At 65.7% G+C, this 57,671-nt stretch carries 42 protein-coding genes, 1 tRNA gene and 2 pseudogenes (1 of these 45 cut by a window edge); 26 read left to right on the top strand and 19 right to left on the bottom strand.

What is annotated here, in order from left to right:
- The 3 genes and pseudogenes from J2X45_RS11910 to J2X45_RS11900 form a co-directional block, all read right to left on the bottom strand.
- Window positions 1-926: the start of a nucleoside-diphosphate sugar epimerase/dehydratase gene (locus tag J2X45_RS11910; protein ID WP_310214917.1), read on the bottom strand. The gene continues 958 nt to the left of window position 1, outside the view; only the first 926 of its 1,884 coding nucleotides appear in the window; its start codon is at window positions 924-926; its stop codon lies beyond the left edge, outside the window.
- Between the two features lie 88 nt (window positions 927-1,014).
- Complete coding sequence (glp, locus tag J2X45_RS11905; RefSeq protein ID WP_310214915.1) at window positions 1,015-2,241, bottom strand: gephyrin-like molybdotransferase Glp; 1,227 nt, start codon at window positions 2,239-2,241, stop codon at window positions 1,015-1,017.
- Window positions 2,242-2,386: 145 nt separating this feature from the next.
- Window positions 2,387-3,314: pseudogene (locus J2X45_RS11900) on the bottom strand (ferredoxin--NADP reductase).
- 384 nt (window positions 3,315-3,698) lie between these two features.
- On the opposite strand from J2X45_RS11900, the gene J2X45_RS11895 reads away from it, so the two are divergent.
- Window positions 3,699-4,115, top strand: a complete 417-nt coding sequence (locus tag J2X45_RS11895) for a hypothetical protein (protein ID WP_310214912.1) — start codon at window positions 3,699-3,701, stop codon at window positions 4,113-4,115.
- Between the two features lie 18 nt (window positions 4,116-4,133).
- Here J2X45_RS11895 and J2X45_RS11890 read toward each other — a convergent pair whose 3' ends face one another.
- The gene (locus J2X45_RS11890; protein ID WP_310214910.1) at window positions 4,134-4,313 is read right to left on the bottom strand and encodes a hypothetical protein; all 180 of its coding nucleotides are present in this window, start codon (window positions 4,311-4,313) and stop codon (window positions 4,134-4,136) included.
- 233 nt (window positions 4,314-4,546) lie between these two features.
- On the opposite strand from J2X45_RS11890, the gene J2X45_RS11885 reads away from it, so the two are divergent.
- The 3 genes from J2X45_RS11885 to nusG all read left to right on the top strand — a co-directional run bounded on the left by J2X45_RS11885 (window position 4,547) and on the right by nusG (window position 5,606).
- Window positions 4,547-4,622, top strand: a tRNA-Trp gene (locus tag J2X45_RS11885).
- Between the two features lie 98 nt (window positions 4,623-4,720).
- Complete coding sequence (gene secE / locus J2X45_RS11880) at window positions 4,721-5,038, top strand: preprotein translocase subunit SecE (protein WP_310214908.1); 318 nt, start codon at window positions 4,721-4,723, stop codon at window positions 5,036-5,038.
- Between the two features lie 10 nt (window positions 5,039-5,048).
- Entirely contained in the window at window positions 5,049-5,606 is a 558-nt protein-coding gene (gene nusG / locus J2X45_RS11875; RefSeq protein ID WP_062099019.1) for a transcription termination/antitermination protein NusG, read from the top strand.
- An 81-nt stretch (window positions 5,607-5,687) separates the two neighbouring features.
- On the opposite strand, the gene J2X45_RS11870 is transcribed toward nusG, so the two are convergent.
- The gene (locus tag J2X45_RS11870; protein ID WP_310214904.1) at window positions 5,688-6,752 is read right to left on the bottom strand and encodes an alpha/beta fold hydrolase; all 1,065 of its coding nucleotides are present in this window, start codon (window positions 6,750-6,752) and stop codon (window positions 5,688-5,690) included.
- A 356-nt stretch (window positions 6,753-7,108) separates the two neighbouring features.
- Here J2X45_RS11870 and J2X45_RS11865 point away from each other — a divergent pair, with 356 nt between their 5' ends.
- Complete coding sequence (locus J2X45_RS11865) at window positions 7,109-8,908, top strand: methyl-accepting chemotaxis protein (protein WP_310214901.1); 1,800 nt, start codon at window positions 7,109-7,111, stop codon at window positions 8,906-8,908.
- 29 nt (window positions 8,909-8,937) lie between these two features.
- Here J2X45_RS11865 and J2X45_RS11860 read toward each other — a convergent pair whose 3' ends face one another.
- Window positions 8,938-9,711 carry a hypothetical protein gene (locus J2X45_RS11860; RefSeq protein WP_310214898.1) on the bottom strand — a complete coding sequence of 258 codons (774 nt, stop codon included), beginning with the start codon at window positions 9,709-9,711 and terminating at the stop codon, window positions 8,938-8,940.
- Between the two features lie 127 nt (window positions 9,712-9,838).
- On the bottom strand, window positions 9,839-10,105 hold the full coding sequence (locus J2X45_RS11855; protein WP_310214897.1) for a hypothetical protein: 267 nt from the start codon (window positions 10,103-10,105) through the stop codon (window positions 9,839-9,841).
- 23 nt (window positions 10,106-10,128) lie between these two features.
- On the opposite strand from J2X45_RS11855, the gene rpsL reads away from it, so the two are divergent.
- The 5 genes from rpsL (at window position 10,129) to J2X45_RS11830 (ending at window position 15,646) form a co-directional block, all read left to right on the top strand.
- Window positions 10,129-10,500: a 30S ribosomal protein S12 gene (gene rpsL / locus J2X45_RS11850; protein ID WP_004624021.1), complete on the top strand. Its 372-nt coding sequence runs from the start codon at window positions 10,129-10,131 to the stop codon at window positions 10,498-10,500.
- A 13-nt stretch (window positions 10,501-10,513) separates the two neighbouring features.
- Window positions 10,514-10,987: a 30S ribosomal protein S7 gene (gene rpsG / locus J2X45_RS11845; protein WP_004624018.1), complete on the top strand. Its 474-nt coding sequence runs from the start codon at window positions 10,514-10,516 to the stop codon at window positions 10,985-10,987.
- A gap of 114 nt (window positions 10,988-11,101) precedes the next feature.
- Window positions 11,102-13,180, top strand: a complete 2,079-nt coding sequence (gene fusA / locus J2X45_RS11840) for an elongation factor G (protein WP_310214893.1) — start codon at window positions 11,102-11,104, stop codon at window positions 13,178-13,180.
- Window positions 13,181-13,313: 133 nt separating this feature from the next.
- On the top strand, window positions 13,314-14,504 hold the full coding sequence (gene tuf / locus J2X45_RS11835; RefSeq protein ID WP_310210607.1) for an elongation factor Tu: 1,191 nt from the start codon (window positions 13,314-13,316) through the stop codon (window positions 14,502-14,504).
- 164 nt (window positions 14,505-14,668) lie between these two features.
- Window positions 14,669-15,646, top strand: coding sequence for a sensor histidine kinase (locus tag J2X45_RS11830; RefSeq protein WP_404980055.1), 978 nt, complete (start codon window positions 14,669-14,671; stop codon window positions 15,644-15,646).
- A 39-nt stretch (window positions 15,647-15,685) separates the two neighbouring features.
- On the opposite strand, the gene J2X45_RS11825 is transcribed toward J2X45_RS11830, so the two are convergent.
- The 3 genes from J2X45_RS11825 to J2X45_RS11815 are packed head-to-tail and all read right to left on the bottom strand — an operon-like array spanning window position 15,686 to window position 21,344.
- Entirely contained in the window at window positions 15,686-18,811 is a 3,126-nt protein-coding gene (locus tag J2X45_RS11825) for an efflux RND transporter permease subunit (protein WP_310214888.1), read from the bottom strand.
- Entirely contained in the window at window positions 18,811-19,926 is a 1,116-nt protein-coding gene (locus J2X45_RS11820; protein ID WP_310214884.1) for an efflux RND transporter periplasmic adaptor subunit, read from the bottom strand. The genes J2X45_RS11825 and J2X45_RS11820 overlap by 1 nt, the downstream gene beginning before the upstream one ends.
- A complete protein-coding gene (locus tag J2X45_RS11815) occupies window positions 19,884-21,344 on the bottom strand; it encodes a TolC family protein (protein ID WP_310214881.1) in 1,461 nt (486 codons plus the stop codon). The genes J2X45_RS11820 and J2X45_RS11815 overlap by 43 nt, the downstream gene beginning before the upstream one ends.
- Window positions 21,345-21,486: 142 nt before the next feature.
- Here J2X45_RS11815 and J2X45_RS11810 point away from each other — a divergent pair.
- Window positions 21,487-24,863, top strand: a pseudogene (locus tag J2X45_RS11810) (TonB-dependent receptor).
- Window positions 24,864-25,043: 180 nt separating this feature from the next.
- On the opposite strand, the gene J2X45_RS11805 reads toward J2X45_RS11810, so the two are convergent.
- The 3 genes from J2X45_RS11805 to J2X45_RS11795 all read right to left on the bottom strand — a co-directional run bounded on the left by J2X45_RS11805 (window position 25,044) and on the right by J2X45_RS11795 (window position 29,592).
- Window positions 25,044-26,159, bottom strand: a complete 1,116-nt coding sequence (locus tag J2X45_RS11805) for a hypothetical protein (protein WP_310214878.1) — start codon at window positions 26,157-26,159, stop codon at window positions 25,044-25,046.
- 95 nt (window positions 26,160-26,254) lie between these two features.
- Window positions 26,255-27,490 (bottom strand): TetR/AcrR family transcriptional regulator, encoded by a 1,236-nt coding sequence (locus J2X45_RS11800; protein ID WP_310214876.1) that lies wholly within the window; start codon window positions 27,488-27,490, stop codon window positions 26,255-26,257.
- A gap of 173 nt (window positions 27,491-27,663) precedes the next feature.
- Entirely contained in the window at window positions 27,664-29,592 is a 1,929-nt protein-coding gene (locus J2X45_RS11795) for an ATP-binding protein (protein WP_310214874.1), read from the bottom strand.
- A gap of 123 nt (window positions 29,593-29,715) precedes the next feature.
- Between J2X45_RS11795 and J2X45_RS11790 the strand changes: the two genes are divergently transcribed.
- The 5 genes from J2X45_RS11790 (at window position 29,716) to J2X45_RS11770 (ending at window position 36,812) form a co-directional block, all read left to right on the top strand.
- Window positions 29,716-30,942 (top strand): serine hydrolase domain-containing protein, encoded by a 1,227-nt coding sequence (locus J2X45_RS11790; RefSeq protein ID WP_310214870.1) that lies wholly within the window; start codon window positions 29,716-29,718, stop codon window positions 30,940-30,942.
- A 411-nt stretch (window positions 30,943-31,353) separates the two neighbouring features.
- Window positions 31,354-33,444 (top strand): 3-hydroxyacyl-CoA dehydrogenase NAD-binding domain-containing protein, encoded by a 2,091-nt coding sequence (locus J2X45_RS11785; protein WP_310214868.1) that lies wholly within the window; start codon window positions 31,354-31,356, stop codon window positions 33,442-33,444.
- A 134-nt stretch (window positions 33,445-33,578) separates the two neighbouring features.
- Complete coding sequence (locus tag J2X45_RS11780; RefSeq protein ID WP_310214866.1) at window positions 33,579-35,135, top strand: class I adenylate-forming enzyme family protein; 1,557 nt, start codon at window positions 33,579-33,581, stop codon at window positions 35,133-35,135.
- 127 nt (window positions 35,136-35,262) lie between these two features.
- Window positions 35,263-36,261 carry a DegT/DnrJ/EryC1/StrS family aminotransferase gene (locus tag J2X45_RS11775; protein ID WP_310214865.1) on the top strand — a complete coding sequence of 333 codons (999 nt, stop codon included), beginning with the start codon at window positions 35,263-35,265 and terminating at the stop codon, window positions 36,259-36,261.
- Window positions 36,262-36,311: 50 nt separating this feature from the next.
- Window positions 36,312-36,812 carry a DUF2199 domain-containing protein gene (locus J2X45_RS11770; RefSeq protein ID WP_310214863.1) on the top strand — a complete coding sequence of 167 codons (501 nt, stop codon included), beginning with the start codon at window positions 36,312-36,314 and terminating at the stop codon, window positions 36,810-36,812.
- Here the strand turns inward: J2X45_RS11770 and J2X45_RS11765 are convergent.
- A complete protein-coding gene (locus J2X45_RS11765) occupies window positions 36,809-37,777 on the bottom strand; it encodes a magnesium and cobalt transport protein CorA (RefSeq protein WP_310214860.1) in 969 nt (322 codons plus the stop codon). The genes J2X45_RS11770 and J2X45_RS11765 overlap by 4 nt on opposite strands.
- 10 nt (window positions 37,778-37,787) lie before the next feature.
- A complete protein-coding gene (locus J2X45_RS11760) occupies window positions 37,788-38,807 on the bottom strand; it encodes an adenosine deaminase (RefSeq protein ID WP_310214859.1) in 1,020 nt (339 codons plus the stop codon).
- 164 nt (window positions 38,808-38,971) lie between these two features.
- Between J2X45_RS11760 and J2X45_RS11755 the strand changes: the two genes are divergently transcribed.
- From J2X45_RS11755 to J2X45_RS11730, 6 genes are all read left to right on the top strand, one after another.
- Entirely contained in the window at window positions 38,972-39,991 is a 1,020-nt protein-coding gene (locus tag J2X45_RS11755) for an amidohydrolase family protein (protein ID WP_310214857.1), read from the top strand.
- Between the two features lie 170 nt (window positions 39,992-40,161).
- Entirely contained in the window at window positions 40,162-41,172 is a 1,011-nt protein-coding gene (locus J2X45_RS11750; RefSeq protein ID WP_310214854.1) for a photosystem II stability/assembly factor-like protein, read from the top strand.
- Window positions 41,173-41,214: 42 nt separating this feature from the next.
- Entirely contained in the window at window positions 41,215-41,373 is a 159-nt protein-coding gene (locus J2X45_RS11745) for a hypothetical protein (protein WP_310214851.1), read from the top strand.
- A 293-nt stretch (window positions 41,374-41,666) separates the two neighbouring features.
- On the top strand, window positions 41,667-45,737 hold the full coding sequence (gene rpoB / locus J2X45_RS11740; protein WP_310214849.1) for a DNA-directed RNA polymerase subunit beta: 4,071 nt from the start codon (window positions 41,667-41,669) through the stop codon (window positions 45,735-45,737).
- Between the two features lie 177 nt (window positions 45,738-45,914).
- Window positions 45,915-50,105: a DNA-directed RNA polymerase subunit beta' gene (rpoC, locus tag J2X45_RS11735; protein WP_310214846.1), complete on the top strand. Its 4,191-nt coding sequence runs from the start codon at window positions 45,915-45,917 to the stop codon at window positions 50,103-50,105.
- Window positions 50,106-50,333: 228 nt separating this feature from the next.
- On the top strand, window positions 50,334-52,136 hold the full coding sequence (locus J2X45_RS11730) for a HAMP domain-containing methyl-accepting chemotaxis protein (RefSeq protein ID WP_310215301.1): 1,803 nt from the start codon (window positions 50,334-50,336) through the stop codon (window positions 52,134-52,136).
- 2 nt (window positions 52,137-52,138) lie between these two features.
- Here the strand turns inward: J2X45_RS11730 and hemF are convergent, their stop codons facing one another.
- Together hemF and J2X45_RS11720 are read right to left on the bottom strand one after the other, a co-directional pair.
- Complete coding sequence (hemF, locus tag J2X45_RS11725) at window positions 52,139-53,011, bottom strand: oxygen-dependent coproporphyrinogen oxidase (RefSeq protein WP_310214844.1); 873 nt, start codon at window positions 53,009-53,011, stop codon at window positions 52,139-52,141.
- 85 nt (window positions 53,012-53,096) lie between these two features.
- Window positions 53,097-53,162: a hypothetical protein gene (locus J2X45_RS11720; protein ID WP_024265562.1), complete on the bottom strand. Its 66-nt coding sequence runs from the start codon at window positions 53,160-53,162 to the stop codon at window positions 53,097-53,099.
- A 62-nt stretch (window positions 53,163-53,224) separates the two neighbouring features.
- Here J2X45_RS11720 and J2X45_RS11715 point away from each other — a divergent pair, with 62 nt between their 5' ends.
- Window positions 53,225-53,533: a DNA-binding protein gene (locus tag J2X45_RS11715; protein ID WP_310214842.1), complete on the top strand. Its 309-nt coding sequence runs from the start codon at window positions 53,225-53,227 to the stop codon at window positions 53,531-53,533.
- On the opposite strand, the gene J2X45_RS11710 is transcribed toward J2X45_RS11715, so the two are convergent.
- Window positions 53,530-53,853 carry a hypothetical protein gene (locus J2X45_RS11710; RefSeq protein WP_310214839.1) on the bottom strand — a complete coding sequence of 108 codons (324 nt, stop codon included), beginning with the start codon at window positions 53,851-53,853 and terminating at the stop codon, window positions 53,530-53,532. The two genes, J2X45_RS11715 and J2X45_RS11710, sit on opposite strands and share 4 nt — an antisense overlap.
- 47 nt (window positions 53,854-53,900) lie before the next feature.
- Window positions 53,901-54,551 carry a polyhydroxyalkanoate synthesis repressor PhaR gene (phaR, locus tag J2X45_RS11705; protein ID WP_310214836.1) on the bottom strand — a complete coding sequence of 217 codons (651 nt, stop codon included), beginning with the start codon at window positions 54,549-54,551 and terminating at the stop codon, window positions 53,901-53,903.
- 216 nt (window positions 54,552-54,767) lie between these two features.
- Between phaR and J2X45_RS11700 the strand changes: the two genes are divergently transcribed.
- The 3 genes from J2X45_RS11700 to J2X45_RS11690 all read left to right on the top strand — a co-directional run bounded on the left by J2X45_RS11700 (window position 54,768) and on the right by J2X45_RS11690 (window position 57,644).
- Window positions 54,768-55,943: an acetyl-CoA C-acetyltransferase gene (locus J2X45_RS11700; RefSeq protein WP_310214833.1), complete on the top strand. Its 1,176-nt coding sequence runs from the start codon at window positions 54,768-54,770 to the stop codon at window positions 55,941-55,943.
- Between the two features lie 70 nt (window positions 55,944-56,013).
- On the top strand, window positions 56,014-56,736 hold the full coding sequence (locus J2X45_RS11695; RefSeq protein ID WP_010918399.1) for a beta-ketoacyl-ACP reductase: 723 nt from the start codon (window positions 56,014-56,016) through the stop codon (window positions 56,734-56,736).
- A 125-nt stretch (window positions 56,737-56,861) separates the two neighbouring features.
- Window positions 56,862-57,644, top strand: a complete 783-nt coding sequence (locus J2X45_RS11690) for a DUF4908 domain-containing protein (protein ID WP_310214831.1) — start codon at window positions 56,862-56,864, stop codon at window positions 57,642-57,644.
- Window positions 57,645-57,671 lie beyond the last annotated feature (27 nt).

The raw sequence follows: 57,671 nt of genomic DNA, 5'->3' as shown, positions 1-57,671 counted from the left end.
CAGCCACTGGCGGCGATCTGGCGGCAGAGCTCGGAGCCGATGCTGCCGCCTGCGCCGGTGACCAGCACCCGACGGCCGGAGACGAGGGCGCGGACCGGCTCAGGGTCGAGGCGCACCGGCGGCCGGCTCAGGAGTTCCTCGATACTGATCTCGCGCAGCAAGGGCGTGTTCGCCGCGGCGCCCATCTCGACCACGCCGTGACGGCGCAGCAGGCGTACGCCTTCGGTCTTCAGACGACCCAGGCGTTCGGCGCCGAAGGTGCTCATCGCGCTGTCGGTGAGGAACAGGATGGCGGCCGGCGACAGGCCGCTGTCGCGCAGACGGGCCAGGACACTGTCGAAGTCGGCGATGGAGCCCAGCACGCAGACGCCGCGCAGTTCGTCGCCGGTCTCGCGATCCAGCGGCGAGACCACGCCGATCGGGGCGTAGCGTTCGCCAAGGCCGGCCGGTGCGCGCAGAAACGCCTCCGCCTCGGACGCCGAACCGATGATCAGCAGTCTCGGCAGGGCCGGGTGCAGCGATGCAGGGCCAAGGCGCAGAACCGAGTCGAGCAGCATGCGCTCATGCAAGCTGCGGCGGACCACCCGCAGCGCGGAGAGCAGGGCGGCCTGGATCAGCGCGGCGCCCGCCACCGTGCGCAGGCCTCCGTCGATGCCCGGATGGGTCAGGCGCGTGATCACCAGAAACGCCGCCGCCGTCAGCACGGCCGACCGGAGAAGTCTCAAATGGTCGGTTGCGGAGACGAAGCGCCACGGGGCTCGCTCGACCCGGAAGGCCAGCTCCACGATGAAAGCCGCCAGGCCATACAGGGTCGCCTGCAGCAGCGTGTCCCGCGTGAACGGCATGTCGATGACGAGATAGCGGCCGGCGAGCAGGGCCACGAAGGCCAACAGGACGTGGGTCGCGATCTTTCCTGCATGCCCCATGAAACGAACCTCTGAAGCGGTGAAGGTCGGGTCACGCCCGGCGAACTCAAATCCGGGCTTAGCACGTCAATTCTGTGGCGTCGCGGTTTCAGCCGCGCCGGAGCGGCAGAACTTCCACCAGGTCTCCCGTCGCGGCGGCGGGCGCGCCGACCGGTCTTCGCAGGAGAGCATCGGCGCGCGCGAACACGCCGACCAGCGAGGAATCCTGATCGGGGAATGGCGTCGCCACGGTTCGCCCGTCGGCATCTGTCGATAGCGAGGCGCGCATCCAGTGCTCGCGCGGCCCGCCGGCAGGAAGCGGGATCGCCAAACGCGCGGGCGTGAGACGAATATCCGGCGCCGCTCCGACCAGCGCCGCCAGCAGCGGCCTCAGAAAAAGCTCCGCGCAGACCAGCGCCGAGGCCGGGTTGCCGGGCAGGCCCAGAACGCGGCGGCCGTCGGCCAGGCGTCCGCTCCAGGTCGGCTTGCCCGGGCGCAAGGCGACCGTCTCGACCGACAGCGTCAAACCCAGCGTCTTGAGCGCGGGCTTGACCAGATCGTGGTCGCCGACCGAGGCGCCGCCGATTGTGACCACCAGATCCACCGCCGCCGGCGCCACGGCGGCGGCGATCGCCTCTACATCGTCGCCTTGGGCTGAGAGTCGCACAGCCTCGCCGCCCCAAGCCTCGATCAGCGCCGCGAGACTGCACGAGCCGCTCTCGAAGATCTGGTCAGAGCGGGGCGTCGCGCCGGGTGGAACCAGTTCGTCCCCTGTCGCCAGGATCGCCACGCGGGGACGGCGCGCCACCGAAACCTCGGCGCGTCCGGCCGCTGCGATGAGGGAAAGGCGCCAAGGGTCGATGACAACGCCGGCCTCCAGCAGGATGTCGCCGGGCTTGAAGTCGCCGCCGGCGGGCCGGACGTTGGCGCGAGGATCCTTCCCCGCATCGCAACGGACGTCATCGCCGTCGCGGACCGCTTCCTCCTGGATGATGACAAGATCTGCGTCCGCCGGAAGTGGCGCGCCGGTGAAGATCCGCACCGCTTCGCTTGCGCCGAGAGGGCGGGGGTAGGCGGCGCCGGCCGCGCTTTCACCGACGATCCGAAAGCGCGCGCCGGGCGCGTAGTCTGCGCGCCGGATCGCCCAGCCATCCATGGCCGAGGCGGCGAAGGGCGGTTGCGCGCGACCGGCGACAACCGGCTCGGCGAGACATCGCCCCAGGCTCTCGGTCAATCGCACGGATTCAGCGCCCAAGCGGAACGCATCGGCGAGAATGCGCTGGCGCGCCTCTTCGACGGTCAGGTTTTTGAGGCTCGGAGGGGGCGAGTCGACCATCGTCAGACCGTAACCGATCTGGCGTCAGCGGCTCTAGAGCCTCGCGCGTCAAAACGGAATCGTTTTGACGCGATAACGAGGCTCTAAATCAGAGACTTAGAGCGTGAGCCGCGCCGAAACCGGTTCCCACTTTCGGCGTCGCGCCCTAGCCGACGAACGCCCGCTCGATCACAAAATCGCCGGGTTCGGCGTTGGAGCCTTCCTTGAGGCCGTGGGCCTCCAGCAGGGCGGCGGTGTCCTTGATCATGGCCATCGAGCCGCACAACATGGCCCGGTCGTTTTCCGGATCGAACTTGTCGCCCTCGATGCCGAGATCCGAGAACAACTTGCCGCTTGTGATCAGGTCGGTGAACCGGCCTTGCCGCTCGAACGGCTCGCGGGTCACCGTCGGATAATAGGTCAACTGGGCGCGGGCCTCGTCACCCACCAGCGGATCGTCGAAGATCTCCTGGGTGAAGAGGTCGCGATAGGCCAGTTCCTTCACCTCGCGCACGCCGTGGGCGACGATGACGCGCTCGAAGCGGCTATAGGCGTCTGGATCGCGGGCCACCGACAACCAGGGCGCCAGGCCCGTGCCGGTGCCGAACAGGAACAGGCGCTTGCCGGGACGCACGGCGTCCAGCACCAGGGTGCCGGTCGGCTTCTTGCCCAGAAGGATTTCGTCGCCTTCCTGGATCAGTTGCAGGCGTGAGGTCAGCGGGCCGTCGGGGACCTTGATCGAGAAGAACTCCAGCTCTTCTGCGAACGATGGCGAGCCGATCGAATAGGCGCGCAAGGTGGGCTTCTTTTCACCCAGCTCTTCGCGCGCGGGCAGGCCGATCATCACGAACTCGCCTGACCGGAAGCGGAAGCTTGCAGGGCGGGTGATCGCGAAGCTGAACAGTCGGTCTGTCCAGTGTTTCACCCACAGCACCTTCTCGACGAAGTACGGGGCTTCCTTCACGGGGGCGGCGGCGGTCGCGTTGGCCGTCATCTGAATTCTTCGTGTCCCTGACGCGCTCAGCGCGGAAAAGGCGGGCGCGCCCACGGCGCATGATGGAGCCGCCCAGGCCCTTTGGCGGCGCTTGTCTCATGTGTGAAAGCGCATCGTGATGTCAACGCCGGTTGTCTAATGCCGGGTTGTGAAAAACTCCTGCCCTGGAGGTCGGTGCCGACCCATGCGGCCTGTGTGAAGTCCACGAAAAGTATTTCCAAGCTTAAGAAAATAAAAACTCGGGTTTGCAAACGGATGTTTAAATGAGGGTTTCAGCCTGATTACGTGGAAGATTATTTCTGGCGCGGCGTTATGTGTGTCTGAGGCGTGCCCCTGTCGATGCCTTCGAGGAAATGACCATTTCCTATCACGAAGACGTACGGACCAAGTTTTCGAAAACGGCGAAATTGTGATTGCCGCGCCCCGAAACCGAGCGCAGACTTCACGTTGCTTCGTTCGCGAAGCCAACGATACGGAGGAACGTATGCGGGTTTGGTTCTCAGGGGCCGCCGCGGCGGCCAGTCTAGTAGCGTTTGGTTTGGCCGGTTGCAGTGACGGCGGCGCGAAGACAAAGGTCGCGCAGGCTCAGCAAGTCATCGTGGAGGCGACGCCGGTCACGGCGTCGGGGTGTGTTCGTCCGGTGGAGAACACCGACTGCCTCGTCGTGAAGGGCCGTGGCGGCGGATACTATGACATCAGCACGGCGAGCCCGGCGCCGGACCTGAGCAAGGGGGTTGCGATCTCGTTGCAGGGCAAGGACATGGGCAAGAATACCCAGTGCGGCCGCCAGTTGACGGACGTGCGATGGTCTTACCTGGGTATTCAGTGTGGCGCGTCCGTGCCCGCCAGCAGTTCGTCAACGGACAAGGGCGACAAGGCTAAGGAAAGCAAGGCCGGTTAGCGCCTTGTCGTCCGCCCTCTACGCCTCGCCGGAGCCCGGATCCGTCTGGGTTTTCGGCGAGCGGGTGCTGTCGGCCGCCCCTCGAGGCTCTGTCGCGGGACGCGGCGCTTCGCCTTCGCGGGCGGGGCGCATGTTCTCATGCTCGACTTCCCGATTCGAGGGGCGATCTTCGGTGGGCGGATTCGATAGGCTGGGCATGAGCGGGTAACGTGCGGCGCGCGGCTTTGATCCCGGAAGGCGGGGCGAAGGGGCTACGCCGCAAACTTCCGCATGCCAAAAGCGGCAATCCTCCGCCCCCCGCTTGCCGGGCGGGTGCGACCCTGCTAAATGGCGCGGCTCTGGCGACAGAGACAGGCGCGCCGAGGCTTGAACGCTTCCGGCGCGCTGTCTGTCTCCGGATGTCCGTCGGCCCGAAAGGGCGGTCGGTCCGCAGGAGTGTAGCTCAGCTGGTAGAGCATCGGTCTCCAAAACCGAGGGCCGGGGGTTCGAGTCCCTCCACTCCTGCCACTATATGTTTCCGACGGGTCGGTGTTTCGGCCCGATCGTTTTGGCCTCCGGGGCGCTCGCCGACCCGGGTCATTTAGAAAGTCGTGAGCCTCAAGAGCATGGCCAGGAAACCGGGATCCAGCCCGTCCGCGATGAAGAACCGCGCCGCTAAGACGGCGGCGGCGATGGCGCCTGCGGGCGCCGGCGCGACGGGCGCAGCCGCTCCCGCTCCGAAGAAGCGCACCAGCCCGGTGCAGTTCTTCCGCGAAGTGCGCGCCGAGGCTCGCAAGATCACCTGGACCACCCGCAAGGAGACCTGGATCACCTCGGTGATGGTCTTCATCATGGTGGTGCTGGCTTCGCTGTTCTTCACCGCCGTGGACGGCGGCATTGGCTTCGCCATCAACCAGCTTCTGAAGCTGGCGACCGCGGGATAAGATAGAGACGATGAGCACCGAAACCGCGTCCAACCCGAACCACAAGTGGTACATCGTCCACGCCTACTCGAACTTCGAGAAGAAGGTGGCCGAGAGCATCCGCGAGCAGGCCAAGAACCAGGGCCTGGAAGAGAACTTCTCCGAGATCCTCGTGCCGACCGAAGAGGTCGTCGAGATCCGTCGTGGCCGGAAGGTCAACGCCGAGCGCAAGTTCTTCCCGGGCTACGTGCTGGTGAAGATGAATCTCTCGGACGAAGCCTACCACCTGATCAAGAACACGCCGAAGGTCACGGGCTTCCTGGGCAGCGGCTCCAAGCCGATGCCGGTTTCGGAAAAGGAAGTTCAGCGGATCGTCGGCGCCATCGAAGAAGGCGTCACCGCCCCGAAGGCCGTGGTGCTGTACGAAGTGGGCGAGAACGTCCGCGTCACCGACGGCCCGTTCGCCAGCTTCAACGGATCGGTGGAGTATGTCGACGAAGAGAAGTCGCGCCTGCGTGTCACCGTCTCGATCTTCGGCCGCGCCACTCCGGTCGAGCTGGAATACAATCAGGTCGAAAAGATCGCCTAAAGGCTTTCAGGTCTGCTGAAATCGAAAGCCCCGCGCCTGTCAGGCGCGGGGCTTTTGCGTTTCGGGCGTGGCGCTGCGTCTCTACTGGGCCAGCAACTTGGCTAGATCCGCTTTCCAGAACTTCGCCGCCGTGTGGGTGCCGTGACCTCGCGTCTCCGTGGACGCCGGGATCAGGACGAAGCGCGCCTTGGGCATTCGCTTGACCAATTGTTCGGCCAAGCCCAGCTCCGGCGGATTGATGAAGTCGTCCGCCGAGTTGATCCAGAGGACCGGCACGGTGATCTTCTCCAGAGCAGGTGAAGGGTCGTAGTTCCGGGACGCGTCGATGTAGTAGAGCGCGTCGTTGGCGTCGATCGCGCCGATCCGGGCGTTGAAGGCTTGGTCCAGCGCCTTCTCAGTCGCCTCGCGGGTCGGATACTGCGCCTGTTGAGCCAGGGGATTGGCTCCCGCCAGGATGAGAAGATCCGTGAGGGTGCGAAGGCCCGCCAGCGGCTGGGTCGTGTAGTTCCCATCCATCCAGGCCGGGTCCGCGCGAATGGCGTCTATCGCCATCTTTCGCCACATGCGGTTGCGTCCGGCCAGCGGCACGGCGTTACAGGCGAAGGGAGCCAGACGCTCGGCGAAGCCCGGATAGGTTTCGCCCCAGACAAAGGCGTGCATGCAGCCCATCGACGTGCCGAGAATCAGCTTGAGACGCTTTACGCCCAGACCCTCGACCAGGAGGCGGTGCTGCAATGCGACCATGTCGTCGTAGTCATAGCGCGGGAAGGCCATGCGCAGCCCGTCGCTCGGCTTTGATGAGCCGCCATGCCCGATATTGTCGGGCAGGATCACATAGGTCGTCGCCAGATCCAGAGGCTGGCCCGGACCATAAAGCTCATCCGCGAAGATCGGGACCAGGAAGTTGCGGCCTGAACCGCCCGTGCCGTGCAGGACCATTACCGCGTTGTCGATCTCGCCCTGGGCGTTCCGGTGTGGTGTCCCCAAGGTGGTGTATCGCATGCGCACCTCCGCCAGCGTCTCGCCGGATTTGAAGGTGACGTCGCGGGCGAGGAAGTCGCCGCTTTGGGTAGGCCAGTCCGCAGCGAATGCGGACAAGGGCAGGGATAGGGCCGCCAGCAGGGCGGCGAAGATCATGCGGGTCATGCGAGGAGCCAGGAGCCCTTTCAGGTCTGATTGATCCGGCCAGATCGGACAAAAGGCCCCGCTTCAAAAGCTGAGGGCGTTTTCGCTCCGATCCCGCTTCACACTAGTCGGAAATCGCTCTGGGCTAACAGGGGTCTCAGTCAAGGTTGGCGCAGCCGCTACGGACGATCTCCCGACCCAGAAAGAAACGCGCAGCCATCAGCGTGAGTGCGTTTCGGGAAGACGCATCGCGTTGACGCCTTCTTTCGCCGCGACGGATTGTCGCTCGCAATACAAGAACAATGTTCTCGCTTTGATTTTAATCATTTTTCAGGGCGATTAACCAAATGGTCGGGCGAACCACTAGGAAAATTCCCGTGCGCGCCAGCATCTCCACCAAGGTCAGCCTGACGATCGCTCTGGCCTTCCTTGTCCTGACCCTCGCGGTCCTGGGAATCGTCGCCAAAAGCTCGCTCGACTTCGCGCGCCGCCAGGCGACCCAGAACCAGGAAGCCAGCATGCGCGTGGCCTGGGACGTGGTCGGGGAGCGCGACAAGGCGTTTCGACGTGAAGGCGATACGCTGTTCGTGGGTGATCGGGCGCTGAACGGTGACTTTGAAGGTGTCGACCGCGTGAAGGCCCTGGTCGGCGGGACGGCCACCGTCTTCATGGGCGACAAGCGCATCACCACCAACGTCACCAAGCCCGACGGTTCACGCGCCGTGGGCACCGTTCTCGCCAAGGGTCCGGTCTATGACGCCGTGCTGGGCCGCGGGGAGCCCTATCGCGGCGAAGCCAAGATTCTGGATCGGCCGTTCTTCGTCGCCTACGATCCGATCAAGGACGCGTCGGGCCAGGTGATTGGCGTGCTCTATGTCGGCGTTCCGCAAGCCGACTATTTCCAGCCGGTCTATCGTCAACTGACCCTGCTGGCCGCCGCCTGCGTCTTGCTGGGCGCCGCCGGGGCCTTGGCCTCAGTGCTGATGGCGCGGCGACAGTTGTCGCCGCTGGGGGCCTTGCGCGGGGCCATGAACAAGCTGATGGCCGGCGACCTCACCGTTGAGCTCCCGTTCGCCGGCCGACAGGATGATATCGGCCAGATGGCGGACGCGGTGCATCGCTTCCGAGACGAGTCGCTCGAAAAGAGCCGCTTGGCGGGCGAAGCCGCAGCCGCGCGCGCTTCGGCGGAAGCCGAGCGCGAGGCCGCCGGCGCCGAAGGCGCGCGTCGCGCCGCCGATCAGGCCCAGGTCGTACGCCGACTGGCCGATGGCCTCCAGCGCCTTTCGGACGGCGATCTGACGGTCCGTCTCACCGAGCCCTTCGCAGAGGACTATGAAGGCCTTCGCGCCGACTTCAACCGCGCGGTGGAGGGGCTGGAGGGGGCCATGGTTGCTGTGGTGTCGGCGGTCGCGCAGCTCAACGCCGGGGCCGGCGGCATCGCCGACGCCGCCCACGACCTGTCTCGGCGCAGCGAAGCCCAGGCCGCCAGCCTGGAGGAGACCGCCGCCGCGCTTGACGAGATCACCGCCACGGTTCGCAAGACCGCCACCGGCGCCCAAGAGGCCTATCGCGCCGTCAGCGAGGCCCAAAGCGAGGCGAGCCGTTCGCGCGAGGTTGTCGCCTCTGCGGTCGAGGCCATCGGCGGTATCGAGGTTTCTTCGCGTCAGGTCGCCCAGATCATCACCGTGATCGACGAGATCGCCTTCCAGACCAACCTTCTGGCCCTAAACGCCGGTGTCGAAGCCGCCCGGGCCGGCGAGGCGGGGCGAGGGTTCGCCGTGGTCGCTCAGGAGGTGCGGGCGCTCGCCCAACGCTCGGCCGAAGCCGCCAAGGAGATCAAGACTCACATCGCCGACTCTGAGCGACAGGTCGAGGCGGGCGTGTCGCTCGTGGGCGCGGCGGGAGACACCCTGCAGCGTATCGCTGGTCAGGTCAGTGCGATCAGCACCGTGATCACCGAGATCGCCGCCAGCGCGCAGGAGCAGTCCGCAGGCCTTTCCGAAGTCAACACGGCGGTCAACAGCATGGACCAGGGCACCCAGCACACCACGGCCATGGCCAGTCGCTCAGCGTCGTCCAGTCAGGCGCTGCTCGACGAAGTGCGAGGACTCGCCGAACTGGTGCAACGGTTCCAGGTTCGTGAAGGTGCGGCGCAGGCGATCCGGCGCGCAGCCTAGAAGAGCCGCGTGACGCGGCGTTCGCCGCCCTAAGGTCTCCGGCCAGCCTTCTTCTGAAGCTCCAGAACCCGCGTCGCCCGCTTTTCCAGGTCCTGGTTCCTTCGGATCTCGTCCGCCACGGACTTGCGTTCGCGCCCCAGGCCGTCCTGCTGCGCACCCAAGACGAAGGGAATTTCCTTCATCGTCCCCGGATGATCCCTGCTGCGGTGGTCGACGCCGGGGCCCATGGGCGCGTTCTGGTAGCGCCGATAGGCGTCCTGCGCGGCGGACTGGGCGTCGAGCGCTCGACGCTTGTCAGCGTCCATGGCCGAGAGCGGATCGCCCTTGGCCTTGGCCGCCCCGAAGCGCTCGTCGCATCGCTCCCGCTCCCGTCGGTTCAATCCCACCGCATCAGCGCTGACGCAGCCGGTCGCGCTTCCGCGCAAGGCCGTACGCAGGTCGCCGGCGCTGTCGCCCGGCAGGGGCGCGGGACGAATGGCGACGCCGGGTCGGATCAGGCCCGATGCGGGAACCTCCAGGGTCGGCGCGCCCGCCGGAACGGGGCGGGTCGGGGCGCGGACCTTGAACTCCAGGGGGCGGCTGGATGCGATAGGGGGCGCAGAAGAGCTCTGGGGCGCCTTGCGCGGAAGCGGGCGCTGGAGCTCAAGCGTCATGGTCGAAAGGTCGTCCTCCGCGACCATCTGGAGCAGCGGCGGAGCGGGTAGGGCCAGCCACGCCAGCAACGCGGCGTGGAGCAGCAGCGAGCCGGCGAGGATCGTCGCGTGGCGTCGCCTGTCGACGCGGGCCCCCTTGCTGACGCTCACCTGAACTCCTGGCCTTGCCTCGGGACGCCCCCGACCCCAAATGGCGTGCCGCGCCAGTATGGCAAGCGGCGGCGCCCCCGTAAGCTGCACAGCTTCACATGGCGAAAACGCGGCCTGGATTACGGCCTTAAGGCGGCGTTAACCGACGCGGGAACAGGCGGTTGACGCTGGACCACTTCGCGAGTAAATACCGCGCTCTTTTTCGAGGCGGCCGTTCGCGTCCGTCCTGATGAGCTTGCGTTCCTTCCGGGCTTTCGGGTCCGAAGGGATCTTGAACCCGCCGGCGTGCTTCCCGCGCTCCGGCGAGTTTCGTGTTTATCGGGCCTCTTAGCTGAGCCTTGAAAAGCCGAAAAACAAAGACAAGGACCTGAAGCGCCCCGGCCGAAAGGCACACGCTTCCATCAGAGCAGAGACTTAATGCCTACCATTAACCAGCTCATCCGTAAGCCGCGCTCCCCGAAGCCGGTGCGGAACAAGGTGCCGGCCCTGAAGGGCTGCCCGCAGCGTCGCGGCGTTTGCACCCGCGTTTACACCACGACCCCGAAGAAGCCGAACTCGGCTCTCCGTAAGGTCGCCAAGGTCCGTCTGACCACCGGCATCGAAGCCGTGTGCTACATTCCGGGCGAAGGCCACAACCTGCAGGAGCACTCGGTGGTGCTCATCCGCGGCGGCCGCGTCAAGGACTTGCCCGGCGTCCGCTATCACATCCTGCGCGGCGTCCTCGACACCCAAGGTGTCAAGGATCGTAAGCAGCGTCGTTCGCTCTACGGCGCCAAGCGTCCGAAGTAAGGAATAGAAGAAGATGTCCCGCCGCCGTCGCGCCGAGAAACGCCAAGTCCTGCCGGATCCCAAGTTTGGGGATCTGGTTGTCACGAAGTTCATGAACTACGTGATGTACGAGGGCAAAAAAGCCGTCGCCGAAAACATCATCTATGGTGCTTTCGACATCCTGGAAGCCAAGCGCAAGGACCAAGGTCCGCTTGAAACCTTCCACTCCGCTCTGGACAACGTCGCTCCGGCGATCGAAGTCCGGTCGCGTCGCGTTGGCGGCGCCACCTACCAAGTGCCGGTTGAAGTCCGTCCGGACCGTCGCCGCGCCCTGGCCATCCGTTGGCTGGTGACCGCCGCTCGCAAGCGTGGCGAAAACACCATGACCGAGAAGCTGGCTGGTGAGCTGCTCGACGCCTCGAACAACCGCGGCACCGCCGTGAAGAAGCGCGAAGACACCCACAAGATGGCTGAAGCCAACCGGGCGTTCTCGCACTACCGCTGGTAACCTTTCTTACCAGCACTCTTTCAGGCGCGGGCGGTTTGAGATAAACCGCCCGCGCCGCACGTTTAATCCCGGTCGTGTCCGTCCAGGGCCGCCCCGTTTCGCAGAGCGATCGCTATGCCCCGCACGCATAAAATCGAAGACTACCGCAACTTCGGCATCATGGCCCACATCGACGCGGGCAAGACGACGACGACCGAGCGGATCCTTTATTACACCGGTAAGTCGCACAAGATCGGTGAAGTCCACGATGGCGCCGCCACCATGGACTGGATGGAACAAGAGCAAGAGCGCGGCATCACGATCACGTCGGCCGCGACGACCGCCTTCTGGAACGAGAAGCGCCTCAACATCATCGACACCCCCGGGCACGTCGACTTCACCATCGAAGTCGAGCGCTCGCTGCGCGTTCTCGACGGCGCCGTGACGGTGCTGGATGGTAACGCCGGCGTCGAGCCGCAGACCGAAACCGTGTGGCGCCAGGCCGACAAGTACAAGGTTCCGCGGATCGTGTTCGTCAACAAGATGGACAAGATCGGCGCCGACTTCGACAAGTCGGTCGAGTCGATCCGTGACCGTCTGGGCGCCAAGGCCGTTCCGATCCAATTCCCGATCGGCGCCGAGTCGAACCTGAAGGGTCTCGTCGACCTGGTCCGCATGAAGGCCGTGGTCTGGGACAACGACGGTCTGGGCGCGTCGTACCGCGATGAAGAAATCCCGGCCGACCTGATGGACAAGGCCGTGGAAGCCCGCGCCTACTTGGTCGAAAACGCCGTCGAACTCGACGACGACGCCATGGAAGCCTACCTGGGCGGTGAAGAGCCCTCGATCGAGACGATCAAGAAGTGCATCCGTAAGGCCGTGCTGACCGGCGCCTTCTATCCGATCCTCTGCGGCTCGGCCTTCAAGAACAAGGGCGTCCAGCCCCTGCTCGACGCCGTCGTCGACTACCTGCCGTCGCCGGTCGACATTCCGCCGACCAAGGGCATCGACTTCAAGACCGAAGAAGAGACCACCCGTCTGGCCTCGGACGAAGAGCCGCTGTCGGTTCTGGCGTTCAAGATCATGGACGACCCCTTCGTCGGTTCGCTGACCTTCTGCCGCATCTACTCGGGCAAGATGGAAACCGGCATGTCGCTGCTGAACTCGACGCGCGACAAGCGCGAGCGCGTTGGCCGCATGCTGCTGATGCACTCGAACAACCGCGAAGACATCAAGGAAGCCTACGCTGGCGACATCGTCGCCCTGGCCGGCCTGAAGGAAACCCGCACGGGCGACACCCTGTGCGATCCGCTGAAGTCGCCGGTCATTCTCGAGCGCATGGAATTCCCGGCCCCGGTTATCGAAATCGCCGTCGAGCCCAAGTCGAAGGCCGACCAGGAGAAGCTGGGCGTCGCCCTGCAGAAGCTGGCCGCCGAAGATCCGTCCTTCACCGTTTCGACCGACTTCGAAAGCGGTCAGACGATCCTGAAGGGCATGGGCGAACTGCACCTCGACATCAAGATCGACATCCTGAAGCGGACCTACAAGGTCGAAGCCAACATCGGCGCGCCGCAGGTGGCCTATCGTGAATCGCTGGGCCGCAAGGTCGACATCGACTACACGCACAAGAAGCAGACCGGTGGTACGGGCCAGTTCGCCCGCGTCATGATCACCTTCGAACCGGGTGAGCCGGGTTCGGGCTTCGTGTTCGAAAGCGCGATCGTCGGCGGCGCCGTGCCGAAGGAATACATCCCCGGCGTCCAGAAGGGCCTGGAATCGGTCAAGGACAGCGGCCTGCTGGCCGGCTTCCCGCTGATCGACTTCAAGGCGACCCTGACGGACGGCAAGTTCCACGACGTCGACTCGTCGGTCCTGGCCTTCGAAATCGCCGCCCGCGCCGCCTTCAAGGAGCTGCGCGAGAAGGGCGCTCCGAAGCTGCTCGAGCCGATCATGAAGGTCGAGGTCGTGACCCCGGAAGAGTATCTGGGTTCGGTCATCGGCGACCTGAACAGCCGCCGTGGCATGATCCAGGGTCAAGACATGCGCGGCAACGCGACTGTCGTGAACGCCTACGTCCCGCTGGCCAACATGTTCGGTTACGTGAACACCCTTCGGGGCATGTCGCAGGGCCGCGCTCAGTTCAGCATGGTCTACGACCACTACGATCCGGTGCCGCAACACGTCGCCGACGAAGTGATCAAGAAGTACGCCTAAGCTTTTCTCTAGAGGAAAGCGTGGGTTGCACGATCGGGAGGGTGCTTCGGCCCCTCCCGCCAACACCCCAGAAGTTCAACCATTGAAGGCCCCCCCATTTTTTCCAAGGGTTCTGGGGTCCTGGAGCTAAAAGATGGCCAAGGAAAAGTTCGAACGCACTAAGCCGCACTGCAACATCGGCACCATTGGTCACGTTGACCATGGCAAGACGACGCTGACGGCCGCGATCACGATCACACTGGCGAAGTCGGGCGGCGCGACCGCCAAGAACTACGCCGACATCGACGCTGCGCCGGAAGAAAAGGCCCGCGGCATCACGATCAACACCGCGCACGTGGAATATGAGACGGCCAACCGTCACTACGCCCACGTCGACTGCCCCGGCCACGCCGACTACGTGAAGAACATGATCACGGGCGCGGCGCAGATGGACGGCGCGATCCTGGTGGTGTCGGCCGCTGACGGCCCGATGCCGCAGACCCGCGAGCACATCCTGCTGGCCCGTCAGGTCGGCGTTCCGGCGCTGGTCGTGTTCATGAACAAGGTCGACATGGTCGACGACGAAGAGCTGCTCGAGCTCGTCGAAATGGAAGTTCGTGAGCTGCTGTCGTCGTACCAGTTCCCGGGCGATGACATTCCGATCACCAAGGGTTCGGCCCTGGCCGCGGTCGAAGGCCGTGACCCGAAGATCGGTGAAGAAGCGATCCTGGCGCTGATGGCTTCGGTCGACGCCTACATCCCGCAGCCGGAACGTCCGGTTGACATGCCGTTCCTGATGCCGGTCGAAGACGTGTTCTCGATCTCGGGCCGCGGCACCGTGGTGACCGGTCGCGTCGAGCGCGGCATCGTGAAGGTCGGTGAAGAAGTCGAAATCGTCGGCATCCGTCCGATCCAGAAGACGACCTGCACGGGCGTTGAAATGTTCCGCAAGCTGCTGGACCAGGGTCAAGCGGGCGACAACGTGGGCGTGCTGCTGCGCGGCACCAAGCGTGAAGACGTCGAGCGCGGCCAAGTGCTGTGCAAGCCGGGTTCGATCACGCCGCACACCAAGTTCGTGGCCGAAGCCTACATCCTGACCAAGGAAGAAGGCGGCCGTCACACCCCGTTCTTCACCAACTACCGTCCGCAGTTCTACTTCCGCACGACGGACGTGACGGGCATCATCAAGCTGCGCGAAGGCGTGGAAATGATCATGCCGGGCGACAACGCCGAACTGGACGTCGAGCTGATCACCCCGATCGCCATGGAAGAGAAGCTGCGCTTCGCCATCCGTGAAGGCGGCCGCACCGTCGGCGCCGGCGTCGTCGCCAAGATCGTTGAGTAATCGACCGATCCTCAGCACACGCTGAACTGATCTAAGCGAAGGCCCCGGAGAGCGATCTCCGGGGCCTTTTGCTTGTTGCAGCTCGACCTCGTCTATGTCGGCTACCCGCTTGACGGTTATTCGGCTTTCCCTCACCAGAGAGCACGTCGGGGGAAAGCTTGGCCGTGAACGCGCTCATTCGTGGAAAGGTCGGGGGCTATGTCTTCGCCATTCTGGCGACGCTGCTCGCCTGGGCGCTGCGCTACGCGCTGAACGACTGGTTCCCGCCCGGCTTCCCGTACCTGACCTTCTTCCCGGCGGTCGTGATCACCGCGTACTTCGCCGGCCTTCGGCCGTCGATCCTGTGCGCCGTATTGTCCGGGGTCACCGCCTGGTACTTCTTTATTCCGCCGCTCCACACGCTCAGCGTCAATTTCCCGACGACCGTGGCGTTGGCGTTCTACGCCTTTGTCGTGGCGGTCGACGTCTTCTTCATCGACGGCATGAAGAAGGCCCTGCGGCAGCTCGAGGAGGAACGCGCCCGTTACGCTGCGCTCGCCGAGAGTCGCGACCTGCTGTATCGCGAGCTGCATCACCGAGTGAGCAACAACCTACAGGTTGTCGGGGCGCTGCTACGTCTCCAAGGCGCAGGGATCCACGACGAGGATGCGCGCCACGCCCTTGACGAGGCTGGTGGACGTATCGAGCTGATCGCCAAGATCCAGCGAGAGCTGCACAACGCTGTAGGCGACCCTGCGCCGTTCCGTACGTTCGCCGAGGTTGTCCTGGCGGGCGCAGCGGCTGCGGCGGGCGCAAAAATTGTCCTGACGATCGAAGGCGGCGAAGAACCGCTGCACGCTGACCAAGCTACGCCGGTCACCCTGGTCATGTTGGAGAGCTTCAACAACGCGCTGGAACACGGCTTCGGCGAGGGGGGCGCGGGCCGCGTGCAGGTCACGCTCGATCAGTCAGGCCTGACTCATGTGCTCACGGTGCGCGACGACGGCGCGGGGCCCCCAGAGGGCTTTGATCCCGCTCGATCCAAGAGCCTGGGACTCCGCATCGTCCGCGCCATGGCCCAGCAGCTGGGTGGCAAGTTCGAGATGGCGCGCGAAAACGGTTGGACCGTCTGCCGGCTCAGCTACGCGCCCAAGCGCGACTAGAGCGCCCGACGCCGAAACGCCAGGCGCTCAAAGCCCTCGTCAGGCCAGCGGGGGCTGCTCTGGCGCCTCCCGCGGCGTGATCACCCGGGCCAGCTTCGGTTTGAGCCACATCTCAAAGTCATCGACGATCTCGTAGACGACGGGCACCAGCACCAGCGACAGAACCGTCGAGGTGATCAAGCCACCGATCACCGCCACCGCCATCGGCTGACGGAACTCCGCGCCGGTGCCGATCCCCAGAGCGGTGGGGAGCATGCCGGCCATCATGGCGAGCGTCGTCATGACGATCGGCCGGGCGCGCTCGTGGCAGGCGTCCAGGATAGCCTCGCGCTGGCTCATGCCTGCGCGCTCCTGTTCGATCGCGTACTCGACCAGGAGGATCGAGTTCTTGGCGGCCAGCCCCATCAGCATCAGGAAGCCGATCAGCGAGGGCATCGACAGCGATTGGCCCATCACCAAGAGGGCGAAGAATGCCCCGCCGATCGCCAGCGGCAAGGCCGACAGGATGGTGATCGGCTTAAAGAAGCTGCGGAACAGCAGCACCAGCACCCCGAAGACAAGTCCGACGGCTGACAGCAAGGCGACCGCGAAGCCGGTGAACAGCTCGACGAACGCCTCCTGGTCACCGGCCGACGCCGGCCCGACCCCTGGCGGCAGGTTCTTCATGGTCGGCAGGTTGCCGACGTCGGTCATGGCCTCGCCCAGCTGCGCGCCGTTGTTGAGGTCGGCCTCGATGGTCACCTGTCGCTTACGCGCGAAGCGGTCGATCTTGGCGGGGCCGGCCTGGAAAGACAGGTCGGCCACGCTGTCCAGGCGGGTGCTGCCGCCGTTCGCCGTGGGGACACGGAGGGCGCCTAGCGCCTCGAGGTCCTGACGGCTCTCCGCTGGGAGGCGAACCCGGATGGGGATCCGTCGCTCGCCTTGGGTCATCTTGGCGACATTGGCGTCGATGTCGCCGACCGTGGCCACACGGGCAATGGCGGCGATGTCGGCCGAGCTGACGCCCAGGCGGGCGGCTTCGTCCGCCCTCGGACGGATCAGGATTTCCGGCCCGCTGGGCGGCGAGGAGGGGCGCGGGTCGGCCACGGTCGACAGACCCTGCATCTCGCGCTCGATCTGGGCCGCTGTGCGCTCAAGCAGAGGGCCGTCCTCGGCAACCAGGATGGTCTGCACCTCCGACGAGCCCCAGTCCCCCAGCAGATTGACACGGGCGTCGGGAATGTCGCGAAGACCATCGCGCACCTCCTGTTTGATCTCCGTGACGCTCAGATCGCGATCGCCGGACAGCACGATGGTGATCGTCGCGTCGCGAATGTCAGCGCTGCTCTGCCCGCCCCAGCCGCTGCCGATGTTGGAGCCGACCTGCGCAAAGACGTGGGTCACCTCGGGGCGCTTGCGGAACATGGTGGTCACCGCCTGCACCGTGCGGTCCATGTCGGCGACCGTCGCGCCCGGCGGCCCCTGGACCTTGAGATAGTAGTAGTTGTTGTTCGCTGCGGGTTGGAACGCCGTCGGCAGCAGGCCCGCGAGCATGATGGACCCGATGAAGATCACGCCGCCGATGACGCAGGCCAGGATCCGATGGTCCAGCGACCAGTCCAGGATGTTGCGATAGAGCCCTTCGAACGGTTTGCGCGCATGCGGCGCCTTGGCGGGCTTGAGGAAGTAGGCCGCCAGCAACGGCGTCAGCAGGCGGGCCACGACCAGGGAGAACAGCACGGCCACGGCGACCGTCAGGCCAAATTCCTTGAAGAACTGGCCAGGCATGCCAGGCATGAAAGAAACCGGCACAAACACGGCCACGATCGTGAAGGTGGTCGCTACGACGGCGAGGCCAATGGCGTCGGCGCCTTCCATCGCGGCCTGGAACGGTCTTTGTCCTCGCGCGACCCGTTTCTCGATGTTCTCGATCTCGACGACCGCGTCATCCACGAGGATGCCGATCACCAGGGTGAGGGCCAGCAGGGTCACGACGTTCAGCGAAAAGCCCATGAACGCCATGAAGGCGAAGGTCGGCACCAGCGAGACCGGCATGGCGATGGCGGTGATCAGGGTCGCCCGCCATTCGCGCAGGAAAAGGAACACCACCAGCGACGCCAGAAGCATGCCCTCCAGCAGCGTGTGCTCGGTGGCCTTGAAGCTGGCTCGGGTCTCGTCGACGGTCGAGAAGATCTTCACGAACGTTACGCCGGGGGTCTTCTCCGCCAGCTTGTCGACGGCGACCTTCACGCGATCCTCGACAGCGACGTCGCTGGAATCCCGGGTCTTCATGACCTGGAACGCCACCACGGACTTGCCGTCGAGGCGCGCGAAGCCGCGCTCTTCTTCCGAGCCCTGGCCCACTTGGGCGACGTCGGTCAGCTTCACATAGCGGCCGCCGGCGACGGGAATGGTGATCTGGCGCAGCTGCTCGATCGTGGTCGCCGCGCCCAGAACCCGCAGGGTCTGCTCGCGTCCGCCGATGTTGGCGCGGCCGCCGGGCGCGTCGACGCTGAAGCTGGCCAGGGCCTGATTCAGTTGCGGCGCGGTGACGCCGAACGACGCCATGCGGTCAGGGTCGATGATGACGTTGATCTCGCGATCGACGCCGCCGACCCGGGCCACCTGCGCGACGCCCTTCTCGCCCTGCAAGGCCCGGGTCACGGTGTCGTCGATGAACCACGACAGGTCCGTCGCGCTCATGCCCGGCGCCGAGACGGCGTAGGTGATGATTGGCGCGCTGGTGATCTCCAGGCGCTGGACAAGCGGCTCGTCCACCTCGCGCGGCAGCACGGCGCGCGCCTGATCGACCTTCGAGCGGACCTCGTCGGTGACCTTCTGCAGGTCTTCGCCAAGGTTGAACTCGATCGTCGTGGTCGAGGCCCCTTGAACCACCGACGAGCGGATGGTCTTGACGTTGGAGATGCTGGCGACCGCGTCCTCAATGGGACGCGTGACCTGAGTCTCCATCTCGCCTGGCGCGGCGCCGCTCTGGGTGACCGTCACGGTCACGGCAGGGAACTCAACGTTCGGGAATTGCTTGATGGGCAGGCCCAGATAGGCCCCGACGCCGGCGATCATCAGGGCGATGAACACCACAGCCACAGGGATGGGGTTGCGGATCGCCCACGCCGAGACGCGGAGCTGACCGCTGGGGTGCTCGCTCGTATTGTTCCGATCGATCATCAGCGCGCCGCCTGCTGCGCCGGGGCCGGACGGACCACGTCACCATCGCTGACAAAGGCTGCGCCGCCGAGGACGATGCGAGCGCCCGGCGCGGGTCCTTGCAGCACCTGGGCCCAGCCTCCGCCCTTTTGGCCGATCTTCACCGGGACCTGTTTGGCGCGGTTGTTGCTGTCGACCGTCATCAGGAACAGGCCGTCGGCTTCGTAGCGGATGGCGGATTCCGGAACCGCCGTCACCGGCGCGCCAGAGGCGCCGAACGTGGCGCGGGCAAAGCCGCCAGGACGGAGGTCGGGGCGGACGGGCAGGCGGATGCGCACCTTGCCCAGCCGGCTGGCGCTGTCGACGCGCGGACTGATCAGGCGCACGACCCCGGTCAGGGCCTGGCCGGCGGGCAGGGACACGGCCACCGATTGGCCGGGGCGAACGCCGCCCAGATCGGTTTCATTGACCTCGGCGTCCAGCTCCACCAGCCCGTCGCGGGCGATGGTGAACCACGGGGCGGTTCCGCCGCCAGCGATCTGGCCGGGCTGGACGCCGCGCGACAACACCCGGCCGCTGACGGGCGCGGTGATGGTCATGCGCGAGGCGCGCGTCCGCAGCTCCTTCAGCGCCGCCTCCTGGGCCTTGGCCTGGTAGCGTCGCGTCTCGATCTGTTCCTGGCTGAGGACGCCCTGTCCATCGAGGCCCGACACCCGGGCCGCCTCGGCCTGAGCCTGGGCGGTCACCGCCGACTGCTGGTCGATCTGGGCCCGCAGCAGGGTGTCGTCCAGCTGGACCAGCGGCTGACCGGCGCGGACCCAGTCGCCCTCGTCGGCGTAGAGACGCGCCACGCGGTAACCGGTCAGCTCCGATCCAACGGCGGCTTCTTCGCGGGAGACCAGCAGTCCGGAGGCCTCTACGCCGCCCCCCAAGGGGCGCGTCTCGACGCTGCCGACGCTGACCACCCGCGCGGACGCGGCTGGCGTGGTCTTGTCGGCGGCGGCGTCCTTCTTGCCGCCGCAGGCGGTCAGGCCCACGCCGGCGCAGACCAGGGCGGTGGCGATCATATAGCGGGTCGTCATCGGAGCGGGTCTCACTGCGCGGAAGCCTTGGTCGGGACAGCTTCGGGCGACCAACCGCCGCCGAGAGCCTTGTAGGTTTGCACGGCGCGTTGCAGCGCCTGGGTCTGGGCGCCGGTGGCGGCCGAGCGGACGGCGCGCCAGGCCTGTTCGGCCTGCAGCGCCGTGGTCAGATCGGTGAGCCCGGCCGCATAGCCCTTGCGGCTGGCTTCGTAAGCGACAGCGGCCCGTCGCTCGCCAGCCGACAACAGCGCGACGCGGCGCTCATCGGCGGCCAATTGCACGAGAGCGTTGTCGGCCTCGCCGAACGCGGTCTGCACCGTCTTCTCGTAGGTGATCGCGGCCTGCTCCACCCGAGCGTTGCTGGCCTTGATGTCGGACATCAGCTTGGGGATGTTCAGGATCGGGATCGAGAGGTTGGCCCCGACCGTCCAGGCCGAGCTCGTCGTCGAGGTCTCCGCCCGGGGTTCCAGGAAGCTGGGCGTGATCGATTTCGATACTCCAACGCCCGGCGTGAGCGTTAGGGTCGGGAACAGCGCCAGCTCACTGATGTTGAGGTTGCCCGAAGCCGACGCCAGTCGCGCCGCGGCCTCGCGCACATCCGGACGCCGGGCCAGCAACTGTCCGGGCGTCGCGGCCGGGACGGCTGGAGGTTTGGCCAGCGAGGGCGTGATTGGTAGGGACTCGAGCGGGTCGACGCCCTTGCCCACCAGGATCAGAAGGGTGCGGCGCGCCGTCCGAAGTTGCGCGTCCAAGGCGGCGGCCTGCGCTTCGGCCTGGGCGAGGTCCGCAGCGGCGCGCTCGCCTTCAGAGGTCGCGGTCAGACCCCGCCGCCCCCTTTCGCTGGCGGTGTCAGACAAGGCCTTGGCGATACGGACGCTCTCTCGCGCGTCGTCCAGCTGGACCGCCAGCCCGCGCGCTTCGAAGTACGATTGAGCCACGTTGGCGGCGAGAGCCGCGCGGGCGCCTTCGTAGGCGAAGCGCGCCGCCGCCATGTCGTTCTTCACCACCCGCAGCGCGGCGAGGCGACGCCCGATCAGGTCCAGCTCCCAGGAGACGTCGAAATTGGCGGCGTAGGTCTTGCTCACGCCGCCCTGGGTAAAACCGCCCGTGCCGCTCTGGTCGCTGATGTCAGTGTCGGTCCGCTGCGCCGAGCCGACCAGCGGCGTCTGTGGAATGAAGATTTGCCGCACCTGGCCTTGGCGGATGGCCCGCGCCTCATCCAGGCGCGCGGCCGCCAGTCGCGCGTCGGGACTTTGCGCCAGGGCCGTGGTCACGAGGTCGTTCAGGGCGGGGTCGCCGAACTGCGTCCACCACTGATCAAGGGCTTGAGCCCCCAGCGGCGCAGCGCTGGAGGTTCCGTAGGCGCTGGGAAGCTGAGGATCGACTTTCTGCGCGGGTGTCGTGCAGGCCGCAGAGCCAATCGCCAGAAGCGCGAACGTCGCGATGTAAGCGCCGGTCTTGGCGTGACGCATGTCGTACAACCCGATTGTTATGACGCCCAACGCGCCCTGGCGACCAATGGTCTCCCACTTAGGGGCGTGGCTCCGGAAGGGGAACCCCCAGATGTGAGCTTTAACGGGCGCGCCCAGCCGCCGGACGTAGGCTTGCCCGTCCTTGATCCCATACCTGTCAGCAGTGTGGTGGATTGACGCGCCGTCCACCCGCCGAGCCCAGCGCAGGTTGACGCGACGGCAAAACATACCGCATCATCGAAACAGGTGTTCGACATAGTTTGTTGAATGCTCGACTCGTCGCTGTTGGCGAGCCTGTTGCGCGGCTTTTCAGGCGTTCGGCCCCGGGGGACCAAAGCTTGTCGGCTTCCTACGACGCATCTCAAGGTTTCGAAAAAGAACCTGCTGAGCAGCGCGGCTGCATCCGCGCTGAGGAACGCGTACGCGCCGGCATCGTGTCGGGAACATCGCCGCCGAGCTGAACGCGACATGGCCCCGCGAAAAGACGACCGGCCAATCAAGAAAGAACCGAGGGAGGGAATACGAATGAACAGAAGCAGCTTCCTGCGCGGAGGATCATGTCTCGCGCTGGCTCTGGCGATGGCGGGCGCGGCTCAGGCCCAAGAGGCCCAGAAGCCGGATGCCTCGACCCAGGTCGAAGAGGTCGTCGTCACCGGATCCTTCATCCGAGGCACGCCTGAGGACGCGGCCCTTCCCGTGGAGGTGATCGGCGCCGAAGAGCTGCAGAAGCGCGGCTCGCCGTCCACCGTCGAGCTGCTGAAGGCGCTTTCGGTCTCCAACGGTGTGCTGGGGGACACCAACCAGTTCGACAGTCGCGCCCAGGGCTCGGAGGGCTCGGGTTCGGTGAACCTGCGGGGTCTTGGCTCTCAGCGCACCCTGGTGCTGTTGAACGGTCGCCGCCTGGCGATCAACCCGTTTGGTCAAGCCGGGGCGGGTATTGTTGACACCAACATCATTCCCTCGGCCGCCATCGGCCGTCTGGAGGTCCTGAAAGACGGCGCAGCCGCCACCTACGGCTCCGACGCCATCGCCGGGGTGGTCAACTTCATCACCAAGAAGAGTTTCGAGGGCCTGGAGGTCGGCGCCGACTACCGACACATCAACGGCTCCGACGGCGACTACGGGTTGAACTTCACCTGGGGCAAGGTCTGGGAGAACGGCAACGTCCTGGCCAGCCTCGGTTGGCAGCATCGCTCGAAGCTCTCAGTCGCCGAGCGGGACTGGGCCAATCGGTCGTATCTGAGCAATCCGGAAGCGGGCTGGTCCGCCGCCGGCAACCCGTCGACCTTTATTCCGCTGGCCAGCACGACCAACGGCATGCGCGACCCCGCCTGCTCGAGCCTGGGCGGCTTCGCGGGCTTTAGCGGCCTGACGCCGGTTTGCTACTGGCACTACACGCCCTTCGACAACCTGGTCGAGAAGTCCAACGCCATTCAGGCCTACGCCGAGGCCAACGCCGATCTTTCGGCGACGACCAAGTTCCACGTCGAGGTGCTTTACGCGCATACGGACGTGCCTGAGTGGAACACCTCGCCGTCCTACGCCGCCCTGGCGGTGCCGACCGCCGAGGCCTCGCCCATTCCCGGGCGGTACGTCGTGCCCGCGACGAATCCGGGTCTGATCGCCTTCATGGCGGCGAACCCCACGGTGCAACTGTCCAGCCTGGCGACGGGCGCGGTCAGCACGGTCCCCAGCTCGGTCTTCGCGTTCGGCGCGCTCAATGTTGCCAACCGGCCGTTCGGCATCGGCGGCAATCCGAAGTTCGGCTATGGCCCCTCGATCGGCGCGCGCTCGTTCGACGCCTTCCGGGTGTCGGCTGATCTGTCCGGCGAGTTCGAGAACGGCATCGGTTGGGACGTGGCGCTGACCTACTCGCAAGAGATCGGCATCCGCACCGGCTATGACACCTTGGTCAACCGCTTCGCTCTGGCGTTGCAAGGTCTGGGCGGCCCGCTCTGTGACAGCAACCCGTCGCTGCCCGGCGTTCAGGGGACGGCCGGCGTCGGCCAGTGCATGTACTACAACCCCTTCGCAAGCGCGATCCCGGGCAACGCCATCACCGGGCAAGCCAACGCCGGCTACAATCCCGCGCTGGCCAACAACAAGGACCTGATCGACTGGTTCTTCAAGAAGCTGTCGACCAAGCAGGCCTCGCGCCTGTTCGTCGGCGAGGCGGTGTTGAACGGCAAGACCAACATCACCCTGAAAGGTGGCGATATCGCCTGGGCCGCCGGCGTCCAGTATCGCCGCAGCTACTTCACCGCCGACTACAACGACATCAGCAACGCGGCCATCAACCCGTGCGTCAATACGCCGGACTTCGGCGTCACCACCTGCACGGGCTCGGTGCGCAACGGGCCGTTCATGTTCCTGGGCGTCGGCAACGAGGCTGACAACCAGAGCGACGTGACGGCGGCGTTCGGCGAACTCTCCGTGCCGATCACCGACGACTTCCAGGCTCAGCTGGCTGCGCGCTTTGAGCAATACGGCGGCGCGGTGGGCTCGACCTTCAACCCGAAAGCGTCGCTACGGTGGCAGGCCACCCCCTGGCTGGCCCTGCGCGCTTCCGCCGGCTCGACCTTCCGCGGACCGCCCGACCCGTTGACCACCACGACCTCGGTGACGTCGCTGCAAGGCATTCTGGGGGTGTTCCGCGCCGTCGACATCTACGGCAACCCGAACCTCAAGCCGGAAAAAGCCCAGACCTACAACTTCGGCCTTCTCTTTAAGACGGGCGAGTTCAAGGCCAGCGTCGACTACTTCTACTTCGACTTTAAGGATCCGATCGTCGCCGAGCCGGTGGCGGGCATGGTGGCCTCGCTCTATCCGAACGGTGCGGCCGGTGCGAACAATTGCGCCGACCCCGCCTATGCGGGCCTGGTGGCGCGCTTCACCTTCACCGGCGCCTGCACCACGCCGACGACCAGTATCGCGCGCCTTCGCACCAACTACATCAACGGCGCGCCGGTGAAGAACGCGGGCTTCGACTTCTCGGCCGACTATCGTTTCCGCGAGGTGATGGGCGGCGACATCTCGATCGGCGGCTCGGCGACCTACATCCAGAAGTACAAGGTCGGCGCAACCCAGGTGGAAGGCATCACTGTGGAGAAGGCCTTCGACGCCGTGGGTCTCCTAAACTACCAGACCACCGTCGTGCCGATCCCGAAGTGGAAGGGCGACGCCTATGCGGAATGGAATTCCGGCCCGCACAACCTGCGTCTGTCGGTGCACTACATCGGCTCCTACACCGACCAGCGCACCGCGCCGTTCGCGGCGAACGCCTACAAGGACACCACGGGCGCCGGCGTCACGGTCAGCGCGGGCAAGAAGATCGAAAAGCAGGTCCTGACCAACCTCGCCTATCGCGTCTTCCTGCCCTGGGACACCACGGCCACCCTGGCGATCACCAATATCTTCGACAAGGATCCGTCCTACGCCCGTCTCGACCTGGGCTACGACCCCTTCACCGGCGATCCGCTGGGCCGCACCTACAAGGTGGGTCTGCGTAAGAAGTTCTAGTTCCTCGGAGCGTGTGGGAACTTGCGGCGCGTCCTTCCCCCAAGGACGCGCCGTCTTCTTGCCTGGTCGGGCGCGTCTAGATCATTTTTCGAGCGAAGTGGTTCCGGTTCGCGTGAAGAAAAATGCGCCAAAACAAAAGATTAGAGCTCACGGCCTGTCGCAGTCAGGTCGTGAAATGCTCTAGAGCCAGTCGAGCAGGCTGGCGGGGCCGGCCACTGAGCCGTCCGCATTGAACATCTGCGCCAACTTCTCGCGGGAGGCCTGCAGGTCCGTCATCTTGGCGTAGAGGTCGGGCGTCCAGCCGGCGGCTTGCCGTTCTTCGGTGGTCATGGCGGCGTAGCGGGTGATCATGGCCTTGCCAAAGCCGCCGGCCTCGTCGGCTGTGGACTGGTAGCTTGCCTTGATGGCGGCGCTGTCGCGGGAACGGAGCTCCGCCTTGGCCTGGGCGATCTCGTGGGTTGAGAACTGGTCGTCCTTGTTCAGTGCGATGGCGGACAACGAACGATCGTCGAACCGCCGGAAGTCGATCTCGCCGCTGTCGCGATCCTTGGCCGCCTCGGGGGCGAAAGCCAGTTCATACTGCTTGTCCAGCGCGAGACGGACGTCGCCGGCGACCTTGCTGAAGTCGCGGGTCTTGGCGCCGGCGACGGCGCTGCCGGTCTCCTTCATGTAGGCCGCCACGCTGTCATTCGCGACGCCGGCTGGCGCCAGGCCTGGGCGGGCGATGGCCTGCTTGCGCCCTTCGACCAGGGCCTCGTGTTCGCGGCTCCAGGCGGCGGACGCCTTCTCCTCGGGCCCTGCCGTGTCCAGATGATCCAGGGCCGCCTGATAGAGACTGGTGTAGTCGCCGGTGAGCCGGGCCTGAGCGGCGGGGCCGGCGAGCATGGCGTCTTGTTGCGATTTCAAGGCCAGGGCGGCGACCACTTGCTGCTCCATCGGGAACTGCCCGCCCTTGTTGCTGGCCACGGCATGCAGCGTGCGCCGGTCCAGAGCCGTCAGGTCGATGGCGGGAGCGCCGTCCTTCAGCGCGCTGGCCGCACCGGCCGCTTTCAGGCGCGCGGTGATCTGGGCCTTAGCCTCGGCGACCACCGTCTCGATCGTTCGGGCATCGGTTTGCGCCTTCAGCGCCGCCTGCGCGGCGGGCGACAGGGTGACGTTCACCGCCGGGGTGTTGATCGTCTCGCTCTGGTCGCGGGTCTTGGCTTGGGAGGCGGCTTGGCTTGCGCGCTGGGCCGCCGTCTGACCTGCGGTCAGGCCGGGCGCATAGGTCGACGCATACGGATTGATGGTCGTCATGGCGCGCGACTTCTAGCGAATCGAGGGGCCGATGGTAGCAGTCGCCCGCCGGCTTGGGCACCCTATGGTTAACGGGCGTCGCCGGGTGCTGCGGCTTAGCTGAGGACGCCCGTCAACAGCGGTCGGGCGAACAGGTTCGCGGCCTCTTCACGCTTCAGCCCGGGCACCCAGGCCTCGAGCGAGGCGGCGGCGTTCAGCATCGAGTTGATCATATGGGCTGCGATGCTGGCGTCGACCGCCCGGATCGATCCGTCGGCCACGCCGTCCGAGATGATGGATGCGAAGCGTTGCCAGCCCCGCATATAGCCGTCAGCCATGTCGCTGCGCAGCGGCTCGGGCAGGGCGCCGAGCGACGAGGCGCGCAGTAGCGGGCCATGCTCGGACAGCTGGTAGCTGGTCAGGCCGGCGGCGGTCGACACCAGCTGTGTCCAGCTGTCCGTCGGCAGGGCCCGCGCGTCGAGCTGAGAACGACGGGTTACCGTGAAGGTGCGCTCGAAGCACTCGGTCACCAGGGCGTCCTTGTCTTCGTGATGGTGATAGAACGAGCCCTTGGTGACGTTCAGCGCTGCGGAAATGTCCTCGACCGAGGCCCCGCGATAGCCGCGCTGGTTGATCAGGCGCGTCGCCGCGACCAGGAAGGTCTCGCGCCACTCCAGGCCTTCAGGCGACACAGGCGTCGGATCGGGCAGGGAATGCGGCTCCCATGCTCGGTTCGCCACGGGCAGGCCCTTCAGCAGGATGTCGCTCATCCGCTCAAGCACCCGGCCGTAGTCCTCGATGTCGTAACGGCGTAGCCAGCGCCCCGACCAGAACACCTGTTCCATCAGCAGATGGGTGCGCGCATTGCGCTGAGGTTTGTCGAGATGCGCCAGGGACGGGTCGTCAAAGAAGCTTCGCACCCGTCGGAACAGGTCATTGAACGCGCCAACGACCGAGCCGCGCAGAGGCTCCTTGAGGGCCTTGATCTCGGCGAAGCTGGTCAGCGGCGTCGCTTCCCCCAGACGCACGCGACGATTGAGGTCGAGATAGAGATCTAGAAACTTGACGATCCGTTCCGCCGGGCGCGCCTCGGCGGCGGCCTGCTCGACCATGGCTTCGAAGCGCTCGAGTCCGCGCATGAAGCAGGCGGCGGCCAAGTCGTCCTTTTTCCGATAGTAGTAGGTGACGCTGGTGGTGTTGAGGCCGACGCTGGCGGCGACATCGGCCAGAGTCATGCCGCGGACGCCCTGGCGGTTCAGGATCGCTGTGGCCGCCGCCAGGATCGTCTCCTTCTTTTTCGCGTAGCGCGCCGTCGCCGCTCCCGCGATCCGACCGTCGTCCATCGCCTTCAAATCCCCGGGGTCCTATGACGACCGACGGTCGCGCCGGCCACTGGACTCTCGCGTCCAATCTAGGCGTCCATGGAGCTGGCTTAAAGGCCAACGCCGTCTGTCGTGGGACAATAGTGGCTGCCTACAGCCCCGATTTGTCAGGATTGTTTCAGGCGAGGTTGCTCTGGAGCGTTCTAGGAGACTTTCCGCTGAGTGGGTCGATCCGTTGTCAGGGCCGCGGCGATCGTCTGCGCCAGGGCCATCGGCGACAGCGGCTTGGCGACGGCGCCGTTCATCCCCGCTGCGAGATAGCTGGCCTTTTGGTGCGCCATGGCGTTGGCGGTCATGGCCAGGATGGGCGTGGCGCCGGCCGGGCCCTTGATCGCACGGATGCGATGGGTGGCCTCGACGCCGTCCATCACCGGCATCTGGATATCCATCATGATCAGGTCAAAGCCCTCGCGCGCCGCCGCCGCTCCTTGCGCGCCGTCTTCGGCGGTGGTCACCCGCGCCCCAAGCGCCTCGAGCATGCGCGTCGCGATCAGTCGATTGGTGGCGTTGTCCTCCACCAGTAACACTCGGAGGCCGTCGAACAGGGGGCCGTCTGCGTTGGTTTGCTCAAGGTCGGGGCGCGCGCAGGCTTGTGCGTCCACCTCAAGCCAGAAGGTCGAGCCCTTGCCCAGCTGGCTCTCAAAGCCGACCTCGCCGCCCATCATCTCGGCCAAACGTCTGCAGATCGCGAGGCCCAGGCCGGAGCCCCCGAACCGCCGTGTGGTCGAACCGTCACCCTGCCGGAAGCGCTCGAACAGCCGCGCACCGGCCTCTTCGCCGATGCCGACGCCTGTGTCGTCGATCTCGAACCGCAGCCTCAGCCGCCCGCCTTCTGGGCTGTCTATTCTGTTTCCGGACAGCCGCGCGACGACGCCGCCTTCCAGGGTGAACTTCACCGCATTGCCGATCAGGTTGAACAGGGCCTGGCGCAGGCGAAGGGGGTCGGTCGCGGCCCACCCAAGATCACCCGACGCCTCGACCCGGAGATAAAGTCCTTTGGCCTCGGCCTGCGCGCGAAGCATGTCTGCGACGCCGCGAAGCAACGTCGCCGGGCAGACGGGCTCGGCGGACAACTCCAGCTTCCCAGCCTCGATCTTGGAGAAGTCGATGATGTCGTTCAGAAGCTCCGACAGCATTTCGCCGCATCCCAGAGCCTCGGTCAGCAGGCGGCGGCCGTCGTCCGACAGCTTCTCGGTCTTCAGGAGGTGCAGCACGCCCAGCACGCCATTCATCGGCGTCCGGATTTCATGGCTCATATTGGCCAGGAACTGCGACTTGGCCTCGGCGGCGGCGAGGGCCGCGTCGCGCGCCGCGACGAGTTCAGTGACGTTCTGGGTGATGCCGATGACGTCGAAGGCTTCAGGGCTGGATCCGCGCACGCCGCGCCAGGCCACGTGCAGGTGGATCCACGCCTCGGCGCCAGGGTCTAGGTAGCGGTAGTCGATTTCAACGTGCTCGCCCGTATGGAGCGTTCGAGAAAAGGCCTGCCACACGCGCGCGCGATCATCGGGGTGAATGGACAGGGTCATCTCGGCGATCGTCATCGTCCGCGCCCCGCCTTCGGGCGCGCTGGGGGTCGGTATGTCCTGGTCGAAAACGTAGACGCCCTTACGGGGATTGAAGCGCCAGACATAGACGCCGGCGGCGTTGCGCAGCAGCTCGTTGGAGCGTTCGGCCTGTAGGCGGGCGGCCTCTCGCGCCCGGTCCTCGCTGATGTCTTGGAAGACGATCAGCTGTCCGCCGTCTTCGAGTAGGGTCGATTGCGTGCGGACCCACAGCCAACCGCCGCCCTTTCGGGCCAGGCGGTTTTCGCTACGGGCGTGGCCAAGGGTTCTCAGCGTGTGACCTGCGGCGGTCAGCACCTCGGTATCGTGCAGGTGGAAGAAGTCGCGGATCTGACGGCCGAGGGTCTCTTCGGCGGCCCAGCCGGTCACTTGGCTCCAGGCGGGATTGACGCGGATGATCTTGCTGTCGCGCAGCACGACGAACATCTCGAGGCTGTTCTGGAAGAACCAGTCAGCCGCAGCGGCTTCGATTCTGGTGGCAGCCTCGTTATCCAAGTGCTTGCCCATCCCGCTTCGCTCGTCTTCAATCGATGATGCGCAGGGTTGGGTAAAGTTTACGTTGCGGCATATCGCCTCGGCGAGAGTCCTGGTCCGAGCCAATCAAGACGTGAAAAAGGGGAGAGCAGGACGTTGAGCACGCCAGAAGCCGTAGGACTATCCTCAGAGCGCCTCAAGCGCATCGATAGCTTCATCCAGGCCAAGTACATCGACTCGGGAAAACTGCCCTGCGCCTTGACCCAAGTCTGGCGGCGGGGGCAGCTGGCCCATACCTCGGTATTGGGCAGCGCCGACGTTGAGCGCGGCAAGCCGTTGAAGGCCGACAGCCTGTTCCGCATCTATTCGATGACCAAGCCTGTCACCAGCGTCGCCTTCATGATGCTGGTCGAGGAGGGGCTCGTCTCACTGGATGATCCTGTGCATCGCTTCATTCCGGCCTGGCGCGACCTCGGCGTCTTCCAGGCGGGTGTCGCCGGCGCGTTCCAGACGACCCGCACCAAGGAGCCGATGCGCACCATCGACCTGCTGCGCCACACCTCGGGCCTGACCTATGGCTTCCAGCAGCGCACCAATGTCGACGCAGCCTATCGCAAGCTGAAGCTGGACGGCGTCGATAGCGAAGGCGGCCTCAAGACCTTCGTCGAGACGCTGGGCACGGTCCCGCTGGAGTTCTCGCCGGGCGAGGCCTGGAACTATTCGGTCGCGACCGATGTCCTGGGTTACCTGGTCGAGGTGATCTCGGGGATGCCATTCGACGTGTTCCTCAAGACTCGCATCTTCGATCCGCTGAAGATGATCGACACCGGCTTCTTCGTGCCTGAAAGCCAGCGCCAGCGCTTCACCGCCTGCTACGCCCTGACGCCGTCGGGCAAGGTGGTGTTGCAGGACGATCCCGAGAAGAGCCGCTATCTCTCCGATCCGTCCGTGAAATCGGGCGGCGGCGGCCTGGTGTCGACGGCGGATGACTACATGCGGTTCTGCCGCATGCTGCTGAATGGCGGCGAGCTGGACGGCGTGCGCCTGCTCAGCCCAAAGACGATCAAGCTTATGACGATGAACCACCTGCCCGGCGGCCAGGAACTGGTTCAGGCGTCGAAGTCGCTGTTCAGCGAGGCGGTGTTTGAAGGCCTCGGTTTTGGCCTCGGCTTCGCGATGACCATCGATCAGGCCCGTACCAAGAACCTGGGCTCGCATGGCGAGTACTTCTGGGGCGGCATGGCCTCGACCGCGTTCTGGATCGATCCGGTCGAGGATCTGGCGGTGGTGTTCATGACCCAGCTGATGCCGTCGACCTCGTACCCGATCCGTCGCGAGCTGCGGACCCTGGTCTATTCGAGTTTCACCGAGGCGGCGGGGTAGGCCAGCGGCGCCTATCCGCAAGAAAACGGCGCGGGAGAGCCTCCCGCGCCGAGTTGCGCTTTACCAAAGTCCGACGCATTGCGAGCAATACGTCACGCTCGCGAAATCCACCGACTTCGAAACGTCAGGACGCGTGCAAGGCGCGTCCAAAGCCCATGAAATCCCGCGAACGCCCTCCCCGGCGCGGATCATTCTCTCTGGATTTCAGGAGGGTGTGCGCCGGTCAGCCCCCCGGCGCCGCCTCCGAGCCCACGGATGATCTCGGCCGAACTTCTGATTTCGAATTTGTAGTATGCATTTCCGGCCGTCAACCGGGGGCGCCCGCGAAATGGGCGCCGTTGCGTAGGTCTGGACATCTGCGGCGGAGCATGCACGCTGCTGTCAAACAACCGTTCAAACCAAGAAACAGGGGTGGAAGCCGCCATGGCCGCGATCAACGCCGTCACCGATTTTTCCGTCGAAGGCGACATCGGCGTCGTCACGCTGAACTCGCCGCCGGTCAACGCGCTGTCGGCCGCTGTGCGTGAGGGGCTCGCCGGCGCGTTCGACGCCGCGATCGCCGACGCTGCGGTCAAGGCGATCGTGCTGATCTGCGACGGCAAGACCTTCATCGCCGGCGCCGACATCACCGAGTTTGGCAAGGCCATGACCGGCCCTTCTCTGCAGGACGTGCAGAACGTCATCGAAAACTCGCCCAAGCCGGTGATCGCCGCGATCCACGGCACGGCCCTGGGCGGCGGGCTGGAAGTGGCGCTGGTCGCCAACTACCGCGTCGCCGTTCCCTCGGCCAAAGCCGGCCTGCCCGAAGTGAACATCGGCCTCCTGCCCGGCGCCGGCGGCACCCAGCGCCTGCCGCGCATCGTCGGCGTCGAGAAGGCGCTTGAGATGGTCACCAGCGGCCAGCACGTGCCGGCCAAGGCCGCGCACGCCATGGGCCTGTTCGATGAGCTGGTCGAGGAGGGCAAGCTGCGCGAGGGCGCTATCGCCTTCGCCAAGGCCGTTGTCGCCGAGAACCGTCCGCTGAAGAAGGTCCGTGACCTGAACGAAAAGGTCGAAGCCGCGCGCGGCAAGCCCGAGATCTTCGAGGCCTTCCGCAAGGCCAACGCCAAGAAGTTCCGGGGCTTCATGGCCCCCGAGAACAACATCAAGTGCATCGAGGCGGCGGTGAACCTGCCCTTCGACGAAGGGCTGAAGGCCGAGCGCAAGCTGTTCATGGAGCTGATGACCGGCAGCCAGTCGGCCGCCCAGCGCTACGTGTTCTTCGCCGAACGCCAGGCCGCCAAGATCCCGGACGTGCCTGACGACACCCCGACCATTCCCGTCAAGAAGGTCGGCGTGATTGGCGCCGGCACCATGGGCGGCGGCATCGCCATGAACTTCCTGAACGCCGGCATCCCGGTGACGATCATCGAGGCGAAACAGGAAAACCTGGAGCGCGGCGTCGGGATCATCCGCAAGAACTACGAGAACACCGCCAAGAAGGGCCGGCTGACCCAGGACGACGTCGAAAAGCGCATGGGCCTACTGACGCCCTCCATGGAGATGGAGGCTCTGGCCGACTGCGACATGATCATCGAGGCAGTGTTCGAGCTGATGGAGATCAAGAAGGAGGTCTTCGGCAAGCTGGACAAGATCGCCAAGCCTGGCGCCATCCTGGCCACCAACACTTCGTACCTGAACGTCGACGAGATCGCGGCCTGCACCAGCCGTCCCGAAAGCGTGATCGGCACCCACTTCTTCTCGCCGGCCAATGTCATGCGCCTGCTGGAGCTGGTGCGCGGCGACAAGACCTCCAAGGAGGTCATCGCCACCTGCATGAAGCTCAGCAAGACCATCGGCAAGGTCCCGGTGCTGGTCGGGGTCTGCTACGGCTTCGTCGGCAACCGCATGCTGGCCCAGCGCCAGCGCGAGGCCCAGAAGCTGATCCTGGAAGGCGCCATGCCCTGGGACGTCGACCGTGTGCTGTACGACTTCGGTCTGCCCATGGGGCCCTTCGCGATGAGCGATCTGGCCGGCCTCGACATCGGCTGGGACCCGGCCAAGACCAGCTCCTCGACCGTGCGCGAAGTGCTTTGCGAGATGGATCGCCGCGGCCAGAAGAACGGCAAGGGCTTCTACGACTACGACGAGAACCGCAACGCCAAGCCCTCGCCCGTTGTCGAGGAGGTCATCCGCGACTTCGCCGAGAAGCGTCAGATCCAGCGTCGCGACATCACCGACCAGGAGATCCTGGAGCGCTGCCTCTATCCGATGGTCAACGAGGGCGCGAAGATCCTCGAAGAAGGCAAGGCCATCCGCGCCTCCGACATCGATATCGTCTGGATCAACGGCTACGGCTGGCCAGTCTACAGCGGCGGCCCGATGTTCTGGGGCGAATTGGTCGGCCTCGACAAGGTCCTGGCCAAGATGAAGCAGTTCCACGCCGAGCTGGGCGACGACTTCAAGCCCTCGGCCCTGCTCGAGCGCCTGGTCGCCGAAGGCAAGGGCTTCAAGGACGCTTGAGCTGAATTCCCCTCCCCTTGATGGGGAGGGGGAGGGGTGGGGTGATGCGGCGGTTGAAGCCGCGCCCCCATGTCCAACGGTGTCACCCCATCCCCAGCCCTTCCCCATCCAAGGGGAAGGGAGGAGTTCCTAGAATGTCCGCCCTCGCCGCTATGATCGCCGCCGACTACGGGACCATCGGCGATGTCCTGCGTGAGCGCGCGCGGGAGAATCCCGATCGCCTGGCCGTCGTCATGGAGACCGGCGAGGCGGTCACCTACGCCCAGTTTGACGCCTTGATGGATCGTGTCGCGGCGGCCTTGCAGCGCGACGGGATCACGCCCGGCGAGGCGGTGGCGGTTTGCGCCCTGTCGTCGATTCCTTACGCGGCGCTGTTCCTGGGCGCCTTGCGGGCGGGCGTTGCGGTGGCCCCGATCGCGCCGTCGTCGACGCCGGAGTCGATCGCCGTGATGGTCGCCGACTGCGGCGCCAGGCTGTTCTTCCTCGACGCCGGCGTCGCCGAGGCCCAGAAGCCGGCGCCCATCCCGATGCGAGCGATCGCGCTGGACGGCTCCGCCGCTGGCGAGGCGTTCGACCGCTGGCTGGCGCCTGAGGGCGCGACGCCCGTGTCCGTCGAAATCGGACCCAAGCATCCCTTCAATATCATCTATTCCAGCGGCACGACTGGGACGCCCAAGGGCATCGTCCAGTCGCACGGCATGCGCTGGAAGCATATCTTCGTCGGCGACGCGATCGGCTACGGTCACGCGCCCGTCAGCCTCCTGTCGACGCCGCTCTATTCCAACACCACGCTGGTCTGCTTCTTCCCGACCCTGGCGGGCGGCGGGACCGTGGTGCTGATGAAGAAGTTCGATGTGGTTCGTTATCTGGAGCTGGCCCAGACGCATCGCGTGACCCACACCATGCTGGTGCCGGTGCAGTACCGTCGCCTCATGGAGCATCCGGACTTCGACGCCTACGACCTCTCCTCCACGCGAATGAAGTTCTGCACCAGCGCCCCGTTCGCCGCCGAGCTCAAGGCCCAGGTGCTCAAGCGCTGGCCTGGCGGTCTGGTCGAGTACTTCGGCATGACTGAGGGCGGCGGCACGTGCATCCTGATGGCCCATGAGCATCCCGACAAGCTGCACACGGTCGGGCGTCCGGCGCCCGGCCACGATATCCGGCTGGTCGACGAGGACGGCCAGCAGGTCGGGCCCGGCGTGGTTGGCGAGATTGTCGGGCGCTCGGCCAGTATGATGAACGGCTATCATGGCCGTCCCGACAAGACCGCCGAAGCGACCTGGATCTCGCCCGAAGGCTGGACCTTCATCCGGACAGGCGACGTCGGCCGGTTCGACGAGGAGGGCTTCCTCACCCTGATGGACCGTAAGAAGGACATGATCATCAGCGGTGGGTTCAACATCTATCCGTCGGACCTGGAGGCGGTGCTGGTCCAGCATCCGGCGGTGGTTGAGGCGGCGGTGGTGGGTGTGCCCTCCGACGCGTGGGGCGAGACGCCGGTGGCCTTCGTGGCGCTGAAGAGCGGGCAGGCCGCGGAGGCCGAGGCCATCAAGACCTTCGTCAACGGCCAGGTCGGCAAGACCCAGCGCCTGGCTGAGGTGGTGATCGTCGACAGCCTGCCGCGCAGCCACATCGGCAAGGTCCTGAAGCGCGAACTGCGCGACTCATGGCAAAAGTCGCCCAGTCAGTAAGCTTGTGCGGCGTTTTTTGCCGCGACCGCGCGCCGCATTAGGGCGAGCGGAATCGATGAATACGGTTGCTTAACCATATGGTGCGGCCATGAGGTCGCCCGGTTCGTCGTGGATTGCGTTCAAGCTCATGCGCCCGAAGCCCGTCGCCGCTCCGATCAATGCTCTCGCCGACCTGGCGCGTGAGGCCAAAAGCCTTGTGCGAGCGCCAGGCGCGCCCATCGATTTCGACGCGGTCGCCAGGGCGCTCGGCGCCGCAGGTCACGCCTCAGATCTGGAGCAGCGGCTAGCCGCCCGTTTCGTCCGGCCGGTCGCCGCCCGCGCCTTCGCGGCTCGGATTGAGGCCACAGCGGCGGCTCTGAAAGCCCTGGGCGTGCGCTCGGGCGGTGTTTGCGTGGTCTCGGCCCTGGCCGATCCGGAGACGCTCGCGGGCGTCGCCGCTGCGGGGCTCAAGGCCTGGCTCGTCGACGTCGACCCGTTCAGCGCCATGTTCGACACCGACCATCTGCGCGAGCGGCTGCCAGAGGCGCCGGGACCGCTGGAGGCCATCGTGCCGGCCGCCGCCCACGGCCGCGCACCTGACATGCGCGCCTGGGCCGCGTTCCGGGACGAGACGGGGCTGCCGATCCTCGTCGACGCCCACGGCGCCTTCGATGTGATCATTGAAGCGCCCGTGCCGGTCCTGGTGGGGCTGCCCGGCGGGCAGGGGGTGTTCCTGGCCTGTGAGGACGCTGTGCCGGTCAACGCGGTCGAAGCCGCACCGTTCGCGGGAGACGACGGTCTCGCCGCCTGGCCCGGCCTTCGCCAGCGGCTTTGTGGCGTAGCCCAACAACTACGCGTGCTGTTGCTGGACAGCGGCGTCGGTTTCCAGCCTGGCTGGGGCATGAGCTGGGTTTCGCCCGTCTGCGCGCTCAGCCTGCCGACCGACGACGCTGGGGCTGTGGCCTGGAAGCTCCAGGCGGCCGGCGTGCCCGCCAGTTGCGCGGTCCGGGATCGCACGCTCGCCGCCGACGAAACCCCCAACGCCGATCACCTGGCGGCCTCGACGGTGGTTGTGAACCTGGATCCCGGTCTCGACATCGAGGGCCTCGACCGCTTGTGCGATGCTCTGCGCGACGCGGTGGTCTGAGCGGTCGACTTGGCCTAATCATCGGCTGAAATCTCAAGCCGAAGGGTTCGATGGCCGAAGAATTCCAATGCGCCACGTGTGGCGAGCGCCATGAGGCTCTGACCCGCGACTGGGGCTTTTCCCTGCCGGACGAGGTTTTCGCGCTGCCCGAAGCCGAACTGGAGGCCGAGGTCCGCTACGACGACGACCTCTGCCAGTGGGGCGATCGCTACTTCATCCGCTGCATCCTGCCGGTGCCGCTGAAGGGCGAGGACGACTACTTCGGCTGGGGCGTCTGGGCCGAGGTCGAGGCTGACGTGTTCCAGCGCTACCTCGAGCTCTACGAAGAGGACGGCCGCGAGGAGCCGCCGCATCCGGCGAAACTGGCTAACAAGCTCGCCGCCTATCCAGGAACGACCTTGGGTACGCGCCTGCTGATCCAGTTTCAAACCCCGGACGAGCGGCCGAGCCTGCTGCTGCTCGACGGCGACAAGAGCCGACTAGCCGACGAGCAACGCAGTGGCATTGACGCGGCGCGGCATCATGAGATCGTCGAAGTCTGCGGGGCCTAGAGCCACCCCGCCTTCTTGAACCGCCGGTACAGCAGGCCGCACACCACGACGATCCCGCCGACGACCGCCGGGTAGCCATAGGCCCACTTCAGCTCGGGCATATGCTCGAAGTTCATGCCGTAGATCCCGGCGATCGCGGTCGGCACCGCCAGGATTGCGGCCCAGGCGGCCAGTTGGCGGGTGATCACGCCTTGGCGCTGTTGCTCCAGAAGGCTGGCGATTTCGAAGACCGAGGTGAGCACCTCGCGCAGGCCGTCGACCAGAATCTCGGTGCGCTGCACGTGGTCATGGACATCGCGGAAGTACATCCGCACCTCTCTGTCGATGCAGGGTAGGTCGTGATGTTCCAAGGCGCCGGCCATCTGGGCCATCGGACCCAGCATCTTTTTGAACCGCATCAGCGAGCGGCGCAGGGCGAAGATGCGGGTGATCTCGGCTCGGCTGAGGAAGGCGTCGAGGGCGCGCTGCTCGATCGCCTGCAGCTCTTCCTCGATCTGGTCGACGATCGGCATGTAACCGTCGACGATAAAGTCCAGCACCGCGTGGAGAACGTAGTCGACGCCATGGGCCAGCAGGCCCGGCGTCGCCTCCAGCTGGGCGCGTAGCTCAGTATGGGCTCGGGCGCTGCCATGGCGGACGGTGATCAGGTGCTGGCGTCCGACGAAGAAGTCGGTCTCGCCATAGGCGATGCGGTCACCTTCCAGATGCGCGGTCTTGGCCACCACGAACAACTGGTCGCCATAGATCTCGACCTTGGGGGTCTGACGGGCGTGCAGCGCGTCTTCGACCGCCAACGGGTGCAGGCCAAAGGCGGACTGCAGGCGGCGCAGTTCGTCCTCGTCTGGTTCGGCCAAGCCAATCCAGACGAACTCGCCCTCGCGCGGGATCAGGGCGTCGGGCGAGGACAGGTCCAGGACGCGGACGGGGTGTCCGGCCTTATAGGCGGTGGCGGCGATCAGGCTCACGGCGCGCGGCTCAGTAGGCGGCCGCGTAGGCCTCGACCCCCGCGATCCGCTCGGCCTTTTCGGCGTCGCTCAGGAACGAGCCGGCGAAGCTGTTCTTGGCCAGGGTGACGATCTCGTCGCGGGTCAGGCCCACAGCGCTGGCGGTGGCCAGGTAGTTCTCCAGGAGATACCCGCCAAAATAGGCCGGATCGTCAGAGTTGACGGTCGCCTTGAGGCCCAGGTTCAGCATCCGCTTCAGCGGATGAACGTCCAGGCTGGGCACGCCGCACAGCTTCAGGTTCGAGAGCGGGCAGACGGTAAGGGTGATCCCGTCCTTGACGAGGCGCTCGGTAAGAGCCTCGTCCTCCAGCGCCCGGTTGCCATGGTCGATGCGGTCGACCTTTACGAGGTCGATCGCTTCCCAGACATAGGCCGGGGGGCCTTCCTCGCCGGCGTGGGCGACGACCTTCAAGCCGAGGTCCCGCGAGGCTTGCAGCACCCGGGCGAACTTGGCGGGCGGATGGCCGACTTCCGAGCTGTCCAGGCCCACGCCCGCAAGCTCTTTCAGCCAGGGCTTAGCCTGTTCCAGCGTCTCGAACGCGGCCTCCTCGGAGAGGTGGCGCAGGAAGCAGAGGATCAGCTTGGAGGTGACGCCCAAGGTCTTCTCGGCCTCGTCCATGCCGGCGAGCAGGCCCTTCATCACCACATCGAAGGCGATGCCGCGATCGGTGTGGGTCTGGGGATCGAAGAAGATCTCGGCGTGCGTCCCACCGTCGGCCGCCAGGCGCTGGAAATAGGCGAGCGCGAGATCCTTGAAGTCGGCTTCGGTGATCAACACCCCCGCGCCCTGGTAATAGATGTCCAGGAAGTCCTGCAGGTTCGAGAAGGCGTAGGCCGCGCGGATTTCCTCGACCGAGGCGAAGGGCAGGGTGATCCCGTTACGCTTGGCCAGTTCGAACATCAATTCAGGTTCGAGGCTGCCCTCGATGTGCATGTGCAATTCGGCCTTGGGCAGGCCACGAACGAAGTCAGCGAGGGCGGCATGGGTCATGGGGGAGTTATGGACTCGCTCGCGACGCGGTCAAGCGCGGGGCCGCCGGCGGCGCTGAAGATCGAGCAACGATGCCTAGATCAGGCGGGTTCCGTATTGCCTTCTTGTTGGGCCTAACCTCTCATGCGTTGAGCGAACCTTGTTCGTCTGGCGTCGGGGGGCGAATGCGTTACGGACTGATAGGTCTTGGCCTGGCGTGCGCGCTGGTGTTGAGCGCGCCGGCCCGGGCGGCCGATCCGATCATCGACATGCACCTGCATGCATTGGCCGCTGACGAGCAGGGGCCGCCGCCCCTGGCGATGTGTACGCCGATCAATCCCATGCCGACCTGGGATCAGCGTCAGACCTGGATGGCCGGCCTTGGCGCCATGTTCAAGTCGCCCAAGTGCGCCGATCCGATCTGGTCGCCGACCTCGGACGATGAGATCCGCGACAAGACCTTGGCGATCATGGCCAAGCGAAACATCATCGGTGTGGTGAGCGGGCCCTACAAGCGGGTCATGGCCTGGCGCGCCCTGGCTCCGGACCGTGTGCTGCCCAGTCTCATGCCCGCCAATGAGGAGCTGTCCAAGCCCAGGGTGCTTCTCGATGATTTCGGGAAGGCCAAGGCGGCAGGGCAACTGGCTGTGATCGGCGAGCTGGGCTTCCAGTATGACGGGATCGCGCCGAATGATCCCCGGCTTGAGAATCTTTGGGCCGCCGCCGAGCAGATGGATGTACCGGTGGCCATCCATATTGGACCGGGCCCGCCTGGTGTCGCCTATCTTCCCGGTTCGGGGTACCGCGCGCGGCTCAGCAGTCCGCTGCTGCTGGAGGAAGTGCTGATTAAGCATCCAAAACTGCGGATCAACGTGATGCATGCGGGTTATCCGATGTTGGATGACACTCTGGCGCTGCTTTACGCTCATCCGCAGGTCTATGTGGACACCGGCGTCATCGTCTATTCGCAGCCGCGCCCGGCCTTCTATCGCTACCTGCAGGCGCTGGTCGACGCGGGCTTCGGCGAGCGGGTGATGTTCGGCTCCGACCAGATGGTCTGGCCCGAGACGATCGAGCGGTCGATCGCGGTGATCGACGAGGCGCCGTTCCTCTCCGCCCAGCAAAAGCGCGACATCCTCTACAACAATGCTGCGCGGTTTTTGCGTCTGGACGAAGCGACGCAAGCCAAGCACCGGGCGATGTAGCCACCCGAAGCGCCCCGGGAGCAGCCGGTCGACCCTTCCTGGCCGTGCCCAACAATTCGTCGTCCGGCGCACGGACGACACGGGTTCGGACTGGGCGCAAGAAGGGGATTTGGGTTGCGCTCGGCGTGGTTTCATCTGAAGCCGGTGTGTCTTGCCTGGGGAGGGTTCGTATGGACCGGAGAAACTTCATCATCGCGGGCGCCGCCTTCGTCGCGACGCCCGCCGCGGCCGCCGGCGGTCTCGTGATCCCTGCTTCCTCGACAGACAGCGAACTGCGAGGGCTTTCTCCAACCGGCGGCAAGGCCTTCTGGGCGTCCGGCTCAAAGGGCTGGGTGGTGAGGGGCAAGGGGCAGAGACAGGACGCCTTCCGGATCGTCGGCGCGGAGGCGCTCGACTTCCGTGGGCTACATGCGTTCGATGACCAGCATGTCCTGGCGATGAGCGCGGGGCCGGGCGAGGCCTCGCAGCTCTGGCGCACCCGGGATAGCGGCAAGACCTGGACGCGGATCACGACTAACCAGGATCCGGACGGCTTCTGGGACTCGATCGCGTTTGTCGACAAAAAGCGTGGCTTCATCCTCGGGGATCCGACCCAGGGACGGTTCACGGTGCTTTACACCAACGACGCGGGCGAGACGTGGGCTCGGTTGAAGCCCGAGGGCGTGCCGCTGGCCGCGGCGAACGAGGGCGCCTTCGCCGCCAGCAATGGCTGTGTCGCAATCGGTCGCCGGGGGCAGGTCGCGTTCTGCACGGGCGGCGCGGGCAAGGCGCGGGTCTATCTGTCGCGCGGCGGCGGTGGGGTCTTCGTGGCGATGGAGACGCCGATCCTGGCCGATGCGCCGTCGAAGGGGGCCTTCGCCGTCACCTTCGCCAAGGATGGGACGCTGTGGGTCTGCGGGGGCGACTACAAGAGCCCGCAAGGCAAGGGCGTGAACCTGGCGCGTCTGGCGCCTGGCGCCCTGGCGTTCGAGCCGGTCGCTGCGCCCGCCGGCTATCTGTCCGCGATTTCGGCGAAGGGCGACACGGTGATCGCCACCGGTCTGGCCGGGACCATCGTCAGTCGGGGCGGTGGCGCGTTCGAGCGCGTCTCTGCAGCGCCGATGAATAGCGTGCGCCTGACGTCGAAAAAGGCCGCGGTGCTCTGTGGCCCCAAAGGGACGATAGGTCTCTGGAAAGCCTAGCACGGGGGCGGAACCCCCGTCCGTCGTTTGCGTTCATCCCCCATGCTCAAGCTCGCTGGTGTCCTTCTCGCGCTCATGATCCTGTTTGGGGTCCTCGGCTTTGTCGTGGACGTCGCCGGCGCGCTGACCAAGGCCGCCTTTTTTGTCTGTTTGATCGGGTTGGGCGTCTCGCTGGCCGCCAAGGCCCTGCGCAAGGACTGATCGCAGCATTTACGCCGCGTTACGAATCCCCCTTTCCTTCCTCATCCTCATCCCCTATATCCCCGCGCTCACGATGACATCGGCGGAGCGCCTACGCGCGTCCGTATTACGCCCCGAGGCGCGGTCAGCCGCCCTCCGACCAGCGCGAAGGGGCGCCCGTCAGGCTTCCGGTCCCGGTCGCCCGACAGGGGAATTCCAGCGTCCGCGGCTCTCCGACGAGGAGAGCGGCGAGGGTGGACGCAGCGGATATTCGAATTCACGCGCGGACTCCGTCCGCGCCGCAGGGAAACAACATGGCGCAATCCTTCACCGGCAAGAAGCGGATCCGGAAGTCGTTCGGCCGCATTCCCGAGGCTGTGCAGATGCCGAACCTGATCGAGGTTCAGCGCTCCTCCTACGAGCAGTTCCTTCAGCGCGAGACCCGTCCGGGCCTGCGTCGCGACGAAGGCGTCGAGGCGGTCTTCAAGTCGGTGTTCCCGATCAAGGACTTCAACGAGCGCGCCGTGCTCGAATACGTTTCGTACGAGTTCGAAGAGCCCAAGTACGACGTTGAAGAGTGCATTCAGCGCGACATGACCTTCGCCGCGCCGCTGAAGGTCAAGCTGCGCCTGATCGTGTTCGAAACCGAAGAAGAAACCGGCGCCCGCTCGGTCAAGGACATCAAGGAGCAGGACGTCTACATGGGCGACATCCCGCTCATGACGGACAAGGGCACCTTCATCGTCAACGGCACCGAGCGCGTCATCGTCTCGCAGATGCACCGCTCGCCGGGCGTGTTCTTCGACCACGACAAGGGCAAGACCCACGCCTCGGGCAAGCTGTTGTTCGCTGCACGCGTGATCCCGTACCGCGGCTCGTGGCTGGACTTCGAGTTCGACGCCAAGGACATCGTCTACGTCCGCATCGACCGCCGCCGCAAGCTGCCGGCCACGACCTTCCTCTATGCCCTGGGCATGGACGGCGAAGAGATCCTGACCACGTTCTACGACGTCGTGCCGTTCGAGAAGCGTTCGGGCGGCTGGGCCACCCCGTACAAGCCCGAGCGCTGGCGCGGCGTGAAGCCGGAGTTCCCGCTGGTCGACGCCGACACGGGCGAGGAAGTCGCTCCGGCCGGCACCAAGATCACGGCTCGCCAGGCCAAGAAGTTCGCCGACGGCGGCCTGAAGACCCTGCTGCTGGCGCCCGAAGCCCTGACCGGCCGCTACCTGGCCCGTGACGCCGTCAACATGGCGACCGGCGAAATCTACGCCGAAGCCGGCGACGAGCTCGACGTCACCTCGATCCAGGCCCTGGCCGATCAAGGCTTCAGCACCATCGACGTGCTGGACATCGACCACGTCACGGTCGGCGCCTACATGCGCAACACCCTGCGCGTGGACAAGAACGCCATCCGCGAAGACGCGCTGTTCGACATCTATCGCGTCATGCGTCCGGGCGAGCCGCCGACGGTGGAAGCCGCCGAGGCCATGTTCAAGTCGCTGTTCTTCGACGCCGAGCGCTACGACCTGTCGTCGGTGGGCCGCGTGAAGATGAACATGCGTCTGGAGCAGGACGTGTCGGACGAAGTCCGCATCCTGCGCAAGGAAGACGTCCTGGCCGTGCTGAAGGTCCTGGTGGGTCTGCGCGATGGTCGCGGCGAAATCGACGACATCGACAACCTGGGCAACCGTCGCGTTCGCTCGGTCGGTGAGCTGCTGGAAAACCAGTACCGCGTCGGCCTGCTGCGCATGGAGCGCGCGATCAAGGAACGCATGTCGTCGGTCGACATCGACACCGTCATGCCGCACGACCTGATCAACGCAAAGCCGGCCGCCGCCGCTGTCCGTGAATTCTTCGGCTCCTCGCAGCTGTCGCAGTTCATGGACCAGACGAACCCGCTGTCGGAAATCACCCACAAGCGTCGTCTGTCGGCCCTCGGCCCGGGCGGTCTGACCCGCGAACGCGCCGGCTTCGAAGTCCGCGACGTGCACCCGACCCACTACGGCCGGATCTGCCCGATCGAAACGCCGGAAGGTCCGAACATCGGTCTGATCAACTCGCTGGCCACCCACGCCCGCGTGAACAAGTACGGCTTCATCGAGAGCCCGTACCGTCGCGTGAAGGACGGCAAGCCGCAGGACGAAGTCGTCTACATGTCGGCGATGGAGGAATCCAAGCACGTCATCGCCCAGTCGAACATCAAGGTCGACGGCGGCGAGATCGTGGAAGACCTGGTTCCGGGCCGTATCAATGGCGAACCGACCCTCCTGCAAAAGGAGACGGTGGACCTGATGGACGTGTCGCCGCGCCAGGTCGTGTCGGTGGCCGCCGCCCTGATCCCGTTCCTGGAAAACGACGACGCCAACCGCGCCCTCATGGGCTCGAACATGCAACGTCAGGCCGTGCCGCTGGTGCAGTCGGACGCCCCGCTGGTCGGCACCGGCATGGAAGCCGTCGTCGCCCGTGACTCGGGCGCCGTCGTGATCGCCAAGCGCACCGGCGTGGTCGAGCAGATCGACGGTACGCGTATCGTCATCCGCGCCACGGAAGAGACCGACCCCGCGCGTTCGGGCGTCGACATCTACCGCATGTCGAAGTTCCAGCGCTCGAACCAGTCGACCTGCATCAACCAGCGTCCGCTGGTGAAGGTGGGCGACAAGATCCGCGCCGGCGACATCATCGCCGACGGTCCGTCGACCGAGCTGGGCGAACTGGCCCTGGGCCGCAACGCGCTCGTCGCGTTCATGCCCTGGAACGGCTACAACTTCGAAGACTCGATCCTGATCTCCGAACGCATCGTCCGTGACGACGTCTTCACCTCGATCCACATCGAGGAATTCGAAGTCATGGCCCGCGACACGAAGCTGGGTCCGGAAGAAATCACCCGCGACATCCCGAACGTCGGCGAGGAAGCCCTGCGCAACCTCGACGAAGCCGGCATCGTGGCGATCGGCGCCGAAGTCCAGCCGGGCGACATCCTGGTCGGCAAGGTCACGCCGAAGGGCGAAAGCCCGATGACGCCGGAAGAAAAGCTGCTGCGCGCCATCTTCGGTGAAAAGGCTTCGGACGTCCGCGACACGTCCCTGCGTCTGCCCCCGGGCGTCGCCGGCACGATCGTCGACGTGCGCGTCTTCAACCGTCACGGCGTCGACAAGGACGAGCGCGCGCTCGCCATCGAACGCGCCGAGATCGACCGCCTGGGCAAGGACCGCGATGACGAGTTCGCGATCCTGAACCGCAACATCTCGGGCCGCCTGAAGGAACTGCTGATCGGCAAGGTCGCGCTCTCGGGTCCCAAGGGCCTGTCGCGCGGCGAGATCACCGCCGAAGGCCTGGCTCAGGTCGCTTCGGGCCTGTGGTGGCAGATCGCTCTGGAAGACGAAAAGGCGATGGGCGAACTGGAGTCGCTGCGCCGCCTGTTCGACGAAAACCGCAAGCGCCTCGACCGTCGTTTCGAAGACAAGGTCGACAAGCTGCAGCGCGGCGACGAACTGCCTCCGGGCGTCATGAAGATGGTCAAGGTCTTCGTGGCGGTGAAGCGCAAGCTGCAGCCGGGCGACAAGATGGCCGGCCGTCACGGCAACAAGGGCGTCATCTCGCGCATCCTGCCGATCGAGGACATGCCGTTCCTCGCCGACGGCACGCACGTCGACGTCGTTCTGAATCCGCTGGGCGTGCCGTCGCGCATGAACGTCGGTCAGATCTTCGAAACCCACCTGGGCTGGGCCTGCGCCAACCTCGGCAAGCAGATCACCAACCTGATGGAAGACTGGCAGGCCGGCGGTCAGAAGCAGGCGCTCATCGACCGCCTGCGCGACATCTACGGTCCGGACGAAGAGCTGCCGGAAACCGAAGAAGAGCTGATCGAACTGGCCAAGAACCTGGGCAAGGGCGTTCCGATCGCCACCCCGGTGTTCGACGGCGCGCGCATGGACGACATCGAGGATCACCTCGAAATGGCCGGCGTGAACCGCTCGGGTCAGTCGATCCTGTTCGACGGTCTGACCGGCGAGCAGTTCAAGCGTCCGGTCACGGTCGGCTACATCTACATGCTGAAGCTGCACCACCTGGTCGACGACAAGATCCACGCCCGTTCGATCGGTCCGTACTCGCTCGTCACGCAACAGCCGCTGGGTGGTAAGGCCCAGTTCGGCGGTCAGCGCTTCGGGGAAATGGAAGTGTGGGCTCTGGAAGCCTACGGCGCGGCCTACACCCTGCAGGAAATGCTGACGGTGAAGTCCGACGACGTGGCCGGCCGGACCAAGGTCTACGAGTCGATCGTCCGCGGCGACGACACGTTCGAAGCCGGTATCCCGGAAAGCTTCAACGTGCTGGTCAAGGAAATGCGCTCGCTCGGCCTGAACGTCGAGCTGGAGAACAGCTGAGTCGACTGAGGCTCCTCCCCCGCAGCGCGGGGGAGGTGTCCCGGAGGGACGGAGGGGGCCAGCTCGGCCGATCTCCAGCTAGCCCCCTCCGACGGCTCCGCCGCCACCTCCCCCGCACGCGGGGGAGGAGCGCTCTAAAGAGAATTTTTCGCGGGAAACCCCGCAGAAGGAACCAAGATGAACCAGGAAGTCCTGAACATCTTCAATCCGGTCCAGGCCGCTCCGACCTTCGACCAGATCCGCATCTCGCTCGCCTCGCCGGAAAAGATCCGTTCGTGGTCGTTCGGCGAGATCAAGAAGCCCGAGACCATCAACTACCGCACGTTCAAGCCCGAGCGTGACGGTCTGTTCTGCGCCCGTATCTTTGGCCCGACCAAGGACTACGAATGCCTGTGCGGCAAGTACAAGCGCATGAAGTACAAGGGCATCATCTGCGAAAAGTGCGGTGTTGAAGTCACCCTGGCCCGCGTTCGTCGCGAGCGCATGGGCCACATCGAGCTGGCCTCGCCGGTCGCCCACATCTGGTTCCTGAAGTCGCTGCCCTCGCGCATCGCCATGATGCTCGACATGCCGCTGAAGGACATCGAGCGCGTCCTCTACTTCGAATACTACATCGTCACCGAGCCGGGCCTGACGCCGCTGAAGCAGCACCAGCTGCTCAGCGAAGACGACTACATGCGCGCCCAGGAAGAGTACGGCGACGACAGCTTCACCGCCGAGATCGGCGCGGAAGCCATCCAGAACCTGCTGAAGGCCATCGACCTCGAAAAAGAGGCTGAGCGTCTGCGCGAGGAGCTGGCCGGCACCGTGTCGGACATGAAGCAGAAGAAGTTTTCCAAGCGCCTGAAGATCCTGGAAGCCTTCCAGGAAAGCGGCAACCGTCCGGAATGGATGGTCATGACCGTGGTGCCGGTGATCCCGCCGGAACTGCGTCCGCTGGTGCCGCTGGACGGCGGCCGCTTCGCGACCTCGGACCTGAACGATCTCTATCGCCGGGTCATCAACCGTAACAACCGCCTGAAGCGCCTGATCGAGCTGCGCGCGCCCGACATCATCATCCGCAACGAAAAGCGGATGCTGCAGGAGTCGGTCGACGCCCTGTTCGACAACGGCCGTCGCGGTCGCGTCATCACGGGCGCCAACAAGCGTCCGCTGAAGTCTCTGGCCGACATGCTGAAGGGCAAGCAGGGCCGCTTCCGTCAGAACCTGCTGGGCAAGCGCGTCGACTATTCGGGCCGTTCGGTCATCGTGGTGGGTCCCGAGCTGAAGCTGCACGAGTGCGGCCTGCCCAAGAAGATGGCGCTGGAGCTGTTCAAGCCGTTCATCTACGCGCGTCTGGACGCCAAGGGCCTGTCGGGCACCGTCAAGCAGTCCAAGCGCATGGTCGAGCGCGAGCAGCCGCAGGTGTGGGACATCCTCGAAGAGGTGATCCGCGAGCACCCGGTCCTGCTGAACCGCGCTCCGACCCTGCACCGTCTGGGCATCCAGGCGTTCGAGCCGAAGCTGATCGAGGGCAAGGCCATCCAGCTGCACCCGCTGGTCTGCGCCGCGTTCAACGCCGACTTCGACGGCGACCAGATGGCCGTGCACGTCCCGCTGAGCCTGGAAGCTCAGCTGGAAGCGCGCGTCCTGATGATGTCGACCAACAACATCCTGTCGCCCGCCAACGGTCGCCCGATCATCGTGCCGTCGCAGGACATCGTCCTCGGCTTGTACTACCTGTCGGTCGCGCGTGACGGTGAGCCGGGCGAAGGCAAGATCTTCGCCGACCTCGGCGAAATCGAAGCCGCCATGGACGCTGGCGTCGTCTCGCTGCACGCCAAGATCAAGGCGCGCCACACCGAGATGACTCCGGACGGTCAGCTGCTGCGCAAGGTGATCGACACCACGCCGGGCCGCATGAAGATCGCCGCCCTGCTGCCGCACCACCCCCAGATTGGCCACCGCCTGATCGAAAAGGCGCTGACCAAGAAGGAAATCGGCAATCTGATCGACATCGTCTACCGCCACTGCGGTCAGAAGGCGACGGTGATCTTCGCCGACAAGGTGATGGGCCTGGGCTTCAAGGAAGCCGCCAAGGCCGGCATCTCGTTCGGCAAGGACGACATCATCATCCCGGCGCGCAAGACCGCGATCGTGGAAGAGACGCGCAAGCTGGCTGAAGAATACGAGCAGCAGTACGCCGACGGCCTGATCACCAAGGGTGAGAAGTACAACAAGGTCGTTGACGCCTGGGCCAAGGCCACCGATCGCGTCGCCGACGAGATGATGGCCGAGCTTCAGATGAAGCATAAGGACGAGAACGGCCGCGAGAAGGAAATCAACGCCATCTACATGATGGCCCACTCCGGCGCCCGCGGTTCGCAAGCCCAGATGAAGCAGCTGGGCGGCATGCGCGGCCTGATGGCCAAGCCGTCCGGTGAAATCATCGAGACCCCGATCGTCTCGAACTTCAAGGAAGGCCTGACCGTTCAGGAGTACTTCAACTCCACCCACGGCGCCCGTAAGGGTCTGGCCGACACCGCGCTGAAGACCGCCAACTCGGGCTACCTGACCCGTCGTCTGGTCGACGTCGCGCAGGACTGCATCATCGTCGAGGAAGACTGCGGCACCACGCGGGGCATCACCCTGCGCGCCGTCGTCGAAGGCGGCGACGTGCTGGTCTCGCTGGGCGCACGCGTCCTGGGCCGCTTCACGGCCGAGGACGTCAAGGATCCGGGCACCGGCGAGCTGGTCGTTCCGGCCGACACCTATATCGACGAGAACATCGCCGACGCCATCGAGGCTGCGGTCGTTCAGTCGGTGAAGGTTCGTTCGGTCCTGACCTGCGAAGCCAAGATCGGCGTCTGCGGCGCCTGCTACGGCCGCGACCTGGCCCGCGGCACTCCGGTGAACATCGGTGAAGCGGTCGGCGTCATCGCCGCCCAGTCGATCGGTGAGCCCGGCACGCAGCTGACCATGCGGACGTTCCACATCGGCGGCACCGCCCAGGTGGCCGAGCAGTCGTTCTTCGAAGCCTCGAACGAAGGTACGGTCCGCGTGATCGGTCCGACGGTCGTGGGTTCGGACGGCGCGCTGGTCATCATGAGCCGCAACACCACCGTCAGCGTTCTGGTCGACGGCAAGGAGCGTGAAACCTACAAGCCGCCGTACGGCGCCCGCCTGCGGGTGAAGGACGGCGACACCGTGAAGCGCGGCCAGCGCCTCGGCGATTGGGACCCCTACACCACCCCGATCATCACCGAAGTGGCCGGTAAGATCCGCGCCGAAGACCTGGTCGACGGCCTGTCGATCCGCGAGGAAGTCGACGAAGCCACCGGCATCGCCCAGCGCGTCGTCGCCGACTGGCGCACGTCGGCCCGCGGCTCGGACCTGCGTCCGGCTATGGGCGTGCTGTCGGAAGACGGTAGCTACAAGCGTCTCAGCAACGGCGGCGAAGCCCGTTACCTGCTGTCGGCCGGGGCCATTCTCTCGGTCGCCGACGGCGACGAGGTGAAGCCGGGTGAAGTGATCGCGCGTATCCCGACCGAAGGCGCCAAGACCCGGGACATCACCGGTGGTCTGCCGCGCGTCGCCGAGCTCTTCGAAGCCCGCCGTCCGAAGGACTGCGCGGTCATCGCGGAAATGGACGGCCGTGTCGAATTCGGCAAGGATTACAAGAACAAGCGCCGGATCAAGATCACGCCGGACGTCGACGCCGACGGCAACCAGCCCGAAGCGGTCGAGTTCCTGATCCCGAAGGGCAAGCACATCGCCGTCCACGACGGCGACTACATCACCAAGGGCGAGTACATCATCGACGGCAACCCGGATCCGCACGACATCCTGCGCATCCTGGGCGTCGAAGCCCTGGCGAACTTCCTCGTCGACGAGATCCAGGAGGTCTATCGTCTGCAGGGCGTGCCGATCAACGACAAGCACATCGAGACGATCGTTCGTCAGATGCTGCAGAAGGTCGAGATCATCGAGCCCGGCGACACCGGCCTGATCAAGGGCGACCACCTTGATAAGCCGGAGTTCGACAAGGAGCAGGAAAAGGCGATCGCCCGTGGCGGCCGTCCGGCTGTGACCCAGCCGGTGCTGCTGGGCATCACCAAGGCCTCGCTGCAGACCAAGAGCTTCATCTCGGCCGCGTCGTTCCAGGAAACGACCCGCGTCCTGACCGAAGCCTCGGTGCACGGCAAGACCGACACCCTGGAAGGCCTGAAGGAAAACGTCATCGTGGGTCGTCTGATCCCCGCCGGTACGGGTTCCTACCTGCGCAGCCTGCAGCGCGTCGCCGCCAAGCGCGACGAGCAGCTGGCCCAGCAGCGCGAGGACGCGATGGAGCCGTTGCCGGCCGAGATCGCGCTTTCGGACGCCGAATAGGCGTCCGAAAGAGGTAAGGAGTCGGGCGCTCTGCGGAGCGCCCAGGCGGACGCTGAATAGGCCTCTGCAGAGGCTGCTAAGAGAAAGGCCCGGGAGCGATCCCGGGCCTTTCTTGTTGGCGGCGACGTTAACGATAACGGCGATACGCGATATGGGTTTGCGCTGAGATTGCGTTTCCCGCGCGTTAAGACACGCACTGCATCCTCCCGCGAGGAGACCATGCAAACGATGTCACTACGAATTTCGGGCACCCTCAACCTGTTCGCGGTCGCGCTGATCGCAGCCTTCGCCCTGGCGACGGGGGCGGCGACCTACGCGCTGATGACCCTGCGCGTCGGCGGTCCGGTCTCGGACAGGCAGGTCGAGGCCGACGCCCTGGTCGCGGACATTCTTCCGCCGCCGCTGTTCATTGTCGAGGCGCTCCTGACGGCGCACCGGGGGCCTGACGAACTGGACAAGGCCGCCGAGCTCGACAGCCACATCGAGGCGCTGAAGACCAGCTACGAGGAGCGCCGCGCCCACTGGGAGACGCGGCCTTTGACGCCTGAGATCAAGGAGGCCCTGGCGGCGTCTGATGTGCATGTCAGGCAGTTCTGGACCATCGCCGACAAGCAGTTCCGCCCCGCCCTGCGCTCTGGCGACGTCGCCGCGATGAACGCAGGTCTCGATGCGATGAGCGTCTCCTACCTGGCCCACCGCAAGGTGATCGACAAGTTTACGCCGCTCGCCATCGGCCTTTCGAAGTCGGAGATCCACGCCGCCGAGGCGCAGTCCCGGCGAATCTTCATCGCTGTGGGCCTGGCGACGGTGCTCATGTTGGTGGTGGCCGCCGGTGGGGTCTGGGTTCTCCGAAAGAAGGTGGTCACGCCGCTGCTCGGCATGACCGGCTACATGGGCTCGCTCGCTGATGGCGACTATGACAAGAACGTCCCTTACCAGGGGCGTCGCGATGAGCTTGGCGATATGGCCCGCTCCGTCGGCGTGTTTCGGACCGCCGTGTTGGAGCGCCGCGCCGCCCGCGAACAGCAGGTGGCGGCCGATGCGCGGGCCATGGATGCGCAGCAGCGCCAGGCCGCCCAGGCGCTCGCCGAGGCCCGCGCCCGTGATGAGGTCGTTTCGGCGCTTGGTCGCGGTCTGAGCGGCTTGGCGCGCGGCGAGCTTAACCAGCGCATCGACGAGGCTTTCCCGTCTGAGTTCGAGGATCTGCGGATTAACTTCAACGCTTCGGTCCAGACGCTCGAAACCACCTTGGCGAAGGTGGTCGTCATGGCGGGCACGGTCGGCGGCGGCGCAGGCGAGATTTCCTCGGCGGCCGACGACCTATCCCGGCGAACCGAACAGCAGGCCGCCAGCCTCGAGGAGACCGCCGCAGCGCTGCAGGAAGTCACTGCGACGATCCGGCAAAGCGCCGAGCGCGCCGCAATGGCCCAACAATCAACATCGCGCAGTCGCTCTTCGGTGACCCAGTCGGCCGATCTGGCCGGCGAGGCGATCAGCGCCATGGAGCGTATCGATACGTCCTCACGCCAGATCACCCAGATCATCGGGGTGATCGACGAGATCGCTTTCCAGACCAATCTGTTGGCGCTGAACGCCGGGGTAGAGGCCGCTCGCGCCGGCGAAGCGGGTCGCGGCTTCGCCGTGGTCGCCATGGAGGTCCGGGCCCTGGCCCAACGCTCGGCGGACGCGGCCAAGGAGATCAAGGGCCTGATCGCCGAAGCCTCCTCCAGCGTGGAGAGCGGCGTAGGCCTGGTCGGCCGGGTCGGAAAGGCGCTGAGCGCGGTGGTCGAGGAATTCTCGGGGATCGAGGCCCTGGTCAACGACATCGCCATGTCGGCCCAGGAGCAAGCTTCCGGTCTGGGCCAGATCAATAGCGCGGTCTCCCAGATGGACCAGGTCACCCAGCAGAACGCCGCCATGGTCGAGGAGACCACAGCGGCCAGCCACAGCCTCAAGCGGGAAGCTTCAGACCTTATGGGTCTGGTTCAGGCGTTCTCGCTGAGCGAGGACGTGCGCCGGAAGGCGGCCTAGGTTTAGGGCCACCTCACGGCCGGCGGCATCGAGCTGAGGATCGACTCGACGTTGCCGCCGGTCTTCAGGCCGAACATCGTGCCCCGGTCGTAGAGCAGGTTGAACTCGACGTAGCGTCCGCGCTGGACCAACTGCTGCTCGCGTTCGTCGGCGGTCCAGGCCTCGCCCATCCGGCGCCGGACCAGGCTGGGGTAAACCTCGAGGAACGCGCGACCGACGTCCTGGGTGAAGGCGAAGTCCCTCTCCCAGTCGCCGCTGTCGTGGTGGTCGTAGAAGATGCCGCCGATGCCGCGCGGCTCGTTGCGGTGCGGCAGGAAGAAGTACTCGTCGCACCAGGCCTTGTACTTGGGGTGCCATTCTGGATCGTACTTGTCGCAAGCCCGCTTGTAGGCGGCGTGGAAGTCGATCGCGTCCGGGAAGTCCTGCTGGCGCTGGTAGCCGAGCAGGGGGGTCAGGTCGCCGCCGCCGCCGAACCAGCTCTTGGTCGTGGCGATAAAGCGCGTGTTCATGTGCACCGCCGGGACGCGCGGGCTGGTCATGTGGGCGATCAGGCTGATGCCGGTGGCGAAGAACCGGGGGTCTTCCGCCGCGCCCGGCATGTTCTTGGCCATTTCGGGGGTGAAGGTCCCAAACACGGTCGAGACGTGGACGCCCACTTTCTCGAACAGGCGGCCGTGCATCATGCCCATCACGCCGCCGCCGCCGGCCGGGCGATCCCAGGCCTTTCGGTCGAAGCGTCCGGGCGCGCCGGGATAGAGGTGGGCGGGGGCCTCGTCCTCAAGCTGCTCGAAGGCGGCGCAGATCTGGTCGCGCAGGCTTTCGAACCACGCGCGGGCGGCGGCCTTCTTCGTGTCGAGGTCGTGATCGGTGCTCATATCTGCCGATTAAGCCCCGATGCGCTTGCGTGCAAATGGGTCCGTGACGACAACGGGGGTGTTGAGGCCGTGGAGGATGGCCAGATCAGGTCAGGGCGGTGAAGATCAGGGCGACCACGACGATGTCGAAGATGCGGACGGCGATGGACATGGCGAGCTCGCGGCGATGAATTCACCTTCGATTAAGCAAGAACGGCGCCAGCCGGGCGGGCGTTGCTGATGGCCCTGTTCTTTGACGCCGCCTGGTATGATCAGCGTCTGGCCGAGCGCGGCCTCACGCGCGTTGTCCTCGCCGCCGTCGCAGGCATGACCGAGGCGGATCTGGCGCTGGCCTTCAAGGACCAACGCGAGCTTTCGATGCGTGAAATCAACGCCTTCGCCGAACTGCTCGGCGTTTCAGCGGGGGAGGCGGCCTCACGCGCGGGCGTACGACCGCCGCCGCCGAACGATCGTGACAGGATTGCGGACCTGGAGGCTCGGGTGGCCGCGCTGGAAGCGCAGGTGGCGCGCCTGGCGCTTTAGATGTTGGTCTTTTTCAGCAGGCCGGTCGGCGGCCGTCGGTCGGAACGGCCGGAGTATTCCGTGCCAAGATAGGTCGATCTGGCCGTATCCAGCACTTCCTGCCCACCGCGCAAACCGCGCTTCTGACCGGATTGCCCCATGATGTGAGCGGCGAACGCGGCGAAGCCTTCTCGGCGCGGCGGAGGGGGCGGCGGCTGAACGTCCTCCTCGACCACGAACACCACCTCGTCGTCGGCGTCGCGGTGAGCGGAATCACGCGGCGCCGGCAAGGCGCGACGCGTGGGACCAGGGCGTCGAAGGGGATCGATCGGACCGCTCATGTCCCGACCCTAGGATGGGACGGTTAAGAACGGCTGGATCGGCTTGGTTAAGACTTGTTGGCCAGCTTGGCGATCTGTTCCTGCATCGCCTCCATCTGACGCTTCAGATCGGCCAGGGAGTCGTCGCCGGCCGGAGCGGGCGGCGGGGCGGGCGTAGGCTCGGCCGGCGCGGCGGGAGCGTCCTCGGGGCGGACGTAGGCGAAGGGCGAAAACATCTTCATGGCGCGGTCGAACAACGCCATGTTCTGACGGATCTGGTCCTCGTAGACGCCCATGCCGGGCATCTTGCCCGGCGCCATGGTCGACAGCTGCCCCCGAAGGCGTTCCTGCTGTTTGGCGAAGCTTTCCAGCGACATTTCCAGGTACGACGGCAGGAAGGCCTGCATCGAGTTGCCGTAAAAGCCGATCAGCTGGCGGAGGAACTGGATGGGCAGCAGGTTTTGGCCGCCGCCACGATTTTCTTCTTCGAAGATGATCTGGGTCAAGACAGAGCGCGTGATGTCGTCGTTTGTCTTGGCGTCGTAGACCACGAAGTCGACGCCCTCCTTCACCATGTCCGAGAGGTGTTCGAGGGTGACGTACGAGGAAGAGGCTGTGTTGTAGAGGCGGCGGTTGGCGTATTTCTTGATGATCACGCGCTGGCCGGCCGATTTCTCGCTCCCGGCGGCCGCTTCGCCTTTTTCAGGGTTCTCGGACATTTCGTTCCCTAGACAGCGGTTACGTCCGCTTTTCGCATCGCACTATCGCGAATGCAAAGGCATGACGCCAGTGGTCAGATGACTTGGAGGCGTCGCGAAGGCGTGAAAATGTGCTCGTGACGAACGCGGTCGTGGCGTGCATGGTGATGCTGCATTGCAAAAGAACGGGCGCCGCAACCGCGAAGCGTCATGTCAGATCGTCACGGGAGCTATCGCATGAGCGAGATTGTCATCGTTTCCGCCGCCCGCACGCCGGTGGGCTCGTTCAACGGGGCCTTGGCCAGCCTGCCGGCTTCGGAGCTGGGCAAGGCCGCCATCGAGGCCGCCGTGTCGCGCGCGGGCATCGCGCCTTCCGACGTCGATGAGGTTATCCTGGGTCAGGTGCTGCAGGCTGCTGCGGGCCAAGGTCCGGCGCGCCAGGCTTCGGTGAAGGCCGGCATCCCCGTCGAGGCTCCGGCCTGGAGCTTGAACCAGCTTTGCGGCTCTGGCTTGCGCGCTGTGGCGCTGGCGGCCCAGCAGATCGCTGACGGTTCGGCGAAGGTCGTCGTCGCCGGCGGGCAGGAAAGCATGAGCCAGGCGCCGCACGCCCAGAACCTGCGCGGCGGCCAGAAGATGGGCGACCTGCAATTTGTCGACACGATGATCAAGGACGGCCTGTGGGACGCCTTCCACGGCTATCACATGGGGCAGACCGCCGAGAACATCGCCAACCGCTGGCAGATCACCCGCGAAGACCAGGACAAGTTCGCCGTCACCAGCCAGAACCGCGCCGAGGCCGCGCAGAAGGCCGGCAAGTTCGACGACGAGATCGTTCCGATCACCATCAAGGGCCGGAAGGGCGACACCATCGTCGACAAGGACGAGTTCATCCGTCACGGCGCGACGATCGAGAGCGTCCAGGGCCTGAAGCCCGTCTTCAACAAGGAAGGCTCGGTCACCGCCGCAAACGCCTCGGGCCTTAACGACGGCGCCGCCGCCCTCGTTCTGATGAGCGCCGAGGAAGCCGCCAAGCGCGGGCTCAAGCCTCTGGCCAAGATCGCCTCGTGGGCCAACGCCGGCGTCGAGCCCGAAATCATGGGCACGGGTCCGATTCCGGCCTCGAAGAAGGCGCTGGAAAAGGCCGGCTGGTCGGTGTCTGACCTCGATCTCGTCGAGAGCAACGAAGCCTTCGCCGCCCAGGCCCTGTGCGTGGTGCGTGAGCTGGGTCTCGACCCCGCCAAGGTGAACGTCAATGGCGGCGCGATCGCCATCGGTCACCCGATCGGCGCCTCGGGCGCGCGCATCCTGACCACGCTGGTCCACGAGATGAAGCGCTCGGGCGCCAAGAAGGGCCTCGCCACGCTATGCGTCGGCGGCGGCATGGGCGTGGCCATGTGCGTGGAAGCGGTCTGAACCAACCTCTAAGCGGCCCGCTCTTCGGCGGACCGCCTCCAGCCATAAGAAAAGCGATCGGGAGAGTTACATGACGAGAGTTGCGTTCGTGACCGGCGGCACCCGCGGCATCGGTCGGGCCATCTGCGAGCGGTTGATCGCCGACGGCCACAAGGTCGCGGCCGGCTATTCCGGCAACGAAGCCGCCGCCGAGGCCTGCGCCAAGGAACTGGGCGTGATGGTCGTGAAGGGCAATGTCGGCGTGTTCGAGGATTGCCAGGCGGCCGTGAAGAAGGTCGAGGCCGAACTCGGCCCCATCGACATCCTGGTCAATAACGCCGGCATCACCCGCGACGGCATGCTGCACAAGATGACCTACGAGCAGTGGTCGGAAGTGATCCGGGTCAACATGGACTCGGCCTTCAACATGACCCGCCCGGTGATCGAGGGCATGCGCGACCGGAGCTGGGGTCGGATCATCAACATCAGCTCGATCAATGGCCAGAAGGGCCAGATGGGTCAGACGAACTACTCGGCCGCCAAGGCCGGCCTGATCGGCTTCACCAAGGCCCTGGCGCTGGAGAACGCCAAGAAGGGCGTCACGGTCAATGTGATCTGCCCCGGCTATATCGACACTGAAATGGTGGCCGCAGTGCCGGAAAACGTGCTGGCCCAGATCGTCGCGGGCATTCCCGTCGGCCGCCTTGGCCGCGGCGAGGAAATCGCCGACATGGTCTCGTTCCTGGCGGGCGAGCGCGCGGGCTTCGTGACGGGCGCCACCCTGACCCTGAACGGTGGCCAGTACATGGCCTAAGGGCCCAGGACCTCGAAGCTCGGACTTGACGGCCGCTGTTGCGGTTTGGCCTCATGCGCCGGGCTTCGGGGGATCGGCGTTTGCGCGTCCAAGATTCGCCCTAGTCGACGGGCAGTACGGATCGCATGACATTCTGTAAGGCGGAGTTTGGCGACTGGGGCGCCCGGGCGGCCCTGACGATCGCCGCTTTGATGCTCATGGGGGCGTCGGCGCACGCCCAACAGCTTCCGCATTCTCTGCGTGACGCTCTGCTGGGCCACAAGGGCCCGGCCGAGGCCCGACGCGCCCCCGCGCCTCCCGTGGCGCGCTATGTCTCCGAGGCCGGCGGGGCCTTCGTCTTTGACCAGGCCGCGCCGCGCCCGCTGATGAAGTTCGACAACAGCGCCGAGATCTGGGTGTTGCAGGCCCAGCCCGCCTCGCGCGGCGACGTGATCTATCGCAACGATCTGGGCGAGCCCGTGTTAAGGGTCACCAAGCTCGGCGGTATTATTCTCTTCACCGACGATGCGCCGATGGGCGCAGCCGCCGCCCTTTCGGGTCGCGCACAGTCAATCCAGCCTCCGTCAATTCTGTCGTTCAATGTGTTCGTGCAGCGGGTGCGGATAGCGACCGCGCGCGCCAGCCGCGCGGCGCAGCGCGACATCGAGTTCGCCACGGTGGAAGACGTCCGCCCGGAAACCTCGGTCCTGGCCGCTGACTCGGCGACCATCGTCGCCGAGGCGTTCGAGCGCATGGCGCGCAAGGGCGATCGATCCCTGATTTCGCGCATCGCGCGGGTCCTGCTGACCGAGGGGCGCAAGCCGTCTGCTTCGCTGAAGGACGGGGCGCTGACCATAACCTACTCCCCGGAGCAGGGTCTGGCGGGCCGACCTTCCTCGAAAAAGATCATCAAGGTGATTCATCGCTAGATGAACGCCGAACGTCGTTCTCCCAAA

The sequence above is a fragment of the Caulobacter sp. BE264 genome, from assembly GCF_031457805.1.
Taxonomy (GTDB): domain Bacteria; phylum Pseudomonadota; class Alphaproteobacteria; order Caulobacterales; family Caulobacteraceae; genus Caulobacter.
This window is presented reverse-complemented; position numbering and strand designations above follow the sequence as displayed.

Excerpts from the sequence above, each read along its gene's own strand:
- fusA (WP_310214893.1), top strand. The coding sequence starts at position 11,102 with ATGCCCCGCACGCATAAAATCGAAGACTACCGCAACTTCGGCATCATG.
- J2X45_RS11760 (WP_310214859.1), bottom strand. The coding sequence starts at position 38,807 with ATGACCCATGCCGCCCTCGCTGACTTCGTTCGTGGCCTGCCCAAGGCC.
- J2X45_RS11870 (WP_310214904.1), bottom strand. The coding sequence starts at position 6,752 with ATGACCCGCATGATCTTCGCCGCCCTGCTGGCGGCCCTATCCCTGCCC.
- tuf (WP_310210607.1), top strand. The coding sequence starts at position 13,314 with ATGGCCAAGGAAAAGTTCGAACGCACTAAGCCGCACTGCAACATCGGC.
- J2X45_RS11690 (WP_310214831.1), top strand. The coding sequence starts at position 56,862 with ATGACATTCTGTAAGGCGGAGTTTGGCGACTGGGGCGCCCGGGCGGCC.
- J2X45_RS11770 (WP_310214863.1), top strand. The coding sequence starts at position 36,312 with ATGGCCGAAGAATTCCAATGCGCCACGTGTGGCGAGCGCCATGAGGCT.
- J2X45_RS11890 (WP_310214910.1), bottom strand. The coding sequence starts at position 4,313 with ATGCCCAGCCTATCGAATCCGCCCACCGAAGATCGCCCCTCGAATCGG.
- rpoB (WP_310214849.1), top strand. The coding sequence starts at position 41,667 with ATGGCGCAATCCTTCACCGGCAAGAAGCGGATCCGGAAGTCGTTCGGC.
- J2X45_RS11780 (WP_310214866.1), top strand. The coding sequence starts at position 33,579 with ATGTCCGCCCTCGCCGCTATGATCGCCGCCGACTACGGGACCATCGGC.
- J2X45_RS11710 (WP_310214839.1), bottom strand. The coding sequence starts at position 53,853 with ATGAGCGGTCCGATCGATCCCCTTCGACGCCCTGGTCCCACGCGTCGC.
- hemF (WP_310214844.1), bottom strand. The coding sequence starts at position 53,011 with ATGAGCACCGATCACGACCTCGACACGAAGAAGGCCGCCGCCCGCGCG.
- J2X45_RS11775 (WP_310214865.1), top strand. The coding sequence starts at position 35,263 with ATGCGCCCGAAGCCCGTCGCCGCTCCGATCAATGCTCTCGCCGACCTG.
- rpsL (WP_004624021.1), top strand. The coding sequence starts at position 10,129 with ATGCCTACCATTAACCAGCTCATCCGTAAGCCGCGCTCCCCGAAGCCG.
- J2X45_RS11795 (WP_310214874.1), bottom strand. The coding sequence starts at position 29,592 with ATGGGCAAGCACTTGGATAACGAGGCTGCCACCAGAATCGAAGCCGCT.
- J2X45_RS11825 (WP_310214888.1), bottom strand. The coding sequence starts at position 18,811 with ATGATCGATCGGAACAATACGAGCGAGCACCCCAGCGGTCAGCTCCGC.
- glp (WP_310214915.1), bottom strand. The coding sequence starts at position 2,241 with ATGGTCGACTCGCCCCCTCCGAGCCTCAAAAACCTGACCGTCGAAGAG.
- rpsG (WP_004624018.1), top strand. The coding sequence starts at position 10,514 with ATGTCCCGCCGCCGTCGCGCCGAGAAACGCCAAGTCCTGCCGGATCCC.
- nusG (WP_062099019.1), top strand. The coding sequence starts at position 5,049 with ATGAGCACCGAAACCGCGTCCAACCCGAACCACAAGTGGTACATCGTC.
- J2X45_RS11700 (WP_310214833.1), top strand. The coding sequence starts at position 54,768 with ATGAGCGAGATTGTCATCGTTTCCGCCGCCCGCACGCCGGTGGGCTCG.
- J2X45_RS11755 (WP_310214857.1), top strand. The coding sequence starts at position 38,972 with ATGCGTTACGGACTGATAGGTCTTGGCCTGGCGTGCGCGCTGGTGTTG.
- rpoC (WP_310214846.1), top strand. The coding sequence starts at position 45,915 with ATGAACCAGGAAGTCCTGAACATCTTCAATCCGGTCCAGGCCGCTCCG.
- phaR (WP_310214836.1), bottom strand. The coding sequence starts at position 54,551 with ATGTCCGAGAACCCTGAAAAAGGCGAAGCGGCCGCCGGGAGCGAGAAA.
- secE (WP_310214908.1), top strand. The coding sequence starts at position 4,721 with ATGGCCAGGAAACCGGGATCCAGCCCGTCCGCGATGAAGAACCGCGCC.
- J2X45_RS11815 (WP_310214881.1), bottom strand. The coding sequence starts at position 21,344 with ATGCGTCACGCCAAGACCGGCGCTTACATCGCGACGTTCGCGCTTCTG.
- J2X45_RS11750 (WP_310214854.1), top strand. The coding sequence starts at position 40,162 with ATGGACCGGAGAAACTTCATCATCGCGGGCGCCGCCTTCGTCGCGACG.
- J2X45_RS11805 (WP_310214878.1), bottom strand. The coding sequence starts at position 26,159 with ATGACGACCATCAATCCGTATGCGTCGACCTATGCGCCCGGCCTGACC.
- J2X45_RS11695 (WP_010918399.1), top strand. The coding sequence starts at position 56,014 with ATGACGAGAGTTGCGTTCGTGACCGGCGGCACCCGCGGCATCGGTCGG.
- J2X45_RS11745 (WP_310214851.1), top strand. The coding sequence starts at position 41,215 with ATGCTCAAGCTCGCTGGTGTCCTTCTCGCGCTCATGATCCTGTTTGGG.
- J2X45_RS11895 (WP_310214912.1), top strand. The coding sequence starts at position 3,699 with ATGCGGGTTTGGTTCTCAGGGGCCGCCGCGGCGGCCAGTCTAGTAGCG.
- J2X45_RS11730 (WP_310215301.1), top strand. The coding sequence starts at position 50,334 with ATGTCACTACGAATTTCGGGCACCCTCAACCTGTTCGCGGTCGCGCTG.